This is a genomic window from Litorimonas sp. WD9-15 (assembly GCF_050271975.1).
Taxonomy (GTDB): Bacteria; Pseudomonadota; Alphaproteobacteria; order Caulobacterales; family Maricaulaceae; genus Litorimonas.
The window spans coordinates 3,032,446-3,088,008 of sequence record NZ_CP189850.1 but is presented as its reverse complement, the minus strand read 5'-3'; the positions used below and the strand labels follow the sequence as shown (position 1 = coordinate 3,088,008).

62 protein-coding genes and 1 tRNA gene (2 of these 63 cut by a window edge) are annotated in these 55,563 nt (G+C 56.5%); 56 read left to right on the top strand and 7 right to left on the bottom strand.

Annotated features, from left to right (window positions below):
• From ACP9M6_RS14535 to ACP9M6_RS14470, 14 genes are all read left to right on the top strand, one after another.
• Positions 1 to 2,156, top strand: the 3' portion of a protein-coding gene (locus ACP9M6_RS14535) for a TonB-dependent siderophore receptor (RefSeq protein WP_427452272.1). 46 nt of this gene lie to the left of the window's left edge; 2,156 of the gene's 2,202 nt are visible here — the last part of the coding sequence; its start codon lies beyond the left edge, outside the window; its stop codon occupies positions 2,154 to 2,156.
• Between the two features lie 9 nt (positions 2,157 to 2,165).
• Positions 2,166 to 2,882 carry an ABC transporter ATP-binding protein gene (locus tag ACP9M6_RS14530; protein ID WP_427452270.1) on the top strand — a complete coding sequence of 239 codons (717 nt, stop codon included), beginning with the start codon at positions 2,166 to 2,168 and terminating at the stop codon, positions 2,880 to 2,882.
• Positions 2,879 to 4,315 carry a DUF3526 domain-containing protein gene (locus ACP9M6_RS14525; protein WP_427452268.1) on the top strand — a complete coding sequence of 479 codons (1,437 nt, stop codon included), beginning with the start codon at positions 2,879 to 2,881 and terminating at the stop codon, positions 4,313 to 4,315. The genes ACP9M6_RS14530 and ACP9M6_RS14525 overlap by 4 nt, the downstream gene beginning before the upstream one ends.
• Positions 4,312 to 5,589: a DUF3526 domain-containing protein gene (locus ACP9M6_RS14520; protein WP_427452266.1), complete on the top strand. Its 1,278-nt coding sequence runs from the start codon at positions 4,312 to 4,314 to the stop codon at positions 5,587 to 5,589. The genes ACP9M6_RS14525 and ACP9M6_RS14520 overlap by 4 nt, the downstream gene beginning before the upstream one ends.
• 175 nt (positions 5,590 to 5,764) lie before the next feature.
• On the top strand, positions 5,765 to 7,177 hold the full coding sequence (locus ACP9M6_RS14515) for an efflux transporter outer membrane subunit (protein WP_427452264.1): 1,413 nt from the start codon (positions 5,765 to 5,767) through the stop codon (positions 7,175 to 7,177).
• A 44-nt stretch (positions 7,178 to 7,221) separates the two neighbouring features.
• Positions 7,222 to 8,349 (top strand): efflux RND transporter periplasmic adaptor subunit, encoded by a 1,128-nt coding sequence (locus ACP9M6_RS14510; RefSeq protein WP_427452262.1) that lies wholly within the window; start codon positions 7,222 to 7,224, stop codon positions 8,347 to 8,349.
• Between the two features lie 2 nt (positions 8,350 to 8,351).
• The gene (locus ACP9M6_RS14505; RefSeq protein ID WP_427452260.1) at positions 8,352 to 11,531 is read left to right on the top strand and encodes an efflux RND transporter permease subunit; all 3,180 of its coding nucleotides are present in this window, start codon (positions 8,352 to 8,354) and stop codon (positions 11,529 to 11,531) included.
• 241 nt (positions 11,532 to 11,772) lie between these two features.
• A complete protein-coding gene (locus ACP9M6_RS14500; protein WP_427452258.1) occupies positions 11,773 to 12,960 on the top strand; it encodes a tyrosine-type recombinase/integrase in 1,188 nt (395 codons plus the stop codon).
• A 136-nt stretch (positions 12,961 to 13,096) separates the two neighbouring features.
• On the top strand, positions 13,097 to 13,819 hold the full coding sequence (locus ACP9M6_RS14495; RefSeq protein ID WP_427452257.1) for a hypothetical protein: 723 nt from the start codon (positions 13,097 to 13,099) through the stop codon (positions 13,817 to 13,819).
• Between the two features lie 139 nt (positions 13,820 to 13,958).
• Positions 13,959 to 14,168, top strand: coding sequence for a helix-turn-helix transcriptional regulator (locus ACP9M6_RS14490; protein WP_427452255.1), 210 nt, complete (start codon positions 13,959 to 13,961; stop codon positions 14,166 to 14,168).
• A complete protein-coding gene (locus tag ACP9M6_RS14485) occupies positions 14,161 to 14,580 on the top strand; it encodes a helix-turn-helix domain-containing protein (RefSeq protein WP_427452254.1) in 420 nt (139 codons plus the stop codon). Before ACP9M6_RS14490 ends, ACP9M6_RS14485 begins: the two co-directional genes overlap by 8 nt.
• 57 nt (positions 14,581 to 14,637) lie before the next feature.
• A complete protein-coding gene (locus ACP9M6_RS14480) occupies positions 14,638 to 15,678 on the top strand; it encodes a tyrosine-type recombinase/integrase (protein ID WP_427452252.1) in 1,041 nt (346 codons plus the stop codon).
• A gap of 231 nt (positions 15,679 to 15,909) precedes the next feature.
• Positions 15,910 to 18,033 carry a site-specific DNA-methyltransferase gene (locus tag ACP9M6_RS14475; protein WP_427452251.1) on the top strand — a complete coding sequence of 708 codons (2,124 nt, stop codon included), beginning with the start codon at positions 15,910 to 15,912 and terminating at the stop codon, positions 18,031 to 18,033.
• A gap of 3 nt (positions 18,034 to 18,036) precedes the next feature.
• Positions 18,037 to 20,622, top strand: coding sequence for a DEAD/DEAH box helicase (locus ACP9M6_RS14470; protein WP_427452249.1), 2,586 nt, complete (start codon positions 18,037 to 18,039; stop codon positions 20,620 to 20,622).
• Positions 20,623 to 20,896: 274 nt separating this feature from the next.
• Here ACP9M6_RS14470 and ACP9M6_RS14465 read toward each other — a convergent pair.
• From ACP9M6_RS14465 to ACP9M6_RS14450, 4 genes are all read right to left on the bottom strand, one after another.
• Positions 20,897 to 20,980, bottom strand: a tRNA-Arg gene (locus ACP9M6_RS14465).
• 31 nt (positions 20,981 to 21,011) lie between these two features.
• Entirely contained in the window at positions 21,012 to 22,028 is a 1,017-nt protein-coding gene (locus ACP9M6_RS14460; protein WP_427452247.1) for a tyrosine-type recombinase/integrase, read from the bottom strand.
• A gap of 184 nt (positions 22,029 to 22,212) precedes the next feature.
• Positions 22,213 to 22,488, bottom strand: coding sequence for a hypothetical protein (locus tag ACP9M6_RS14455; protein WP_427452245.1), 276 nt, complete (start codon positions 22,486 to 22,488; stop codon positions 22,213 to 22,215).
• Between the two features lie 104 nt (positions 22,489 to 22,592).
• Positions 22,593 to 23,219: an XRE family transcriptional regulator gene (locus ACP9M6_RS14450; protein ID WP_427452243.1), complete on the bottom strand. Its 627-nt coding sequence runs from the start codon at positions 23,217 to 23,219 to the stop codon at positions 22,593 to 22,595.
• A gap of 86 nt (positions 23,220 to 23,305) precedes the next feature.
• Here ACP9M6_RS14450 and ACP9M6_RS14445 point away from each other — a divergent pair, with 86 nt between their 5' ends.
• The 24 genes from ACP9M6_RS14445 (at position 23,306) to ACP9M6_RS14330 (ending at position 38,349) form a co-directional block, all read left to right on the top strand.
• The gene (locus ACP9M6_RS14445) at positions 23,306 to 23,593 is read left to right on the top strand and encodes a hypothetical protein (protein ID WP_427452242.1); all 288 of its coding nucleotides are present in this window, start codon (positions 23,306 to 23,308) and stop codon (positions 23,591 to 23,593) included.
• Positions 23,594 to 23,835: 242 nt separating this feature from the next.
• Positions 23,836 to 24,306, top strand: coding sequence for a hypothetical protein (locus tag ACP9M6_RS14440; RefSeq protein ID WP_427452241.1), 471 nt, complete (start codon positions 23,836 to 23,838; stop codon positions 24,304 to 24,306).
• On the top strand, positions 24,303 to 24,719 hold the full coding sequence (locus ACP9M6_RS14435) for a hypothetical protein (RefSeq protein WP_427452240.1): 417 nt from the start codon (positions 24,303 to 24,305) through the stop codon (positions 24,717 to 24,719). Before ACP9M6_RS14440 ends, ACP9M6_RS14435 begins: the two co-directional genes overlap by 4 nt.
• Positions 24,720 to 24,741: 22 nt before the next feature.
• The gene (locus ACP9M6_RS14430) at positions 24,742 to 25,086 is read left to right on the top strand and encodes a hypothetical protein (RefSeq protein ID WP_427452239.1); all 345 of its coding nucleotides are present in this window, start codon (positions 24,742 to 24,744) and stop codon (positions 25,084 to 25,086) included.
• 45 nt (positions 25,087 to 25,131) lie between these two features.
• Positions 25,132 to 25,494: a hypothetical protein gene (locus tag ACP9M6_RS14425; protein ID WP_427452237.1), complete on the top strand. Its 363-nt coding sequence runs from the start codon at positions 25,132 to 25,134 to the stop codon at positions 25,492 to 25,494.
• Positions 25,495 to 25,503: 9 nt separating this feature from the next.
• Positions 25,504 to 25,986, top strand: coding sequence for a helix-turn-helix domain-containing protein (locus tag ACP9M6_RS14420; RefSeq protein WP_427452235.1), 483 nt, complete (start codon positions 25,504 to 25,506; stop codon positions 25,984 to 25,986).
• Positions 25,986 to 27,173, top strand: coding sequence for a DUF7146 domain-containing protein (locus ACP9M6_RS14415; RefSeq protein ID WP_427452234.1), 1,188 nt, complete (start codon positions 25,986 to 25,988; stop codon positions 27,171 to 27,173). The genes ACP9M6_RS14420 and ACP9M6_RS14415 overlap by 1 nt, the downstream gene beginning before the upstream one ends.
• Positions 27,170 to 27,820 (top strand): hypothetical protein, encoded by a 651-nt coding sequence (locus ACP9M6_RS14410; RefSeq protein WP_427452233.1) that lies wholly within the window; start codon positions 27,170 to 27,172, stop codon positions 27,818 to 27,820. The genes ACP9M6_RS14415 and ACP9M6_RS14410 overlap by 4 nt, the downstream gene beginning before the upstream one ends.
• 10 nt (positions 27,821 to 27,830) lie before the next feature.
• The gene (locus ACP9M6_RS14405; protein ID WP_427452232.1) at positions 27,831 to 28,187 is read left to right on the top strand and encodes a hypothetical protein; all 357 of its coding nucleotides are present in this window, start codon (positions 27,831 to 27,833) and stop codon (positions 28,185 to 28,187) included.
• Positions 28,188 to 30,299 carry a DNA primase family protein gene (locus ACP9M6_RS14400; RefSeq protein ID WP_427452231.1) on the top strand — a complete coding sequence of 704 codons (2,112 nt, stop codon included), beginning with the start codon at positions 28,188 to 28,190 and terminating at the stop codon, positions 30,297 to 30,299.
• Positions 30,299 to 30,562, top strand: a complete 264-nt coding sequence (locus tag ACP9M6_RS14395; RefSeq protein ID WP_427452230.1) for a hypothetical protein — start codon at positions 30,299 to 30,301, stop codon at positions 30,560 to 30,562. Before ACP9M6_RS14400 ends, ACP9M6_RS14395 begins: the two co-directional genes overlap by 1 nt.
• The gene (locus ACP9M6_RS14390) at positions 30,559 to 31,152 is read left to right on the top strand and encodes a J domain-containing protein (RefSeq protein WP_427452228.1); all 594 of its coding nucleotides are present in this window, start codon (positions 30,559 to 30,561) and stop codon (positions 31,150 to 31,152) included. The genes ACP9M6_RS14395 and ACP9M6_RS14390 overlap by 4 nt, the downstream gene beginning before the upstream one ends.
• Positions 31,152 to 32,978: a DNA cytosine methyltransferase gene (locus ACP9M6_RS14385; protein ID WP_427452227.1), complete on the top strand. Its 1,827-nt coding sequence runs from the start codon at positions 31,152 to 31,154 to the stop codon at positions 32,976 to 32,978. Before ACP9M6_RS14390 ends, ACP9M6_RS14385 begins: the two co-directional genes overlap by 1 nt.
• 109 nt (positions 32,979 to 33,087) lie before the next feature.
• The gene (locus ACP9M6_RS14380) at positions 33,088 to 33,300 is read left to right on the top strand and encodes a hypothetical protein (RefSeq protein WP_427452225.1); all 213 of its coding nucleotides are present in this window, start codon (positions 33,088 to 33,090) and stop codon (positions 33,298 to 33,300) included.
• The gene (locus ACP9M6_RS14375; protein ID WP_427452223.1) at positions 33,297 to 33,752 is read left to right on the top strand and encodes a hypothetical protein; all 456 of its coding nucleotides are present in this window, start codon (positions 33,297 to 33,299) and stop codon (positions 33,750 to 33,752) included. The genes ACP9M6_RS14380 and ACP9M6_RS14375 overlap by 4 nt, the downstream gene beginning before the upstream one ends.
• A complete protein-coding gene (locus tag ACP9M6_RS14370) occupies positions 33,749 to 34,963 on the top strand; it encodes a phage Gp37/Gp68 family protein (protein ID WP_427452222.1) in 1,215 nt (404 codons plus the stop codon). The genes ACP9M6_RS14375 and ACP9M6_RS14370 overlap by 4 nt, the downstream gene beginning before the upstream one ends.
• A complete protein-coding gene (locus ACP9M6_RS14365) occupies positions 34,960 to 35,436 on the top strand; it encodes a hypothetical protein (protein ID WP_427452220.1) in 477 nt (158 codons plus the stop codon). The genes ACP9M6_RS14370 and ACP9M6_RS14365 overlap by 4 nt, the downstream gene beginning before the upstream one ends.
• Positions 35,433 to 35,948: a helix-turn-helix domain-containing protein gene (locus ACP9M6_RS14360; protein ID WP_427452218.1), complete on the top strand. Its 516-nt coding sequence runs from the start codon at positions 35,433 to 35,435 to the stop codon at positions 35,946 to 35,948. Before ACP9M6_RS14365 ends, ACP9M6_RS14360 begins: the two co-directional genes overlap by 4 nt.
• The gene (locus ACP9M6_RS14355; protein WP_427452216.1) at positions 35,945 to 36,145 is read left to right on the top strand and encodes a hypothetical protein; all 201 of its coding nucleotides are present in this window, start codon (positions 35,945 to 35,947) and stop codon (positions 36,143 to 36,145) included. The genes ACP9M6_RS14360 and ACP9M6_RS14355 overlap by 4 nt, the downstream gene beginning before the upstream one ends.
• Positions 36,142 to 36,300: a hypothetical protein gene (locus tag ACP9M6_RS14350; protein ID WP_427452214.1), complete on the top strand. Its 159-nt coding sequence runs from the start codon at positions 36,142 to 36,144 to the stop codon at positions 36,298 to 36,300. The genes ACP9M6_RS14355 and ACP9M6_RS14350 overlap by 4 nt, the downstream gene beginning before the upstream one ends.
• The gene (locus ACP9M6_RS14345) at positions 36,297 to 36,692 is read left to right on the top strand and encodes an ASCH domain-containing protein (RefSeq protein WP_427452213.1); all 396 of its coding nucleotides are present in this window, start codon (positions 36,297 to 36,299) and stop codon (positions 36,690 to 36,692) included. Before ACP9M6_RS14350 ends, ACP9M6_RS14345 begins: the two co-directional genes overlap by 4 nt.
• The gene (locus ACP9M6_RS14340; RefSeq protein ID WP_427452211.1) at positions 36,692 to 37,135 is read left to right on the top strand and encodes a hypothetical protein; all 444 of its coding nucleotides are present in this window, start codon (positions 36,692 to 36,694) and stop codon (positions 37,133 to 37,135) included. The genes ACP9M6_RS14345 and ACP9M6_RS14340 overlap by 1 nt, the downstream gene beginning before the upstream one ends.
• 1 nt (position 37,136) lies before the next feature.
• Entirely contained in the window at positions 37,137 to 37,514 is a 378-nt protein-coding gene (locus ACP9M6_RS14335) for a hypothetical protein (protein ID WP_427452209.1), read from the top strand.
• Positions 37,495 to 38,349 carry a DNA adenine methylase gene (locus ACP9M6_RS14330; RefSeq protein ID WP_427452208.1) on the top strand — a complete coding sequence of 285 codons (855 nt, stop codon included), beginning with the start codon at positions 37,495 to 37,497 and terminating at the stop codon, positions 38,347 to 38,349. The genes ACP9M6_RS14335 and ACP9M6_RS14330 overlap by 20 nt, the downstream gene beginning before the upstream one ends.
• 4 nt (positions 38,350 to 38,353) lie before the next feature.
• Here ACP9M6_RS14330 and ACP9M6_RS14325 read toward each other — a convergent pair whose 3' ends face one another.
• From ACP9M6_RS14325 to ACP9M6_RS14315, 3 genes are all read right to left on the bottom strand, one after another.
• A complete protein-coding gene (locus tag ACP9M6_RS14325; RefSeq protein WP_427452206.1) occupies positions 38,354 to 39,562 on the bottom strand; it encodes a DUF6161 domain-containing protein in 1,209 nt (402 codons plus the stop codon).
• A 72-nt stretch (positions 39,563 to 39,634) separates the two neighbouring features.
• Positions 39,635 to 40,939, bottom strand: a complete 1,305-nt coding sequence (locus ACP9M6_RS14320) for a Y-family DNA polymerase (RefSeq protein ID WP_427454797.1) — start codon at positions 40,937 to 40,939, stop codon at positions 39,635 to 39,637.
• A 13-nt stretch (positions 40,940 to 40,952) separates the two neighbouring features.
• The gene (locus tag ACP9M6_RS14315; protein WP_427452204.1) at positions 40,953 to 41,435 is read right to left on the bottom strand and encodes a LexA family protein; all 483 of its coding nucleotides are present in this window, start codon (positions 41,433 to 41,435) and stop codon (positions 40,953 to 40,955) included.
• Positions 41,436 to 41,550: 115 nt separating this feature from the next.
• On the opposite strand from ACP9M6_RS14315, the gene ACP9M6_RS14310 reads away from it, so the two are divergent.
• The 18 genes from ACP9M6_RS14310 to ACP9M6_RS14225 all read left to right on the top strand — a co-directional run.
• Positions 41,551 to 41,811: a hypothetical protein gene (locus ACP9M6_RS14310; protein ID WP_427452202.1), complete on the top strand. Its 261-nt coding sequence runs from the start codon at positions 41,551 to 41,553 to the stop codon at positions 41,809 to 41,811.
• The gene (locus ACP9M6_RS14305) at positions 41,811 to 41,999 is read left to right on the top strand and encodes a hypothetical protein (protein WP_427452200.1); all 189 of its coding nucleotides are present in this window, start codon (positions 41,811 to 41,813) and stop codon (positions 41,997 to 41,999) included. Before ACP9M6_RS14310 ends, ACP9M6_RS14305 begins: the two co-directional genes overlap by 1 nt.
• Before the next feature lie 65 nt (positions 42,000 to 42,064).
• Positions 42,065 to 42,301 carry a hypothetical protein gene (locus tag ACP9M6_RS14300; RefSeq protein WP_427452199.1) on the top strand — a complete coding sequence of 79 codons (237 nt, stop codon included), beginning with the start codon at positions 42,065 to 42,067 and terminating at the stop codon, positions 42,299 to 42,301.
• A 715-nt stretch (positions 42,302 to 43,016) separates the two neighbouring features.
• Positions 43,017 to 43,598, top strand: a complete 582-nt coding sequence (locus ACP9M6_RS14295; protein ID WP_427452197.1) for a hypothetical protein — start codon at positions 43,017 to 43,019, stop codon at positions 43,596 to 43,598.
• A gap of 201 nt (positions 43,599 to 43,799) precedes the next feature.
• Complete coding sequence (locus ACP9M6_RS14290; protein WP_427452195.1) at positions 43,800 to 44,477, top strand: hypothetical protein; 678 nt, start codon at positions 43,800 to 43,802, stop codon at positions 44,475 to 44,477.
• Positions 44,477 to 46,624 (top strand): terminase gpA endonuclease subunit, encoded by a 2,148-nt coding sequence (locus ACP9M6_RS14285; protein WP_427452193.1) that lies wholly within the window; start codon positions 44,477 to 44,479, stop codon positions 46,622 to 46,624. Before ACP9M6_RS14290 ends, ACP9M6_RS14285 begins: the two co-directional genes overlap by 1 nt.
• Entirely contained in the window at positions 46,621 to 46,884 is a 264-nt protein-coding gene (locus tag ACP9M6_RS14280) for a hypothetical protein (protein WP_427452192.1), read from the top strand. Before ACP9M6_RS14285 ends, ACP9M6_RS14280 begins: the two co-directional genes overlap by 4 nt.
• A gap of 4 nt (positions 46,885 to 46,888) precedes the next feature.
• On the top strand, positions 46,889 to 48,514 hold the full coding sequence (locus tag ACP9M6_RS14275) for a phage portal protein (protein ID WP_427452190.1): 1,626 nt from the start codon (positions 46,889 to 46,891) through the stop codon (positions 48,512 to 48,514).
• Positions 48,511 to 50,292, top strand: a complete 1,782-nt coding sequence (locus ACP9M6_RS14270) for a S49 family peptidase (protein WP_427452188.1) — start codon at positions 48,511 to 48,513, stop codon at positions 50,290 to 50,292. Before ACP9M6_RS14275 ends, ACP9M6_RS14270 begins: the two co-directional genes overlap by 4 nt.
• A gap of 42 nt (positions 50,293 to 50,334) precedes the next feature.
• Positions 50,335 to 50,715: a hypothetical protein gene (locus tag ACP9M6_RS14265; RefSeq protein ID WP_427452186.1), complete on the top strand. Its 381-nt coding sequence runs from the start codon at positions 50,335 to 50,337 to the stop codon at positions 50,713 to 50,715.
• Positions 50,716 to 50,781: 66 nt separating this feature from the next.
• Positions 50,782 to 51,828: a major capsid protein gene (locus ACP9M6_RS14260; protein WP_427452184.1), complete on the top strand. Its 1,047-nt coding sequence runs from the start codon at positions 50,782 to 50,784 to the stop codon at positions 51,826 to 51,828.
• A 100-nt stretch (positions 51,829 to 51,928) separates the two neighbouring features.
• Complete coding sequence (locus tag ACP9M6_RS14255) at positions 51,929 to 52,429, top strand: hypothetical protein (RefSeq protein ID WP_427452182.1); 501 nt, start codon at positions 51,929 to 51,931, stop codon at positions 52,427 to 52,429.
• Between the two features lie 30 nt (positions 52,430 to 52,459).
• Positions 52,460 to 52,870, top strand: coding sequence for a hypothetical protein (locus tag ACP9M6_RS14250; protein ID WP_427452181.1), 411 nt, complete (start codon positions 52,460 to 52,462; stop codon positions 52,868 to 52,870).
• A gap of 7 nt (positions 52,871 to 52,877) precedes the next feature.
• Positions 52,878 to 53,582 carry a DUF6441 family protein gene (locus ACP9M6_RS14245; RefSeq protein ID WP_427452179.1) on the top strand — a complete coding sequence of 235 codons (705 nt, stop codon included), beginning with the start codon at positions 52,878 to 52,880 and terminating at the stop codon, positions 53,580 to 53,582.
• Positions 53,579 to 54,175 carry a hypothetical protein gene (locus ACP9M6_RS14240; RefSeq protein WP_427452177.1) on the top strand — a complete coding sequence of 199 codons (597 nt, stop codon included), beginning with the start codon at positions 53,579 to 53,581 and terminating at the stop codon, positions 54,173 to 54,175. The genes ACP9M6_RS14245 and ACP9M6_RS14240 overlap by 4 nt, the downstream gene beginning before the upstream one ends.
• A gap of 12 nt (positions 54,176 to 54,187) precedes the next feature.
• The gene (locus ACP9M6_RS14235; RefSeq protein ID WP_427452175.1) at positions 54,188 to 54,415 is read left to right on the top strand and encodes a hypothetical protein; all 228 of its coding nucleotides are present in this window, start codon (positions 54,188 to 54,190) and stop codon (positions 54,413 to 54,415) included.
• A gap of 44 nt (positions 54,416 to 54,459) precedes the next feature.
• Positions 54,460 to 55,473 carry a phage tail tube protein gene (locus ACP9M6_RS14230; protein ID WP_427452173.1) on the top strand — a complete coding sequence of 338 codons (1,014 nt, stop codon included), beginning with the start codon at positions 54,460 to 54,462 and terminating at the stop codon, positions 55,471 to 55,473.
• Positions 55,474 to 55,475: 2 nt separating this feature from the next.
• On the top strand, positions 55,476 to 55,563 hold the start of the coding sequence (locus ACP9M6_RS14225) for a hypothetical protein (RefSeq protein WP_427452171.1). The gene runs 350 nt beyond the window's last position; the window shows 88 of its 438 coding nt (coding positions 1-88); it begins with the start codon at positions 55,476 to 55,478; its stop codon lies off the right edge, out of view.

Genomic DNA, 55,563 nt, shown 5'->3' with positions numbered 1-55,563 from the left:
TTGTTGCGCTTTCTACATCTGCCAATGCCCAAATTGATGACGAGGTCGTCATCGCCACAGATACACGCCAAGCCTATCTTGGGAACTTCAACCCTCTCGAGGTCCCGAATGCTGATCAAGTTATTGACAGCGAACTTCTTGAAAATGCGGGCGTGCTCAACTTGAGTGAAGCCCTCGACTTATCCGCGTCGGTCGCGCGCCAAAATAATTTTGGCGGGTTGTGGAACAGTTTTTCCGTTCGCGGTTTCGCGGGTGATATTAATCTGCCGAGCGGTTTTCTTGTCAACGGCTTTAACGCCGGGCGCGGCTTTGGCGGGCCCCGCGATTTGGCCGGAATTGAGTCGGTCAGCGTCCTGAAGGGTCCAAGGTCAGCCTTGTTTGGCAGAGGCGAGCCCGGCGGAACTGTTAACCTCGTGACCAAAAGACCCCAATTCGAATCTGGTGGTTATATCAAAGGCACAGTGGGGAGCTGGGAACAGTACCGCGCTGAGGCGGATATACAGCATTTTGTCAGCGGAGACGGGGGCGATTTGGGTTTCCGTTTGGTCGGTTTCTATGAAGATGCCGAGAGTTTTCGCAATGATGTTGAGACGGAAAAGTTGGGTTTTTACCCGTCTGTGACACTCAACCTAAATGACGCTGCGACGGTGACTTATGAATTGGAATATACGGAACAAGAGCTTCCTTTTGATCGTGGCGTCGTCTTTTCCGAGGAATTTGGATTCTCGCCGCGCGATTTTTTTGTTGGCGAGAATGTTCCAATTGAGACGCAGGTTTTAGGCCATCAGCTGGAAGTCGAATTTGACCTCAATGAGAATTGGAGCCTACTCACGGGCGCGGGTTACCGTGAGACGAGCTTGGAAGGGGACGCGTTTGAGCCACAATTCGGATCGCGTCAAACCTTCTTCCGGGACGATGAAGGTGGTCAATTCGTTTCGCGTTTCTTCCGTTCGCGTGATTTTGAGTCAGATTATGTCGTCCTTCGCGGTGAGTTGGCGGGTGAGTTCAACACGGGCGGCTTACGCCATCGTTTGATCTTAGGGGCTGACTATGATGAGTTTGATAATACACTTGTGATCGACCGGGGACGCCCCAGCCCGCGCGGTGATTTCCTTGGCGAGGGTCGCCTACTCACGGATGCGACTCCGGCAGAGCTTGGCCGGTTCCTCTTGCTGGATATCAATAATCCCGTTTACGGCTTGAACCTCGCCCCTGATGCAGGCGCGAATACGAATCGAAATGAAGTGCTGAGCGGTTTTGGTCTCTATATTCAGGACCAGATTGATATTACCGATCAACTCCAGGTCCGGATCGGTGGCCGCTTTAGTGATTTTGAGCAGGACATTACCAATAACCTTGTGGATCCTAACGCGACACGCACAACATCCGATACCCGGTTCTCTCCACAGGTTGGGGTGGTCTATCGTGTCAATGAAGGGGTGAGCCTTTATGCGTCCTACGGAGAAGGTTTCCGTCAGCAGACGGGTGTTGATTTCCAAGGTGATCAATTTGACCCGAATTTAACAGATTCACTGGAGGGCGGCGTAAAAGCCGAACTCGGTCAATTTTTCGACACAGTAAACGGTTCGGTGAGTTTGACGGTTTTCCAAGTCAATCAGGATAATTTCCTCGTCAATGATGATAGACCCGAAGCGACCGCAGTTGGTTTCTTCTCCATTCCGGCAGGTGAGGCCGCAAGTACAGGCGTGGAATTTGATGCCAATGTAGAGTTCGAAAACGATCTCAGCCTCTGGGTGTCCTATGCCTATACGGATGCGGAATTTAAAAATAGCTTTGCCGATGCTGACGGATTTGGATTTACAATCGATGCGGGTGATCCGCTGATCAATACGCCAAAACATCAGTTTAACGTGCAGGCCGCCAAGAATTTCGATCTCGGTGCTATCCAGGCGCAACTTGGCGGAGGCTTGCTTTATGTGGGCGACCGAAATGGTTTTGTGGGGTCGGACTTCGAATTGCCGGATTATACAACTGTGCGGGCCTTTGCAGAAATCGAACCCGTTGAAAATATTTCACTCCGTTTGGATGTTGATAATATCTTCGATGAAACTTTCTACACGAATTCCTTTGCCAATGTGTGGGTTGAACCGGGTGCGCCGCGTCGTTTCCGGATCACCGCCGCGTATAATTTTTAGGAGCGTTTTATGTCAGCTATCGAAGTCAATGACCTATTCGTCAGTCGTGACGGGACCGAGGTCCTGCAAGGCATTTCCTTCTCTGTTGAACGGGGCAGCGTGTATGCGCTGCTCGGCGGGAATGGGGCCGGGAAGTCCACTACTCTGTTAACTTTATTGGGTTTTCTATCTCCGCAACGTGGCGCGGTAAATGTGCTCGACTCTGACGTTGCAAAAGATGTGAAACAGTTGCGTCAGCAGATTGCCTATCTTCCGGAAGCGGCGACTCTTTATCCGCATCTTAATGCCTATGAAAATCTTGAATATTTTCTCGACTTGGCGGGCAAGACGACACCGAAAGCTGAATTAGATGTGGTTTTGGACGAGGTCGGACTTCAAGTTGAGGCCCGGTCCCGCCACATGGATAATTATTCCAAGGGCATGCGCCAGAAAGTGGCGATTGCGCTTGCGATCCTGCGGGAAACTCCCGTTTTATTGCTTGACGAACCCACCTCCGGTCTCGACCCGATTGCTATTGATGAGTTTAATGCCTTGGTGCGGAAACTGGCGGGGCAGGGCAAAACGATCCTCATGGTGACCCATGATGTTTACGGGGCCTGTCAGGTCGCAGACCGCATTGGCCTTTTGCGGCGCGGGCAACTCGTCGGAAGTTTCGATGCAGAGACCGGACAGCGGATTGACACGGACCGCGTCCATGCGGCCTTTGCAAAAAGGGCTGTAGCATGAGCAGTTCACTCCGCATCGCAAAAGAAGAATGGCGGCAATGGCTGCGCTCGCGCCTCGCCGTACTCAGCTTAATCGTCTTCACCGTTCTACTTCTATTTACGACCGCATTTACAATGCTAGATGCGCAGGAAGCCCGTCATGAACGGCTTCATCAACAGGAACAGGCTGAAGAGACATTCCTCAATCAGCCGGACCGCCATCCGCATCGTATGGTACATTACGGACATTACGTTTTCCGCGCTCCGCCACCGCTCGCCATGTTTGATCCCGGCGTGGATGCCGTCACCGGGCAGTCCCTTTTCCTAGAGGGTCACAGACAAAATTCAGCGATGTTTGCTGATGCGCGCGCAGAAGCGCGTACAGGTGGCTTTGGCGCTCTAACACCCGCAAAGCTGTATCATCTCTTCCTCCCATTGCTTATTATTGCGCTGGGGCATGGGGTCATTTTGCGTGAGCGTGAGGCCCGAACATTGGGGCCGCTCTTGTCACAAGGGGTGTCCGGTTCAAGGCTTTACCGTGGTAAATTACTAGCCTTAGGCGTATTGATCGCAGCGCTATCGCTGCCCGCTTTATTCTCCGCCATCGCTGCAACGTTTTTCGGTGAAAGTCTTTTGGCTAGCCTAGCCCTCTATACAGGGACTTTACTCTATCTGGGGGTCTGGGCGGCCTTGACCCTTCTGGTCTCTCTTGCAACCCGCTCACGCGGTTTGGCATTGGGCGTTTTATCCGCCCTCTGGGTGATAACAGTTCTCGTCATTCCAAGAATTGGTGTAACCTCAGCTAGTGCAGCTTTGCCGACGGAAGGTAAAATTCTGACAGATATGCGTATGAATGAAGACCTCAGAAAGCTGGGAGATGGTCACAACGCAGCGGATCCAGCTTTTGCTAAATTGCGGGCAAACCTGCTCGCGCAATATGATGTTGAGACTGTTGATGAGCTTCCCATAAATTTCCGCGGTATGGTCGCCTCGGAAAGTGAAACCAAACTGACGGAAACGCTGAATGCCTATGCGGAAAAACGTATGGAGCGGGAACGGGACCAAGCGGCTCATCTGTCCGCATATGGTTGGATTTCGCCTTACATTGCCGTTGCTGCTGCCTCTCGTCATCTCGCCGGGACGGATCTTGAAACGCATCATCGTTTCCTCCGCGAGGCAGAGGCGGTCCGGTTTGATTTTGTCCAAGGGTTGAATAAAGCCCATATCGAAGACCTATCCTATGAGGATGATATTAATCGTAATAATGGTGAAGAGGGATGGAAAAATGCACGTATCGACTCGGAGAATTGGAAGGTATTAAATAACTTCCGTTTTGCGCCCGATGCTGCGCAAACGCGCTTGGATAGGGCCATGTCCATGCTCATGGCTTTGACCCTCTGGTTTATGGGTTTACTTGGCTTAGGGCTTATAGCGGCACGGAGGCTCACACCATGATGCGCGAATTAAAATTTATGTTCCGCGATAAAGCCGTTTGGGTTTGGCTCACGCTGGCTTTTCTATTTTCCCTCGCGGCTGTGATACTTGGGGTGAACGAGGTTCGCCAGCAGCGCGCCGAAATTGCGGAGCTTAAACAGCTGGATCAGATTGAGCGGGAAGTTGCACTTTCCGATCAATCTGACTGGGGCTCTGCGGCCTATTATACCTTTCACATCACCTATGATCCCCCATCCGATTTTGCCTATGCGGCTATCGGACAGAGGGATGTGAATCCATGGAAACATCGTATTCGGATGTTGGCGCTGGAGGGGCAAATCTATGAGACCGATGCCAATAATCCTGACTTTGCCTTGATTGGTCGATTTGATTTCGCTTTTGTTGCGAGTTTGATTGCACCCTTACTCGTCATCCTGCTCTTATTTGATCTAAGATCCGGAGAGCAGGTGGCGGGAAGATTGCGGTTGATCGAAGCCAGTGCGGGTAATCCGCAAACACTCTGGCGTCTGCGGGCAGCCTTACGGGTTGCCGCTCTATCAATCGTGCTGTGTTTGCCCGTCATTCTTGGCGGGTTAGTGTCCGGGGCGTCAATAGGGACCCTCGTGCTCTGCGTTTTGGCCGTCTGCCTTTACCTCATTTTTTGGACGGCTTTGACGCTTTGGCTAACGCCAGCAAAACGGACGGGCGCTTATAATTTGACCATTATGCTCGGTGTTTGGTTGCTCACCTGCGCCGTCATTCCGGCAACGCTGACGGAAGCAATCAGTCGCGCGGTTCACCTTCCTGATGGGGGTGAAATCGTTCTGACGCAGCGCGAAGCCGTCAATGATGCCTGGGACCTTCCTCGAGCCGATACGTATACACCATTTCTCGAGCGTCATCCTGATTGGAAAGATTACACAAGTTGGGACAAGGAGGCCTTTGAGTGGAAATGGTATTATGCATTCCAACAAGTGGGTGATCAAACAGCTGAAGATCTCAGCCAAGCTTACCGCGAAGGACAGGCCCGCCGCGATGAAATGGCCTGTTTGTCCAGCGTCGTGTCTCCCGCGACACTTCTTCAACGGGTGATGGAAAACTTAGCCGAGACAGATATGCAGGCTGCCATAGCTTATGAGCAGGATGTTCGAGATTTTCACGCAAATTTACGCGCGTGGCATTATCCCAAAATCTTTAAAGATGAGCGTTTCGATGCGGATGAGGCCGTACGGATAATCCCAACCTTCGATCCCGAAATTGTACGGGACGGCAAAGCAGGAGGATTAAGCCACTAAAGTCTGACACTTGATTTTGTCTCGTGGTATTTTCGCAACACTGTCTCTGAGATTTGCATCCGAAGTCAAAACCACTTGTGAGTCCAAGGTTTGATTGAGGTCAATTGTTTATATTATTCCTGCACAAATAGTTTTTTGAGACGTAAGTAGTGCATTCCTTTAAGGGCAATCTCAAATGAAACGTTTCTCTAAATTGGTCTATGCTTTGTCCGTGTCGGGAACTCTTTTGTCCGCATGCGCAAGTCTCACTGTTCCTGAAAAACCAAGCCCTGAGTCCTCCCTCGCCATAGCGGCTGAAATTCCGGAAGTCTTTTTCAACGCGGACGGTGTTTCTTTGCCGTTTGAGACCTCTTGGTGGGAAGCTTTTGGGGATCCCGATCTGACGAGGCTGGTAAATGCCGCTTTGGCTGAAAATAGAGCGCTTGAGGTTGCCCAAGCCAATGTCAGGATTGCGTCTATGCGGCTGGAACGGCAAGAGCGGGAAAGGGGTATTCAGACGTCCAGTTCTGCGAATTTGGACGCTGGGCGTGCGGCCTTTCCAAATAGATCTGTTATTGCGACGGCCTCAGGTAATCTGGGCGCGAGTTGGGAATATGATGCTTTTGGTCGGATTGCGTCCGCCATCCGCGCAGCCGCGTTCACTGTTGAGGCGGAAGAGCAAGCCCGTCGAGATATCGCCGTAATCATTAGCAGCGAAACAGCTTTGGCCTATATAGATTTGCGGGGGGCGCAGCGCCGACTGGCTGTCGCGCGCGATAATGCTCAGACGCAGTTACAGAGTTTAGACCTGCTAAAATTACGTCTTGAGAACGGTCGGGCCACCGATTTAGATGTGAGCCGTTCAGAAGCGCAATACCGTACAACACTCGCAGACCTTCCGCGTTTTCAGGCTGGCATTGAAAGCGCGGTGAGTCGGCTGGCCGTTCTAACAGGGACGTCTGCCTCCGCGCCGAGCCAAGATTTACTAGATTTGAAAGAGACCGAACGTGATATTCCGAGCCTAACAGAGAGTTTTACGGTCAATGCGCCGCAAACCCTTTTGAGGCGTCGACCGGATATACGTTTGGCCGAAACTGAAATTTCAAGACGGTTGGCTTTAAGCGATGTGGAGAGAGCACGCCTATTCCCGACCCTAATTTTTAATGCGGATATATTCATTCTTTTTGGAAATGGTAACCGGTTTGATCAAGCCTCAAGCCTCGGATTTGGTCTCGGTCCGGCCTTGCGCTGGGAAGGCCCGGATCTAACGCGTGTGCGCGCGGATATCGCTGTCGCAGATGCTGAAACCGAGCGGGCCTATATTGTTTATGAGCAGACAGTCCTGCAAGCTCTTGCCGATGTTGAGGCCGCCTTGTCCAATCGCCGGAACGAGGCCACAAGGCAGGAAAATCTGATATTGGCTGTGCGGTCCGCAAAACAATCCGTAGAGCTAGCGCAGCTGCGTTTCGAAGAAGGTGTTGATGATTTCCTAGACGTTCTGGACGCACAACGGACATTATTGGCAGCTGAGGACCGGCTGGCTGAGAACCGCTTGCAAACAACCAGATTGACGGTTCAAACGTACAGAGAATTAGGCGGAATTTGGTAATTGCCTTCCAAATGACCGGCCACGTAAAAAAAGCAGTTCTAAAAATGACATATCGCATATTTTCCACCGTCGCCGTCTTTATCACGTGTTTGGGCCTGTCGCAGTTTGCGCAAGCGCAGCGTGGCCCGGCCAGTGTTTTTGTTGAGCCCGTCACAGAACGTGAATTTGCCATTAGGGTAGAGGCCTTGGGCACACTCACACCGAATGAAGTCGTGAATCTCACGTTGAATACGGCGGATCGTGTTCAATCACTATATTTTGATGATGGCCAGCGTGTCCGAAAAGGAAAAACACTCTTATCGCTTGCGCAGCGCGAACAGATAGCGCTCACCGAACAAGCGGAAGCCAATTCAGAAGAAGCCATCAAACAACTTGAGCGGGTTGAAAGACTGGCGAATCGCAACGCGGTTTCAAAAGCGGAACTGGATGAAGCCAGACGTGCGGTTGAGTCTGCGAGTGCGCAATTAAGAGCCGTGCAATCCCGTCAGAAGGATAGGGTACTTGTTGCACCTTTCGATGGTGTTCTCGGGTTTCGACAGGTCAGTGTCGGATCCTTTGTCAGGCCGGGTGATACCGTCGCGCGTTTAATCGATGACAGTGAAATGAATTTGGAATTTTCGGTCCCGTCAACATTTTTGAGATCGTTAAAACCGGGAACGAAAGTCTCCGCGCGGACGGATGACTTGCCCGATATGGCTTTTGATGGTGAGATTGCGACTTTGGATAATGTGATTGATCCTATCACGCGATCTGTGACCGTTCGTGCGACACTTCCTAATCCTGATAGAGTTTTGATGTCCGGTATGTTTATGGAGGTCATCTTAATCGCAAACCCGCGCAAGAGCCTATCTATACCAGAAGAGGCCGTGCAGCCCATTGGCCCAAAAACCTATGTCTACAGACTCAATGATGCAGATGGTACACTCACGGCGCAACGGCTCGATGTTGAGCTTGGGGCGGCAGAAAACGGCTATATCGAAGTGAAGTCAGGTTTAAATCCTGGTGACCGGATTATTACGGAAGGCGTGATCCGCATTCGCGACGGCGCGGAAGTGAAAGTAGAAAGTAAATCCATACTTTTGCCGACAAAGGCCGGTGAGGTGCGTGTTTCAGGCGGTACGAATATATCCCGATCAACTGGAATTATGGCTGATGCGGCGCAGAGACCCTAAATATGTTGCTCTCTGATACAGCCGTCAAACGGCCGGTCTTTGCATCCGTTATTGCCCTGATCCTCATCATTTTTGGGGTGATTGCCTTTGATCGTCTGTCCTTGCGCGAATATCCGGATATTGATGCGCCGATTGTGTCAATTGATACGCGCTATGCCGGCGCATCCGCTTCGGTCGTTGAAACCCGGATCACCCAAATCATCGAAGACCGCATTGCCGGTGTTGAGGGCATCCGATTTATTAATTCGACGAGTTCAGATGGTCGTTCCCGTATCAGTGTCGAGTTTGGAATTGATCAGGATATTGATGTCGCTGCAAATGATATTCGCGACCGTATTTCAGGCGTTCTCGATAATTTGCCGGAAGAGGCTGACCCGCCGGAAGTGGAAAAAGCTGATAGCAATGATGATGTCATCATTTGGTTGAACCTTGCCAGTGATAGTATGACGGTTCCGGAATTGTCAGACTATGCGGACAGATATCTTGTTGATCGGTTTTCCGCATTGGACGGCGTGGCACGCGTGCGCGTTGGTGGCTCAAGAGACTATGCGTTGCGCGTCTGGATTGACCGCCGCAAATTGGCTGCGCGTAATTTAACGGTTGCGGATATTGAAGGCGCGCTCAGGTCTGAAAATATTGAGGCCCCTGCCGGGAATTTGGAGTCAAACCAGCGTATTTACACGATGCGTCTGAACCGGGCTTTCCAGACTGCCGATGACTTTGCGGGCCTTGTGATCGCCGAAGGGGATGATGGATTTCTCGTCCGACTTGGTGATATTGCACGCGTGGAGCGTGGGACGGAAGAAGATCGGAATATGTTTCGTGGGAATGGTGTACCCATGGTCGGTCTTGGTATTGTCAAACAATCGACGGCCAATACGGTCGATGTTGCGCAATCCGCCCGCGATCTTGCGGATCGCCTGAATGAGACGTTACCGGAAGGCATCGTCATTGCGCGGAGTTTTGACAGTTCGGTTTTTATTTCCGCCTCTATTCGCGAAGTTTACACAACGCTGGGTATTGCCGTCGTACTCGTCACGCTCGTGATCTTCCTGTTTTTGGGCAGCCTACGCGCGACAATTATACCGGCAATCACAGTTCCGATTTCAATCACGGCGACATTTATCATTCTTTTCGCGCTAGGACTTTCTATTAACCTGCTTACACTTTTAGCACTTGTACTGGCCATTGGGTTGGTTGTGGATGATGCCATTGTTGTGTTGGAAAATATTGTCCGTCGCATCAATGCATATGACGAGACACCGCTGGTCGCGGCCTATCGCGGGACACGACAGGTTGGTTTTGCCGTGGTCGCAACGACGTTAGTTTTGGTCGCCGTCTTTGTTCCAATCACATTTTTGCAGGGCGATATTGGGCGTCTCTTCAGAGAGTTTGCGCTGACCATTGCGGCCGCCGTTGTGTTTTCCAGCCTGCTGGCGCTCACCTTGACGCCGATGCTGGCGTCCAAGCTTATAAAGATGAAAAATCGTGATAAGCCCACGCTTTTATCGGCGCTCCCGCGGGCTGTTGATCGTCTGTTTGAACATGTTTTGAAAGGATATGGCTGGGTCATCGACAGATTGATTAAACGTCCGATCCTCGTGGGCCTCGTGCTTGTGGGGCTTCTGGGCGGGGCGGTTTATGGGGTGAATAATATCCAGCAGGAATATGTTCCAATCGAGGACCGCGGCGGTTTCTTCGTGGCTGTCCGCGGGCCCGAGGGGGCGTCCTATAGCTATATGGAACGCTATATGGACGAGATCGAAAGACGTCTTTTACCCTATACGGAGAGCCAAGACGGCAATCCGCCGGAAATGACACGCCTGCTCATTCGGGCTCCGGGCTTTGGCGGAAATTCTTACAATGGTGGATTCGTAATTGTCGTATTGAACGACTGGAGCGCACGCCGACCTGCGGATGAAATTATCTCGGAAATCAATAGAGGTCTTTCCGATCTTCCCGGTATTCGAGCCTTTGCCCGGATGCGTCAGGGCTTGGGCGGGGGGACGGGCAAACCGGTTCAATTCGTCCTCGGCGGCCCCTCTTATGAGACTTTGACGGAATGGCGAGATATATTTGTTGAAGCGTTGGAAACTAATAATCCCGGCTTGGTAGATATTGACTGGGATTATAAAGAAACCCAACCCCAATACCGTATTGATATCAATTATGATCGCGCGGCAGATTTGGGTGTGACCGTTGATGATATTGGTCGCACATTGCAGACGATGCTGGGCTCGCGTCGGGTCACGACTTATATTGATAAGGGTGAGGAATATGACATCATCCTTGAAGGCCTTCGTAACGAACAGAATAATGCGAATGATGTCTCGAATATATATGTACGGTCGGACCGTTCCGGTCGGCTGATTCCGCTTTCTAACCTCGTCACGATTTTGCCAAGTGCGGATAGTGCGTCGCTCAATCGATATAATCGCGTGCGCGCGATTACAATCGAAGCTGGATTGGCAGACGGTGCGGCGTTGGGTGATGTTTTGGACGCGATGCAGAAAACGGCACGTGAGGTTTTACCACAAGAGGCTACAATCGATTTCAAAGGGCAGTCCTTGGACTTTAAGACGTCTGGAAGTTCAATTATTTTTGTTTTTGGCACGGGACTTGTGATTGTGTTCCTCGTTCTCGCCGCGCAATTTGAGAGCTACCGCCACCCCGTGATTATTATCCTGACGGTTCCCGCAACAATTGCTGGCGGCCTGCTCGGATTATGGCTGACGGGGAACTCGCTCAATATCTACACCCAGATTGGATTGATTATGTTGATTGGCTTGGCGGCCAAGAACGGTATTCTGATTGTCGAATTTGCAAACCAGCTTCGAGACGAGGGTGTTGAATTTGCAGAAGCGATAAAAGAATCTGCGATGACGCGTTTTCGTCCCATCGTCATGACGGGTTTGACAACTGCGGCGGGCGCTGTACCGCTTTTGATCTCCAGCGGGGCTGGATCTGAAACACGCGCCGCGATCGGTGTGGTTATCCTATTTGGTGTTATCGCAGCCGCCTTAGTGTGCGTTTTATTCGTGCCGACGGCCTATGCTCTACTCGCCCGCGGGACAGGATCTCCAAAAGATGTCGCGAGACGGTTAGAGGCGGAAGCCAAACAAAGCCGGTTGCAAGACGATGGAGCCACAGAAGGTAAGGGTGGCCTCCTCCCGGCAGAGTAGGTTGATAAAACGGTAAGAACTGGCGCACCCGACAGGCGTAGAACTAGCGTCCATCTAGGTTTGATGTTGTGCAGTGTAATCAAAAAAACTAACAGTTTTACTGGGATTATTGTCGTTTGTAGTCCAATGTGACCTGATAACAGCCAACACTTGCGCTAGGCACCGCGCTGGGCACGGCTAGGCACGGCGTTTCGATTAGCGACAAATCTAATCCAGCGCTTTAGGATCAAGGCGGGTTAGCGTGAGTAGACTTCATAAATTGACAGCAACGGGAGCGAAGGCCCTTACGAAAACAGGGCGTCATTCGGACGGGGGCGGGTTATATCTGCGCGTTCAGAGCGGCGGGCGTAAGTCTTGGCTATTCATGTGGAAGCGCGAAAGCGTCCAGCGTGAGGTTGGCTTAGGCTCTTTTGTAACCGTCACCCTAAAGGCCGCCCGTCAAATGGCGCAAACCGCGCGTGAGGCGCTGGCAAGGGGCGAAGACCCAAAGATCGCCCTGCGTCCGCCGACAACGAAAACCTTTCTGGACGCGGCGGAGGCTTGCCTAAAGGCGCGTGACTTGGACAGCCTAAACCCAAAGACGAAACGCAAATGGGAGCGCACGGCTTTTGAAATCGCAAAGCCCCTGCACCGTAGGCCCGTCGCAGATGTGAAGCGCGAAGACATTTTAAAAATACTCACACCAATTTGGCAAAAAACCCCAGAGACGGGCCGCAACGTCCGTTCACACCTAGAGATCATATTCAACTATGCGAAGGGCCGTGAATGGAGCGATGCTGAAAATCCAGCGCTATGGAAGGGTGGACTTGAAGCCGTGTTGCCAGCGCTTAACCGCGCCAACGTCAAACATCATCCCGCAATGCCCTATGGTGATGTGCCAGATTTTATTGAGCGCTTGCGAGAGCGGCCAGCCATTGCAGCGCGGGCGCTGGAGTTTACAATTCTGACAGCCGTAAGAACAAGCGAGGCGCTGGACGCCGTTATAAGCGAGTTTGATTTAGACGCTGGAACTTGGACCATTCCAGCGGAACGCATGAAATCAGGCCGCCATCATACCGTGCCTTTATCAGACCGCGCTATTGAGATTGTTCAAGACATGCGGGCCGCGCCTGTTTCAGACTATGTTTTCTTTGGCCAGCGCCCCAATCGTCCTTTGTCGAATATGTCCATGCTTATGCTCATGCGTAGGATGAAAGCGAAGAACGCGGTCCCGCATGGCTTTAGATCCACCTTCAGAGATTGGGCAGGGGATCGGACGCGATACGCGAGGGAGGTTGCAGAGGCCGCATTGTCTCATTCGGTTGGCGATGTGGTAGAGCGATCATATCGGCGCGGGGATGCATTGGAGAAGCGCCGAGGACTCATGCAGGATTGGGCAGCTTTTTGCGAGGGTGAATTAAACGCAAAAGTCGTGCAGCTTCGCGGGTGATCAGGCTTCAAGGTTTCGCGAGACTTATTGGGATGAGCGCTTGAAAATTTGCGAATGGTGGACGTCACCGCCGGAACAGTTGCGAAAGTCAACCGACTCAACCTAAGAATTCCTCGTAGAATATGGGGAGTGTGATTTGAAAGCGATCGATTATTGGCGTCTTGCGGATGAGTTGACAGTTGTACAAGGCGCACTTCTGATATGCGGTTATGACCCTTCCGAGCTTCAATACAAAATGGGCTATGGTTCTAAAGAAAAGCCAGTCGGATATGTGGCAGTGAAGCATGCATTAGGGAGTGCCGTTAAGGCGAAAATTCTCCAAGGCAGAGAAGCGCACGTGGTAAACCCAAACGATGGAGAGTATTATCCAGATGATGATCTGGCTTTGATAAGGGTTGATGCGATTAAAGATTGGTTGCGTTCTAAAGGAGTCGTCACTCATTTCTTTTTCTTTCCTGAAGAACCTGAGGGAGAATTTTTAAGTTCCCAACACCCTCGCTACTCTCCTAAATTGGCGGCGGCGATACGAGCTTGGCAAGCGATGGAAGGGAAAGACTTAAAGGGGAAAACCCCTAAGCAATCTGTGATAAAATGGTTGCGCCTTCATGGTGCAGATTACGATTTAACAGATGATGACGGGAAACCACTTGATACCGTCATCGACGAGATTGCCAAAATAGTGAACTGGAAACCGCAAGGCGGAGCGCCTAAGACTCCAACTGGTGCAGGTTCCACAAAACCTACTGGAGTTTCGAAGGCTCTAGCAGCAATTGATCAAAACTTCCAAGTCACGGCGGAGAAAAAAATCGATTCGATAGGAAAATTTGACTTTGATTTGGATGCAGAAATTCCATTTTAAGTGATTGTATTTGAGAGATTATTTTTATCTCTGAGAGTTATTCAGTTGAAAGGGTGTGACGGGTTTTCGTAACCTACCCAGCTATTAAACCTGCCAGAATTGTCGATCTTGATGTGACCAACTCACTTGGAGACCGCATATGTCCGATAACCCCGCATTCCCCCAAACTGGCCTAGTTCGCCTCTCTCAAATCCTTTCTCCGCGCGGTCCTATACCCGTCTCTAAGTCCACGTGGTGGCAAGGCGTGAAGGATGGGCGCTTTCCCCAACCGCAAAAGCTAGGGCCGCGTACGACCGTTTGGAAAGTTGAAGACATCCGTGCGCTCTTTGAGACACCGTCTAATGGCTAGGCGGTATAGCGCTGCTGGGATCAGTAAGAACCTCACTTACACCATTCTCGAAATTCAAGAGATACGTGGGACTTCGCCGCAAACCGTTAGGCGATGGATGAAGGAAGAGGGCTTGCCTGCTATGACTTCCCAGCGCCCGTTTTTGATACATGGTGCGGACCTGATAGATTTCCTGAATGGTAAGAGCAATCGCGGCAAAAACCCCCATGCTATAGGTGAGCTATCATGCTTTAAATGCGGCAAGCGTGGGAGGCCATTGGGCGATATGGCGGACCTAGTAAGAGAAGGCTCTCGCCGTCGCCTGAAAGCCTTATGCGGAGAATGCGAGCGCCCTGTTAGTCTCATGATTGGCGCGGCAAAGCTCGCCCAATATCGCGAGGTTTTGGACATCGCGGATAGTGCCCCTCTTTGAGCCTATTGGAACCCTTCACCCTCAACCTAAATCATCACTTACCGATGGGAGCTTACCATGCGCAAAATCAATGAAGAGAATGAGCGCATAAAGCGCCGATATTTTACCTATATGCGACAAGCCAAAGGGCGGGATAATAAGACCATCGCCAAGCTCGCAGCGGCGCTCATCAAGTATGAGCAAAGCACGGGCCACAAGAGCTTCAAACGCTTCCACATCGAAGACGCTGGGCGGTTTAAAACGCATCTTGATAAGGCGAAGAATGCGCGTACGAAAAAGCCGCTGAGCCACGCCACCATCGACTCGACTTTGCGCACGGTGAAAGCATTCTTCCTTTGGCTTGCCGGGCAGCCCGGGTACAAATCGAGGATCAGCTATGCGGACGCGGAATACTTCAACAATACACTGAAAAATGCGCGCATCGCCCATACCCATCGCCCGATGGAATACCCAAGCCTGAAACAATGCCAGCGGGCGTTTGAGGCAATGCCAGAGCGCACAGTCGATCAAAAGCTAGAAAAGGCTGCTTTCGCTTTCTTCCTATTGACGGGCGGGCGTCTGAAGGCGGTTTCCACACTACGCCTCAAACATATCAATCTGGAGGATGGGCGAGTCTATATGGATGCGAGAGAGGTGGCGACTAAAGGCGCGAAGTCGATCAACACATGGTTCTATCCTGTTGATCCGATGTACCGAGACTATTTTGAAAGCTGGATGCAACACCTGACCGACATCGAATTCTTTGGACCTGAAGACCCGCTCTTCCCAAAACCACGCATTGGCATAGTCAAAGGAAAAGGCTTCCAAAATCTGGGGCTTTCAAGAAAACCATATGCCAGCACGTCAAAACTTTATAAAGCGGTGAAGACCGCATTCTCCAGCGTCCAAATGCCCGCCTATTCACCGCATAACTTCAGGCGGACGCACGCAAGCATGATGAAAGATCATTGTAAGAATTCGGATGACATGCAGGCTTGGGGGATGAACTTTGGCCATGATGACCTCATAACGACATTCCGTTCCTACAATCCCTTGTCCGTCCAGCGGCAAGGCGAAATTATGCAGGCCATGCAAAAGAGGGCCGGGGGTCAATTTTAAAGACTGTTTCAAACGGACACCCACGACTAAGCTCCATTTGCAATATGTGCTGTAAGAAAGAGGGGTATGGGGTCGAAAGTCTATGCTGAACCAATAGCCAGACCATCGCCTCATCTGCAGTACAACCTGAATACAGTTTCGCAGCAAAACCCAGCGCCAACGTGAATCGTCTCTTGTTCAATGCAGGCTTATGATTAACAGAGACTATTAACACCGTATCGGGGGAACTGCGTGTCGCGACTGACTGATCTTATTGCGCAAGCTAAAGGGAAAGACCCAGCGTTAGGCAATGAGCTGGAGCGTGAGTTCAAGGCTTTGGCGTCGCGCCGGGCCTTTGGTTTGAACTTTGAGCGGCATAAACCTGAGAATGTCGAATTGCCGGGTAGGCCTATTCGCCGAGGTGATAAAGTCCGAGTATTGAGCCCGCGTGGCGATACTAAAAAAAGCGATCCAAGAATTTGGAAAGTGAGTCGTATTGAACGCGCTAAAGTGGGGCGGCTTGCTCACTTAAATTTATACAATGCGGCGGAAGCCGAAACACAGGTCGTTAATGCGGATGATCTGGTCGTCGTCGCAGAATTTAGAGATTTTATTTATCCGGGGTTAGTGAGTACGGGTAAGGTCGAACGTGGCGGCAATAAGCCGTTTCATACGGTTATCAATGGTGAGAACTTTCACGCGCTGGAGGCGCTAACCTATACCCATCGCGGCAAGATCGACGCTATCTATATTGATCCGCCTTACAATTCAGGTGCGAAAGATTGGAAATATAATAACGATTATGTTGAGGGTGATGATCTCTATCGTCATTCAAAGTGGTTAGCTTTTATAGAACGACGGCTATTGGTTGCGAGAGAGCTTCTTAATCCAGCTTCTTCGGTTTTAATTGTCACAATAGATGAAAAAGAATTTTTAAGGCTTGGGCTTCTTCTGGAGCAATCGTTTCCAGAAGCGAAAATTCAAATGGTGAGTACCTTGATTAACCCGAAGGGACAATCTCGAAATGACTCGTTTTCAAGAACAGATGAATATGTATTTTTCGTTTGGGTGGGAGATTGTAAACCCACGTTGCAATCACTGAATGACGAATGGCGATCAGCAGTTAAGCCAAAATCGAAAGATATTTATTGGCAGCAACTGAGACGCCGTGGTCTTCGAGGGGCCGTTAGGCGTGAGGACAGGCCGAATCTGTTCTATCCGATATTTGTCAATAACGATGGAACAGGCATTCATTCTATTGGAGAGACTATTCCACTTGATTCCACACCTTCGAAAAAGACGCCCGTTGGAACTACCGTGCTATGGCCTACTCGTTCTGATGGTAGTTATGGATATTGGCAAGTTTCACCTAAACGACTTCGCGAACTGTTAAAGCAAGGAATGGTTAAAGCGGCAAAAGCAAAGGTCGGTTCTATATATTATCTTAAGAAAGGCGAAGCTCTGAAAGTAGCTGAAGGAAAATTCAAGATAATTGGTCGACGCAAAGATGGTTCAATTATTGGTGAAATGCAGGATGGGGGCGATGAGTTTCTTCCCGGTACGCAATGGAGAGTAGGTTCGCACAATGCTGGCGAGTACGGTACAAACATTCTAAGTTCTGCTCTGCCGGGTCGTCGCTTTCCTTTTCCAAAGTCATTATATGCGGTTGAAGATGCGTTGAGGTTTTTCGTTTCCGAAAAGCCCGAAGCTAGAATTCTCGATTTTTTCTCTGGTTCCGGAACTACAGCGCACGCGGTCATGCGCCTGAACAAGCAAGATAATGGACGGCGGCAATGCATTTCAGTGACAAATAATGAAGTTGCTGCTGGTGAACACAACGCGCTTCGTAAAAAAGGTCTACGTCCTGGCGATCCAGAATGGGAGGCGTGGGGGATTTGTGATTATATCACCAAGCCCCGTATTGCGGCGGCGATTACGGGCAAGACACCTGAAGGTAAGCCGATTAAAGGCGACTACAAATTCACAGATGAATTTCCAATGTCAGATGGATTCGAGGCAAATGCCGAGTTTTTCACGCTCACCTATGAGACGCCTGTCTCGGTCAGTCATAACCGTGCCTTTTCTCGGGTCGCACCTTTGCTATGGATGCGCGCTGGCAGCGAAGGACGTAGGATCGATGCGTTGCCTGATGATGGCTGGGACGTTGCAGATACCTACGGATTACTCACTAATCTCGATAAGGCTGGACTATGGTGTGCCAAGATTAAAGATAGAGGGACTATCCGCCTTGCCTATGTCGTGACAGATGACGAGAGACGCTTTCAATCAGTCGCACAAGGTCTTCCCGATAATGTTGAAGCGGTGCGCCTTTACGAATCTTACCTGACAAATTTCCGCTTCTCGATGGGGCGCTAGACCATGAAATATACACTCAAAGATTATCAAGAAGATGCCGTTGATGATGTACTGACGAACCTTAGGAAGGCGCGAAAGCGCTGGCATGAAGACGGGGACAAGCAAGCCTTCTCTCTGACTGCGACAACGGGCGCGGGTAAGACCGTTATGGCAGCGGCGGTGATTGAAGCTCTATTCTTTGGAAGTGCTGATTTTGATTTTGAGCCTGATCCGGGCGCGGTTGTTGTTTGGTTCAGTGATGATCCGTCCCTAAATGAGCAATCCAAGTTTCGCCTTTCGGATGCGTCTGATAAATTGACCGTTTCTGATTTGGTGACGGTAGAGAACACTTTCAGTCGGGAACGTTTCGATCCGGGTAAGGTCTATTTTCTCAATACTCAAAAGCTATCGAAGAAAAGCTTGCTAGTGCGTGGTCATGATGATGACGACAAGACTTTACTCACTCAAGAGGGCTTGCCTCTCACGCCTGATGGGCGCTCTCATACAATTTGGGAAACGATCAAAAACACCATAGATGATCCTGATCTAACTCTCTATCTTGTACTCGATGAAGCTCATCGCGGCATGAAGGGGACGGCTTCTGGGCGGAAAACTATTGTCACTCGATTGATTGGCGGCGAGGGTAGCGTGCCGGGCTTACCCATCGTCTGGGGCATTTCCGCAACGGTTGAGCGGTTCAATGACGCCATCCAAGGCATCCCGAAATTGTCGACTTTGCCTAATGTGATTGTCGACTCAACAAAGGTCCAAGATTCAGGCCTTCTTAAAGATACGGTCAATCTGGATGTGCCCGATGAGGTTGGCGATATGACGACTGTCCTATTGCGAAGGGGTGCCGGAAAACTTCGCGAAATTTCTAAAGCTTGGGCGGACTATGCCGCGTCGCAAGGTGAAGCCAGCGTGGTGAAACCACTTATGGTTTTACAGGTGCCGAACAATCCTGATCCTGATGAAATTGGCTTGTGGCTTCAAACCATATTCGACGAATGGCCTGATCTTGATGAAGGTTGTGTCGCAAACGTTCTTGGCGAACATCGAACGGAAACTTTTGGTTCTTTTAGTGTGCCCTATATTTTGCCTCAACGCGTTCAAGATGACGACTGGGTGCGTATCCTGATTGCCAAAGATGCGATTAGTACGGGCTGGGATTGTCCGCGTGCGGAAGTCATGGTCTCTTTTAGAGCCGCAACCGACAATACCCACATAACCCAGCTTTTGGGTCGTATGGTAAGGACGCCTTTGGCACGACGGATACCGGGCAATGAATTGCTTAACTCTGTTGATTGTCTCCTGCCGCACTTCAATCGCAAGACGGTTGAGCAAGTCGTTGATGCGTTGATGCATGGCAGTGAAGCTGGCGGAGCTAGTCTGAATCGTCGTGTGTTGATTAACCCAATCGATCTTGTTCCTAACCCTGATGTGCCAGAAGCCGTCTGGCAGAAGTTTACATCTCTACCTTCGCAAAGCCTACCTAAGCGGCAGGCCAAGCCTATAAGACGCCTTACGATCCTAGCGCATGAATTGGCGGTCGATGGGATATTGCCGAACGCTGGGAAGGAAGCCCACAAGCGCATGCATGCGGTCTTAGATGGGTTGGCCGTGACTTATAAGGTGGATGTTAAAGCTGCGCGTGAAGGTGTTTTGGAGATAGGGGGGGCAACTCTTAGCGCAGATGTGAAGTCACAAAAAAAGACGTTTAATGAATTCGTCGAAGCTGCCGATTACGCGGTGATTGAAGACGCCTATAAGCGCGCGGGTCGATTGATCTCTCCTGATCTTGCCAAGTCGTATAGTGAACACTTGGCCGCGCAAATTGACAATGCTGACGATGAAGAGGAAGCGTTGATCGACGCGCATACTGACATCGCGGCGATGGGGTTAGTACCGGAGATCAAAAGCAAGTTGGATTTAGCTGCCGAGGAATTAGCTGAAACTTGGCTCACAGAACATCGTGTCTCTATCAAAAGCCTCAACGATAAACGCCAAGATGTATATCGTGATATTCGAGAGATGAGTGCCGATCCGCTGGATGTAGACCTTGCCCGACCTATGGCTTGGCTTCAGATGACCGAAGCGAAAGAGCCAAATGGTGAAACGGTCGTAATCCCTCGATATCATAAGCATTTGATGTGCGATGAAGAAGGCTTGTTCCCTGACACATTCAATCCGGAAGAAAGGGAAGTCTTGAATGCTGAGATGAGTAGGTCTGAATTCTTGGCTTGGTATCGCAATCCATCGCGAACGAGCCAAGACTCTCTTGGTATCTCTTATGATATGGACGGGGTAGCACGCATAGTAAGGCCAGACTTCCTTTGCTTCTCAAAACTGACTGATGGGAGTATTGTGGCAGACATTGTTGATCCACATGGAACTTATCTCAGCGACGCCTTGCCTAAGCTGCAGGGATTGGCACGATACGCCGAAAAAAACCAAGGGTTGTTCCGACGCATTGACTCAATAGCAAAAATGAAATCTGGCGAGTTTCGGGTTTTGGATATGACAGAGCCTAGCGTGCGGGATGCGGTTCTTGATGCGTCGACAGCGGTTTCTGTTTTTGATGGTGATTTGGCAGCTAAGTATTTGGTATAAGATTCGAGGATTGCCTCGCTCAAAGCGTAAAAATAAGGGCTTTGGGGGGGCATTGGGGGTGTACTGATTTACGTTTCTTAATTTATTTTATATATCGGTAATTCGCTGCCTCTTCTGGCTAATGCCGCAATTCTACAGAATATATTGAGTTATAGCAGCCTTTGAATTCGCACTTTCTCTGTAGGTCGCGATTTCCCCCGCTGGGCACTAGGCTAGGCACATCTCTAGTAGGATTTTATTTTTATAAAAAAAACAAGGGTTTAGATATTTTTGGTGGCGCACCCGACAGGATTCGAACCTGTGACCTCTGCCTTCGGAGGGCATTTTGTGCTCATAAATAAACCAAACAAAACAATGCGTTAGTTTGTAGGCATTCTCTTTCTGCCCAGTTAATGCCCAGAATTGCGCTGAAACCACCCAGCTTTTTGCACCTCTTTTCCTAGATCAGGGCTTCCAAGATGCACATAAACTTGCACGGATTTCGAGTCCGCCCATTTTCCGTCCCGCTGCAACAGAACGAGGTCAGTGTGAACGGCGTAGTGCCAGCTTGCCCATGTGTGACGAAATGTGTGAGGGCTAAATTTCGGAATGCCAAGCCGTTTTGCGAGCCTCTGCATCCGAAGAGCGGGCCCGTAAAAACGATTATTATCTTGATTTTTCGACCATGGACTTCCGTTTTCCGGCGATCGAAACACTGGCCCGCCTTGCGGATGGCGAGGAGGCATCATGCTGCGAGTGCGGACGTCCAGATCAATTGACCTGACCAGCTGCCCTTTCGTGTCCCAAAAGGTCACGCGGTTGCTCTGCGAACTGACATGTTTCCAATCCAAACCGAAGGCTTCCGACGTTCTGGCGCCTGTTCCAACCAGAAAGGTCAGTGTTTCAGCGAAATCAGGATCTGCGTTGATGAGCGTTTCGAATTCTGCAGGCGTGAAAATGCGTGGCACTTTTTTCGTTCGACCGCTGGGCCGATTGAGGGGAAGGAAAGGCATCATCCGATCCGCCGCCGCAAATTTTAAAATGACACTCACGGGTGTGTAAAAATGCCGGCGACGGGTTGCATCGGCCTGCGTGGGGAATACCTCAAATGATCGCGCATCAATCTTGCCCTGTGTCATGTCGGCCAGTTTGTCATCGGCCATGACCTCGATGATTTTTTCAAGATAGGGAAAGGGGTCCACCTGCTTGCCAGCATTCAGCCACCGCGTCACGGCATCCGCGAAGGTGAAATCATTTTCAGGTTTTGTTAGGCCGAAGACCTGGTTGAAGATGTCGGCTTCAAGTTTTTCGCGGATGATGTCCGCCTCATATTTTTCACGCGTTCGAGCACTTTGGTCGATTTTGACTCCGTGGTGCGTGCCACGAATGCGCCAGATGCCGGACGGCCTTTTGTCGAGTCGCAACATGGCTCAGCTTCCAAGTGCCGCGTCAGGATACGCATCTGCGCCGGCGTCAAACGGCGAGAACCTTTCCCGATTCGCAGACAGCAGCCCAGCTGATCGATGACCTTGCGCAATTCGCGCAGGTTCTGGCCCAGCAACTCCGCCGCTTCGACATCGGAAATCGTCCGAAATTCTGACGCATCGAAACTCATGCCGAGTCGCCATCCGTGCTGTCCCGCGCCGCCATGACCCGTGCCAATGCCGCGTCAAGGTCGCCACATTTAGAATATTCGGTGAGCCAGATATCGGCCTGAGCGCTGGCATTCGCCAAGGTCCAACAGCTCGCGGCAATAAGGGTTTTGCGACTGCGTGTGGCAATGCCACCCCAAATGAACGCGGGCTTTCCGCAGGACAAATCACGGCGGTGGATGCGCGTCTCGGCAGACGGGAAAGGCTCCCTTTGTTGCGGCGGTGCGTAAGGCATGAAGGTTCTTGGTTCCGGTTTCGTTCCCAAAAGAAACCGATAAAACCGTTCACGTCAACCGATAAAACCGTTCGTGATGTCTGGATGTGTCTCAACACTCTGTTTTAGAACTGCACATTGTCGAGCGGCAGGACGTAATCCACGCGCTGATCCAACAGATCTTCATAATTCGAATTCAAACTGTGAAGGCGGAAAACGCCGTTTCGAGTTCCGCGTTCCAGAACTTTAAAAATGACGCGCCCATCCGGCAGTCCGCACACCACCGCATCTCCAATGTGTTTGTCCGGATTGCTTTCCCTGCGGGACGCCAACAACACTGTCCCATGCCCGAATGGGGGCTTCATGCTGTCTCCGTCCACAACCATGGCGAATGTGGAGGGCACGGGTTTAACCCGTGTTTCAATCATCTCGTCGAAATCCTCAAAGGGCGTGAACTCCGTGTTTGCGCCCACATAACCGCGCATCGGCACTGACCAACTGCTTTGACCTGGCACTTCGACATGGTCAAATTTCTCAACAGGTTGCGCGACATTGCCCCGACCATATTCCAGCTCGGCTTGTGTGGTTCCAAAATAGCTTGCGACCTTTGCGAGCGCTTTCGGTCTTGGGCGTGAGTCGCCGCGTTCCCAGTCTCCAATGGTCGAGGCAGCCACACTGATTTCATCTGATAATTGCCGCAATGACAAGCCTTTGCGCTCTCGGTGCTCTCGAATTCTTTCACCTAAATTCATGTGCTTAGCTCGCCGAAAGAGGGAGTGACCGATAAATTCGCACAAAATCGCTTGCAGAAACCGACAAAACCGTTCATGTGGAGCAAATGACCGACAAAACCGTTCAAACGCTCGTAACTGGAAACGCTGTTGATTTCATCGTGACCCAGTTTTTCGGAGGTGTGCAGGCTAATTTGGCGCGCGCCATGAACATTCCGACGACCACGCTCACTTCCCGCGCGAAAGTCGGGCAGTTCACGAGCGGTCAGCAGAAAACCCTTCTGCAATTGTCGGATGAAAACTCTTGGGGCATCCGCCCGGTCCATTTTTTCCCCGACCGGCTCACCGCGGCGGACATTCCACCCGCGATTGATGTCACGAAACTGGCGGCCTGAATGCGCCATTCTTTCACATCCCCCCCTTGGGTCGCACACCGAGCCCCGGTTGTGCGTCCCGCTCCGGCTCGTCGCCGGACGTTGCGATTTAGTCAAAACGTCTCCTCCTTTGGACAGGTCCTCATTTCAGCCCTTGAAGACCTAGCGGCGGCGAGCCTCCCCCTCAACTGGAAAAACCGCACACTGTTCCACCCAACTCGGTCGGCGACCGTCAAAACCGTTTTGAATGCAAAGGCCACATCATGACTCAACCATCTCCGCTTGACCTGCATCCGGACCTGACACGGTCTGACATCTGTTTCCACATGCGCCGCTTGATTTCCGCGTGCGGTGGGTTGGTGAAATCGGGCGAGGTGATCGGCCTCGGCAAATCCCAGATGAGCAATTTCCAAAACGCGACCAAGACGGATTTCCCCCGCCTCGATCAAATCCTCGCGCTGGAAGCGTGGTGCGGGGAACCGATTGTCACCGCTGCCCTCGCCGCGGTGCAGGGCGTGACCGCACTGGATTGCGACACCCGCCCCGACCTGACGCAACAGAGCATTGGCCTCACCGCCCTGACGGCGCAACTCTCCGCCGCCACGGCAGAGGCCACGCGTGACGGCATCATCACCGAGGCCGAGGCCGCCAACCTGCGCGATCTGCGGGGGCAGCTGGATGACGCTCTGGACCATTTCGACGCCCGCAAAAACAAGTTGCGGAGCGTGTCATGAATTTCGCCACATCCGCCCAGGCCGCAACATTCAATGGTGGTGAGCGGCCGTCGCCAAAGCCCGCCCGCGTGACCCCGACCCTGCCACTGGATTCGGGGCAGGGGGGCATGACGCAGGCGCAGCGCCTCTGGCTGGCCACCGAATCTGCCGCCAAATCCCCGCGGGAACACCTGACCCGCATGGAACTGGCGCGAGCCCTCGCGACACTGGACCAGACGATTGTCATGCAACAGGCCCGCTGGCCCATGGTCGCCCGCGCCCTCTGGATCGCGGGGGCGGGATTGGCCGCGGCAACGGATGATTTCGAAGCCCTGACCCACGCCCAAATCATCAATGCCGTGAACAGCAATCGCTGGCGGCGCAGCCAAACTCCCGACGCCCGCCCCGCGCACCGCGCCGACCTCGACACCTGATCCCAAACCCAAAGGACACCCCATGAAAGACGCCCCGCAAAATGACCTGCCCGCTGACCGTTGGCCCGACTCACCCGTCCATGACCGTCGCGGGAATTGGATCTGGCCCGGGTTGAAGGTGAATGTGTCCGGTGTGCGGGTCCCCCTGCCGCCCGCCCCGATGCCTGCCGCGAATTGGCGATTGAAACGCAGTCTGCGCCGGAAGGAACCGCCGCGCCAAGGGACCGCTCGACGGGCGCGTTTGGGGCGGGCCGTGAAAGCCAAGGACGAAGTGCAGGTCAACTGGCTGGCCGCCGGCATCCCGCATCATGGGGCCCGCGAAATGGCGCGGCGCAAAGCCAAACTGGCCAAGACCTCACAGGGCTGATTGCCCACCCACCCAAACCCACCCACCCCCGCGAAAGGACGCCACATGCAACCGTCACCCTCTCTCACCCCGATTTCCCCCGCCGCCCTGACCCATCAACCGAAATGGTTCAAAGGTCTGACCGCGAAGATTTTTGGCAAACCCGCGAAACCCGACGCCGTCGAGCTGCCATCGGATGACATCATTGATGCCCTGCGTGGCATCCACAATTGCGGGATCATTTCCCAAGCGGTCAGTTTTCCGCGCCCGGACAAAGCCCCCGTGTCCTGCGTCATCACCGGATCCCATGACAGTTTCGTCCTGCCCGCCGACCTGTTCGCGAAATTGCGGGAAGGGGGCTGGGTCACCGAGTCCGCGTATTTCACGGAACTGGGCCGCGCGGTCCTGACCGAAGCCGCGTTCGATTGATCCGCGACCTTGACCGCCGCTTGGACATTGCCCCCTGTCGCGCCTGATTTCCGTCAGATGCCACTTCACGCCGCGCGAATTTACGCGGCGGAAGCCGACTTCCTGCTGCGGCAATTGGATGTCGATGCGGATGCGGTGCGCGTCGCGGCGGTGGTTACGGCGGCGACGGTGATCCTGTCCGAGCGGCGAGGTCCGCGCCGTCAATTCGGTCCGGCGGAAGGGCGGCTCTTGCTGGCCCTGTCCGCGGGTCATCCCCGCACTCACGCGCAATTGCTGCACGCGGTCGGGGTCGCGGCCAATCCCGACGACTCGGCCCGCCTGAATTCCCTGCGCGTTCACGTCGTCCGCCTGCGCCACCTGCTGCGCGGCTTTGACGCCGACATCATGGCGATTGTCGGGTTCGGTTATCAACTCTGGGGCCGCGACGTGCTCATTGCGGCGATGCCGTGTCTCGCGCCAATTGCACCGCTTGAAACCAAAGAGGCTCTCTGATGGAAAAACATGAATTTGAACGCTGGGTGCAGGACGTCAAAGACGCCAACCCGATCACGGATGTTGCCGTGCGACTCGGCCTGACCCCGATTGGCACGCTGCGGCAGACGGGCTGGACACGGTTTGAATGTCCGGCCTGCGGGTCGCGGGACCGTTTTGATGTCAACAATGACACCGCCGGTTTCAACTGTTGTCGCGGGTCCTGCGATCTGCGCGGCGGGGATGCGGTCGCCCTGGTGCAGGCCGTGATGAACTGTGATTTTCCAGCGGCCATGACGTGGTTGGGCGGGGACAAACCGATCACGGATGAAACCCGCGTCCGCAATGACCGCGCCCGCGAGGAACGGGCCGTGAAAGCGCGAGAGGCGGACCGCGCCAAACATCGCCGCAATCTGAAACGGATTGATGATGTCATGGCGGGGTGTCGTCCCCTGCTGACGGGGGGCGCACGCCTGACCTCGGCGGAAAAATATCTTCGGGCCCGTGGTCTGGGGCCCGCCCTTGACGGTCGCAATGGATTTGCGCTGTCCAAAGCCCTGATGTTCCATCCGGACCTGCCCGCCTTTGCCGGTGATCCCGGCGAACGGGTCGAGGTCGGGCGCTTCCCCGCCATGATCGGGTTGGGTCATGACGCGAAATTGCAAACCGTCTGTCTGCACAGAACTTACCTGATGAAACAGGGCGGAACTGTCGTCAAAGCCCGGCCCGATTTCAAAGATTTCGCTCCGGATTTCGCGGCGGCCCTGTCGGAAAAATGGGATGCCAAACAGGTTCTCGGTTCTGCCAAACGCGCTGTTCACGGCATTCGATTGGGCGCAACTTCCGGCATCACGGATGATCCGCGCCTGCCCATCTGCGTTTCCGAGGGGATTGAGAGCGGGGTCTCCGCCCCCGCCGCCGGAGTCGAAGGCACATTTTTCGCCGCCATGAATTTGGGCCGCTTGACGGGTGACCGCGACGGGCAGGGCTGGGTCCCGCCACATGCCGCCAACAAATCCCGCCCCATCATCATCTTGGCGGAAAATGATTTGAAGCCCACGCTCGCTTTTTCCGACCCCGCTGCCCGCGCCCAGCATGAATTCAAACGCGCGGCGCGGCGTCTGCAGAAACTGGGCTGGCGCTGCGCCCCCGCCATTCCAACGGCCCGCGCGGATTTTAATGATTTGCTGATGGGAGTCGCCGCGTGAAAACCTCCGATTGGACAGAAGACATGATTGCCGTGATTGTTCGCGAACACGAGGCCGCCACCCGACGCGATCAAATGCCTTCCATCATTCTGGCAGAAACAGGTGTGCCGGTCACCGAGGCTCAAATCGGCCATTGGATCAGCGCCAATCGCGAGGTGAGAGGTTTGTCCCGTCATGTCGCGAAAAAACGGAACAGCCAATTTGATGCTTGGCCGGAGGCGGAAGCGGCGCTTGTCGTGGCGCTCTGGCGTCAAGGCATTCGCGTCTCGCAAATTGCCGTCCAACTGCAAGAAACCTTTGGTGGCCAACGCACTCCCTCACACGTGTCAGGTTGGGTTGCCCGAAATCGAGAGAAGTTCAATCTCGCGCGGCGCAAAGGTCGTGACGCCGTGCGGTCGGTCACCCTGCCACAAATCAACTGTTCTTCTTCGCCCCGCCGTCAGGTCAGCTTCACCCGCGCCCCCGTCACCGCGCCGCCCCGCACCTGCCAATGGATTGTCAGCAGCGGCGCGGGCGACACGGAATTCTGCGGTGGCGACATTGCCCGCGGCAGTTACTGCAAAACCCACGCCGCCAAAGTTTACGTCGCCCGCCCGAAACGTCCGACCCAACCCGCGCCGCTGCCCCGCCGTCACCTTCTTCGCTGAGACCCGCTCCATGCCCGCCAAACATGCCCCCACTGAACTCCGCACGCGTCGTGCCCTGATCCTCTCGCGGTTCAGCTTTTCCGATGCCCTGAAAATGTCGGGCATTGATGCGACGTTCAGAACTTATTCTGATCCGTGCCCGTCCTGTCGCGCGACGGGTCTGAATTTCACGCTGTCACAATCCGGCACGGGCCGGACGGTCCTGACCGATGATCTGACCCGCGCGACCCGGTGCCTCTGTTCGCAATGCGGGCTGCGGACCGATGCCATTGGTTTTGCCATGGCCCGGACCGGCACGGGAAACCCGAACCACATGATGGACAAAATCGAGGACTGGATCCACACGTCAAAAGGGCGTGATGTTTAGATGTCTGACGTCACCGAACCGCCCCTCCCGCCGGACCCACCCTCCGGCGAGGCCGTCATTTTGGCCCTCGTCGCAGAGGCTTTGCACGTGGCGGTCACGCAGTCCGCTGCCCCAGTTCCGGATGAAGAGAGCTCCGCTTTCGAGGGCGGCGCATTTGACCCAGAGATTGGCCTTGAGACTGACCCTGAAACTGACAATGTCGTGTCACTTGATGCGGCGCGGTCCGCGAAGGACTCTGAAAACGGCGCGTCGGGGTCATCAAAGAAGCCCGCGAAGAAGAAATCCACGTCACCAAAAGGCAAGTTCACCGCGGAGAAACCACCCTCTGACGCGCTGCTCAAACGCGCGAAACTGGACTGCACCGATCTCGGCATTGCGCAGCGACTCGTCAAATATTGCGGGGGCGATGTGAGGTTCTGTCCCGATTTCTCAAAAACACCCGGCAAGGGTTGGGCCGTGTTCGACAAAAACCCGCCCGCCCACGGGGCTGCCAAAGGCGCGGAAGGCGGTGGCGGTCGCAAGTTCCATCTGAATGACGGTCAGGCGCGGGCGACCCGCCGCCTGACCGGAACGGTGCGGACCAAGATGATTTTTGAAGAATTCCCCGCCCTAAAATTTGCAACGCCCACAAAAGAGGTGGCCGATGGTGACCCGCAAAAACAGGCCGAACGCGGCGTGATGTTGGCGCAGGCCAAATCCGTTCACCGCGCAGGAAAGAACCTTGGCAATTCCAAGAATGTTAAATCCGCTTTGGAAATGGCCCGCACTTTGGAAGCAGTTCTGTCCGATGTGAAGGATTGGGACCGCGACCCGTTCAAGATCAACACACCCGGCGGGATGCTGACCCTGCCTTCGGTCGCGCCGGTCCTGCCGCGTGGCGAGTCCATTGAACCGGAAGAGATTGACCACGCGCGGGAGGCCGCCGCCTGGACCGCTTTCACCAATCCCCTGATCCAACCCGTCAAGCCAGAAGACCTCGCCACCCGCATCACGATTGCGCGCCTGCCGGACCTGCCCGAAGACGGGTCCGACCCGCACCCCCATTTCACGAAAGTTCTGGAAGCCAGCCTGCCGGATCCCGACACCCGCGCCACATTTCAACGCGCCTGCGGGTCGTGCCTGACGTCAAAAAACCCGCGCAACAATTGGTTCCTGTTGAAGGGCAAAGGCTCTGACGGGAAATCAACCCTGATGCGCGCCATCCGCACGGCCCTGGGCGATTATGCGCGGTCGGCGGATGTGAAGACCTTTCTTTACGATTCACGGCGCAGCTCCTCCGGCCCGCGCGAAGACTTGATGGCCTTGTCCGGGGCGCTGCGCATGGCGGTTGTGTCCGAACCTGAAACGGGGGCGGCCCTGTCGGATGAAATTTTGAAAATGGTGACGGGCGGCGACCAGATTTCTGCCCGCGGCGGACATCAACAGCAGAGCGAATTCGTCGCCCAGTTCAAACTCTTCATGATGTGCAACGAAGCGCCCAAAGTGCGCGGCGATGACAATGGCACGTGGCGGCGCCCGCTCGTCATTGAGTTTCCGAACTCTGTACCCGTCGAAAAACAGGACAGCTCCCTCGAATTTAAACTGGCCAAGGAAACGGATGCCATTTTGCTCTGGCTGTTCCAAGGCGCGTTGGATTGGTGGAGCCGCGGCTTTGACTTTGCCCCGTCAGAGCGGGTGAAACTGGCCACGGAAAGCTGGCGCCTGACCAGCAATGACCTCGCCGCCTGGTCGGAAGACCGCCTCGTTTGGGGAAAATGGCACGACATGAGCCGCGTCCAAGAGGAGAGCGGCACGCTCTTTGATTTGGTCGAACGTCACGACGCCACCCGCATGACAGATGATTTGCAGGACCTGCTCGACACGTGCCTCGGGCGCGACGGCAAATCCCCCAAATTCACCCCGACCGAGATCTGGGAAGATTATCAACACTGGGCTCAGGCCGAGGCGAAAGACCCGTGGAACTCTCGCGGGTTCGCCATGTCCTTTGCCCGCATGTTGGAGCGCAATGGCGGCAAAGACGGAAAGTCTAACGGCTCCCGCGTGAAGTCCGGCTTCACCTTCCGCATCGGCTTCCCGCAATCCGTCTCAAACAGCACCCAAGGAGAGTTCTGATGAGCGACCGCATCACCGAGAAGAAGGCCAAGCGGCAGCTGATCAGTTTCATCCTCGTCAAGGACGGGCCGTTTCATCACGCGACGCGGGACAGTGCCGCGCGGGAACGGGATTTTCTGCAGGCGAAAAAGGGCAAGTCCTTGCGCATCATGCGCGTGTTGAACGTCGCGGCCAAAGACCTGCCCGCCGTCGAAGCCGCCCTCGCAAAGCTGAACCTCACCCCTGAACCGCCGGACCAGCCCGAAAAGAAAGACACGCCATGACAGCCGTCCCCACAGAATATCCACTCAGCTGGCCGGAGGCCGTGCCGCGAACGCGCAATCCCGGCACGTCGAGTTTCCGCACGGGCCTGTCCGGTGCGATGAACAATGTCCGCAAGAGCCTGCAGATGTTCTCGACCGAGACGGGCAAGGCCATCACGCAGATTGTGATCAGTTCGAACTTCACACTGTCCACGAACAAACCCGCCGATTCGGGCGTGGCGGTTCACTTCATTTGGGACGGCTCCCCTTATTGCATTCCCGTCGATCGTTACAAAAAGATCGAGGAAAATCTGCAGGCCATTCACCACATCATCGAGGCGGACCGGACGAAGTTGCGCCACGGCGGGTTGAACATCGTTCGCGCGTCAATGTCTGGCCTGAAAGCCCTGCCCGCCCCACAGGGGCAACGCCCTTGGCGCGAGGTGTTGGGCTGCGGTTTGGATGCGACCTCTTCCGAGGTGACGGCCGCTGTCAAACGTCTCGCAAAACTTCATCATCCCGACCGCCCGGGCGGCGATGTCAACCGCATGGCCGAAATCAACAATGCCGCTGACCGCGCCTTGGCCGAACTCTCCCTGTCGGGCGCGTGATGCGGGTCGGGTCGGTCTGTTCGGGGATTGAGGCGGCGACACTGGCCGCGCCTGCCCATTGGGTGTTCGATTTTTATTCTGAAATCGAAGCCTTCCCATCTGCCGTCCTGCATCATCGTCACGGCGCGGGTCGTCCGCGCACCCTGCCGCCGCGGCCAAATGAGGCCAAGGCCCTCGCAAAATATCTGGCCAATGAGAAAGCCATTGCCCGCGAAATCCCCGCCGGGGACGGTCGCATCCCGAACCTTGGCGATTTCACCACGATCACCGCCGCCGAATTCCACGCGACCGAACTCCTCTGCGGCGGGCCACCCTGTCAGTCATTCTCGATTGCCGGACAGCGCGGGGGTCTGGACGATCACCGCGGAAACCTCACCCTCGAATATGTCAGGATTGCACATGACCTCGCCGACACTGGATCTCTTCGCTGGGCCGTTTACGAAAACGTCCCCGGCCTCCTCTCCGACAAAACCAACGCGTTTGGATGTTTCCTTTCGGCACTTGTCGGCGGCGATGATCCCCTCACAATGCCTTTCGACGGCAGCTGGCCCAGTGCAGGTCTGGTTGCCGGGCCACGGGCACGGGTCGCATGGCGGGTTCTCGATGCTCAATATTTCGGACTGGCCCAACGCCGCCGTCGTGTCATCGTTGTCATCGGTTTTGCAGACGGGTGCGATCCCGCAAAAGTATTATTTGAGCGACGTGGCCTGCACGGGAATCCTCCGCCGCGCCGAGAACCGGGGCAAGGCTTTGCCGCCGATGTTGAACGCGGCCCTGCGGTCGGTGGCCATTGGGACGGCAAAGACATCCACCCGACCCTGAATCAGTCCGCCAACACGGGCGGGATCGGGGCCAGCAATCAGGAGATTTTCAGTCAACGCGGCGCAGGGTTGGTGCCCGCCGTCACCCACACCCTGCGCGGGGAGGGGTTTGATGCGTCGGAAGATGGGACGGGGCGGGGCACGCCTTTGGTGCCCGTTGTCCAGCACTGCGCCCCGATTGCCAGCACATTGAATGCCGCCTTTGGGGACAAGCTGGGCCTTGAAGATCAACACATCAATTCCGGCGCACCTCTGTTCGTGACAGAGACAGGCCCCATCGCGTTCTCCTCCAAAGATTTCGGCGGGGATGCGATGCACGACCTGTCCCCCACCCTGCGGGCGGGCAATGACGACACGTCCCATCTGGGCGGCGGCGTCCCGCCCGCGATTGCCTTCAACGCCCGCCAAGACCCCGAGGTCACGGGCGACCGAACGGGACCGCTGGATGCGAGCCAGCCGCAGGCACAAGCGGTGGCGTTTGCTCAAAACATTCGAGACGAAGTGCATTTGATCGCGGGTGACGGCTCAATTTCCGGCGCGTTGTTGGCGTCTCCGGGCATGAAGCAACAAACTTATGTGGCGACTTTGGCTCCCACGGTCACGGCAGGGCCGCCGTTCAGCAGGACTGGAAATTCATTTGTGGAAACAGAGGCGATTGTCTCCGAAGTCAAATCCATCGGCCTGGCCACATCCGTCACTCCCAAATTTGCAGAGGAATTGTCCCCGACTCTCACAACCCCGTCGCCGTCGGGCGGTGGGCAACCGATGGCGGTCTGCACCGACTTTGCCGTCCGGCGCCTGACCCCGATTGAGACGGCCCGCCTGCAGGGTTTTCCCGACGGGTTCACCGACATCCCGTGGAACGGCAAAGCCCACGCCCCCGACGGTCATCAATATAAATCTCACGGCAACAGTTGGGCGGTGAACAAATTCCGCTGGTTGTTTGAACGGATCGACGTCGTGGACCGTGCCGCGCGGCAATCTGCGCAGGGGGAAACGTCATGAACGCCAATCACCCCACCATCCGCGAACTCGACTCGGCGCTTGCGGCGCTCGCCATTGTCATGGCGCGGGTGGACTTGATCCTGCGCGTTGTGCCGGAAAGGCCCAATCAATGACGTCCCCCGCCCAAGATGTGGAAGCCGTGGCCAAGCGCGTCATCCGCGATGCGGACGGGCCGGATGTTCCAGCCGCCCTTGCCAAACACATGCGCGCGATGGCCGTGCAGTGCGACGCGATCGCATCCGCGGCGGAGACCGTCGCCCGTCAACGCGCCGCGCAGGGTGACCTGCTGACCCCATCCCCACCCGAAAGGCCCACCCCATGACAGATGTTTTCCAACTCGCCGCTTGGACGGATGAGACCGTGCCCGACGGCAATGGCCCGACCTTGGCCGATTGCGCGCGGTTCCTGCTGTCGGGGGACCCGGACAGCGATTGGCCCGGCGCGGGCCCGCTGGCGGAGCCCGGCACGACGCATGATGTGTGGCACTTCCGCGTCACTTATTTGAAACTCGGCCTGAAAGACGGGCGGCCCCATGTGTTCGGGCCCGTTCCGGATCACAGTTTCGTCGCCCTGACCCATGCCGAGGGCGGAGGCTGGTTCGCCGAGGACGTGTTCGAGAGTTTGCAGGACCTGCTGGACAGTTCGGAGGCCGCCGTCGCCCTGTTCGTGGCCTGCGTCGCCGAGGGTGACCGCGGCGGCCCGCACCTGTTCCAGATCGAAAACAAAACCCCAACCCTGACCCGCATCCCCGCCCCAAAAGGAGACACGACATGACCGACACGAAAATTCAGTGGACCACAAAGACGTGGAACCCCGTGGTTGGGTGCGAGATTGAGTCTCCCGGCTGCAAAAATTGTTACGCCATGAAGATGGCCGGACGGATGGAGGCGATGAACGCCGCCACCGGCAACACGCCCCAATATTTGGGCACGACGAAACAGGTCACGACGGGGGCCGGCAAGACCAAGACCGTTTGGACCGGCAAGATCGGCATCGCCCCGGACCGCGTGTGGGAACAGCCGCTGCGCCGGAAAAAGCCGACGACTTATTTTGTCAATTCCATGGGCGACCTGTTCCATCCCAACGTGCCGGACGCGGCGATTGACCGCGCCTTTGCCGTCATGGCCCTGTCCCCGCAACACACGTTCCAAATCCTGACGAAACATCCCCTGCGGATGCGGGCGTGGTTTTCCACATTTGATCGTGACATCAATTTTGAGAGTTCATCTTGGCCTGAAATTCAACGCATTGAACGCCGTGTGGAAAATGATGATGATGTGCACGCGTCTCAAAAACATCATGACGAAACGGCGCGGTTGGAGGCTGCGCTTTATTCCGACGTTTGGCCCCTCGCCAATGTTCACCTCGGCGTGTCGGTGGAGGATCAGCGCCGCGCCGATCTGCGCATTCCGGTCCTGCTCGACACGCCTGCCGCGGTGCGGTTCATCTCTGCCGAACCCCTGCTGGGTCCGGTGGATTTGGAGCAGGTCGAGATCAATGGCAATTTTTACCTGCTCGATTTTTTGCGTGGCGAGAAGCTGGACATCATGGCCGATTGCGTTGAGCCAACCAAAACCGCCAAACTCGACTGGGTCATTGTCGGCGGAGAGTCCGGACCTGATGCCCGCCCGATGCACCCCGATTGGGCGCGGCGGATTCGCGATGCTTGCGAAGGGGCAGAGGTCCCGTTCTTTTTCAAACAATGGGGCGCATTCCAGCCATTTGATCCGGGGGATCAAATGGGGAATGCGCCGTGGAGGGCGGACAAACGTCCGCTCGAAACGGATCACCGCCTTTGCGGTGACCTTGTCTGCGGCACGAAAGATGGGGGATTTGTGCTGGTCAAACCTGCCGAGATGATGGCTGGCCTCTTGGGTGAGGTCCAATTCATGCGCAGCGTCGACACCAAAGCCGCCGGCCGCCGCCTTGACGGGCGGGAACACAATGCCCTGCCGCACCCCCTCACATCCGGAGAGACATCATGAACCAGCCAATCGACAACACCGTCCCTGCATCTGCCCCCGCCATCCCGTCCGACCCGCGATTGGAGGAAGCGCTGCGCCTGTTCTCTCTGGCGCAGGGGAAGAAATTGCAGGTCAAGGGGGGTGCCGGTGCGGCGGGGTGGGATGACCCGTCTTGGACAATTGATGAGGTCGTCAGTGTCTTGCGCGAGCTGGTCGACAAAGGTGACCCCATCGATGTGGCAAATTTCGCCCTGTTCTGGTGGGTGAAACAGACCCAGCCCGAATTGACCGCCCCGCCGGTGGCGGAGCTCGGCCCGCCCTTTCACGCCTGCACCGCGTGCCAAGCCGTCACCGCGACCGCGAAATTGACAACCCGCCCGCATGAAGATGGCGGGATGCAGAAAGCCTGTCCCGTCTGCGGCAAGCCGGAGCGTTTTCTGGAACCGCGCCAGACCTCCGATTTCGACGTGCCGGATGTGGGAGGTGAGGGATGACCGGTTTCATCCAACCCCGCGTCCCGCCGGATTTCGGCCTGATGACCCGCGACCGTCTGGAAATTTACGCGGCGGAGGTGGACCACGCATTGCGGGTTGTGCGGGTTGAGGCGGAAGGTTTCGGCGATGACCTTCACTTTTTCATGCGAGCGGTTTTGAAACAGGCGCGTGCGACAATGGGGTCGGCGGCCCCCACGCAAAATCTGACCAACACTCTGTGCCGGATTGCCGTGGCTTTGGGGCCCAAGGTCCGCTCCAAACACTCTCTTTTTGCCGCGCTTTATTTTGATCGGACAGAGCCCGGCGATCCGGAAGGGAAGACGGTTGATGTTGTCATCTGCAAATTGCGCCCGCTGCTCCGCCTGATTGATTGCCCGATCGAGACGGTCTGGGGGCAGGGTTATTCCATGCCGTCGCGCCCGCGATTGGACGCCCTCGTCGCGGCGTTCAAGGCGGATGGCACCCTGCCGCCGCTCATCCATCCCGACACTCACCGAAAGGACACGACATGACCAAAAACCTGACAGAGGAAGAACGCCGCGTGCTGCGCATCCTGCGCGGTGACATCGGCGTGAACGGCCCGCGCGGCGGAAAGGCGTTTGATGCCACGCGGATTGAACTGCGCCGGAAAAACTTCCTGACATTCGGCGAAATGCGCCTGACGCCCAAGGCGACCGAGGCGCTGGCAACGGAAGGTGTGGACACATGAAACCGCAAGAAAACGCACCTGATTTCAATCCGCTCGACACGGGATTTCCGCGCGCGGCGGGGCCTTGCGCCTGTGGTGGAAACTTGACCGAAAGATTGTGGAGTTTTGGCACCTTCAACGATTGCGATGCCTGCGACGCGTGGATGCCGACATGAAAGCCCTGTCCATCAATCAACCCTTTGGCTGGGCGATTTTGCAGGGCGGGAAGGATGTTGAGAATCGCAGTTGGTCGACGTCGTTTCGCGGTGAGTTCTTGATTCATGTCGGGTTGCGCGTGCAGACGGAGACGTTCGATTTTGTCTGTTGCGAGAGTGGGGTTGAAACCCTGCCGCAGGCCGCGTTCAAAACGGGTGGCATCATCGGCAAAGCGACATTGGTCGACGTCGTGACCGCCTCTGACAGCCCGTGGTTTGTCGGGCCGTTTGGCTTTGTCCTGGCGGATGTCACGGCCCTGCCATTCCAACCCTGCAAAGGCGCGCTCGGCTTTTTCACCCCCGATTTTAACAGCATTTACGCCCGCGATCGTGCGGCGAAAGGAGAGAGGTGATGACCCTGACATCAAAATTGCAATCAATCTGGCGCAAGTTGGACCTGTTCCCCGCACCCCCGACTGTCGATGGCGAGTGGGTGACACCGCCCGTTGAATTCAAGATGGGGGATTTGAGTTGGGCGTCAAAGATTTGGCGGGAATTGGGTTTTGCCAATGACCGGCTGGATCAGGTTCCCATTCTGGCCGAGCACCTGGCGCTGTTCCGAAAAGCTGTCGAGGCCGAGGGATCGGCGGTTGATGTGACGGCATTGCAAATGGCCCTGACCCGCCTCTGCGATCGGGTTGAGGCGCAAACCAAGGTGACCGAGGCCATCATCGTGCGGGATGCGCATCCGGACCACAAACTGTCCGACGGGTCACACGTCATCCAGACCCTGAACCTGCACATTCACGACGCGATTGCAGAGGCCCGCGCGGCCCTGCCGAAAGAGGAAATTTGAGATGGGGATTTCGGCACAGCGTGTTGTGAATTTGTCTTGTGATGAATGTGCGGGCACGTTTTGGGTGACGGCGATGCCGGTGACGGTCGCGACGGCGAAGAGTTCCGCGCGCGAAGCCGGTTGGACCGTGGGGCAGACAACAAAGTGCAAATTGTGCGCGTTCATCAATGGGCGGCGCGTGTTTTCACATGTCGAGCAAAATGACCCCGATCGGCATTTCGCGCCGGATGACCTGATCGCGTGTCTTTTGGGGATTGGAATGCCAACCCCGTTTTCAGCCCTGCCGGACAGCGGGAAATGCGATTGCGTGACCCCCTCCACCCAATTCCGCCGTCAATGCCCCCGCTGCGACAGCCTTGATGCCGCATTGGGGATGTGAGTTGGTGAAATCCGCCTGCAGATATCATGGCGCGAAATGGATGTTGGCCCCTTGGATCATTGACCATTTGCCGCCGCATCAGGTTTTCGTCGAAGCCTTTGCCGGCAGTGCGGCCGTCCTGTTGCGCAAGCCGCGCAGTTATGCCGAGGTGATGAATGATTTGGATGACGGTGTCGTGAACCTGTTCCGTGTGTTGCGGGACCCGGCGCAGGCTGCGGCCTTGCGAGAGGCGATCACCCTGACCCCGTTTTCGCGGGTGGAGTTTGATCTGGCACGGGACATGTCCACGGATTTGGATGCGGTCGAGTTTGCGCGACGGTTTTTGGTGCGGAGTTTTCAGGGTCACAGTTCGGCGTCTGTCCACAAATCGACGGGTTTTCGGTCCAATTCAAATCGGTCGGGGTCAACGCCGGCGCAGGATTGGGCGCGGTGGCCCGATCGGGTGACGGCGCTTGTCGAGCGGTTGCGCGGTGTCGTCATCGAGCAGAGAGATTTTGAGCCCGTTCTGCGCAGCCATGATGCCGCCGCGACGGTCAGTTATATTGATCCGCCTTACGTTTCATCAACGCGGGATGCCGGCACAGATTATTTTCATGAATTCACGGATGCGGATCACGTGCGCCTGGCGGGTGTCCTGCATGATTTGACGGGCATGGTCGTGCTGTCCGGTTACCAAAGCGAAATTTATGCCGATTTGTTCGGCGATTGGCAGCGCGTGGACCGGCCCGCCCTCGCCGATGGGGCCAGACCCCGCCTGGAAAGCCTCTGGCTCAATCCAGCGGCGTCTGACGCCTTGGCGCGGGCGCGGGGCGGTCAGATTGAGATGTTCGGGTGAAGTGTCAGCTCCCTGACATGCGTCCTGCAATTAATCCGGGCACCCCAAAAACGGGCGCAGCGTCATCTTTCACGACGCCGTCCGTTGACGGTCTGAACACTGTTGCAAGGACGAGGGCTCGGTCCTGCTCTGTCGCGACCTCGTCCACATTCAGAGCCAAATAAGTATTAATCAGAGTCGCTCGTTCCCGCGCATCATTTGCCAAATGCACATTGCCTAAGTAAATTCGCGTTATGATTCGCCCCGCCCAAAAAATAAGTGTGGTGAGTGCGCCCGTCGCGCCGAGGGTCAGCAGTGTTTTCGTCTCGCCGATCTTTCCCAACTCCGGTTGAAAGGCGAAGAGACAGATGAGGGCAACGAAAATCGCGGCGCCGACAACAACCGCCGCAAACACCAGAACCTCCAAGAGATTTCGGGCCTTCACATCGTGTTTTGCGGCCTTGTCCGTCCAATATTTTACCGTTGGTTGAAGGGACAGTTTCTCTTTAAAATTGGCGTCGGTTGCGTTGATTTTCTCAATGGCGCGCTCTCCATCCGTGGTCAGACGATCAACGATCTGGTTGAGTTCTGATCGGCTCTGCTCAATTTGCGTGTTCGTCACGGCTGACATGACTTCGAGAGCATTGTCTGTCCTGTCACGCTCTTCCGTTTGTCCCTGCGCGGCCATCTTTCGTGTGTCCGCGAGCTTTTTATCAAGGTCGCTTAGACGGTTTTGATATTCTTCCGTGAGTTTTTCCAATGCGGCGCGTTGTGATGCAGCTTTTGGGTCGTTTTCCTTGAGAAGTCTTCGAGAGAGCAGTGTCCGAAAGAGAATGCCTTGTTCGGTAAATGCGTTGTCCACCCCGCCGTGGAGGAAATATCTAAAAAAGCTGGCGACGAGATCTGGATGGTTCTTTTGCACGTCAGCAACAAATTGGAATTCCTCATCGGTTCTGAACATTTGAATATTTGAAAACACAGTCTGCAAGTTTCTTCTTCGAAGATATTCCGTCAGCTTGTCGTCGGTTTCATCTTCCGTGATATCGGGCATGTTATTTGTTGTTGTTGAGAGGGTGTTGAGGCGGTCAATCGTTTGGGTCGCTTCTGTGACCGTTCCAAACTGCCGCCAAGCCTCTTTCTCTTTGTCTGCCCAATCTTGAACGGCTTGTGCATCAGCGAAGGTGCGTTCGCGGAGCCATTTGCCTGATCCGAATTCCAATGTGATTTCTGCCATGCGAGTCGCCCTTTTCAGCTTGCTCTCAGCTTTCGGTTGCACCCGTGATTCCGTCAAGCCCCTACCCCCAGTTCACCGCGCCCGCACGATCGGCAGTTCTCCAATCCGGGTGGTCCATCTGGGGCTGCGATGCCCCGCCTTCATGTCCCAGCTTTTGCCCTTGGCCGCCGTGCCTTCGCCGGCGAGCGTGAGGGACTTTCGCCCGAAACGGGCATTCAAGACATCCAAAGCCTCCATCAGGGCGGGATCGCGTTCCGGTCCCGGGTGAAACAGCGTCGCGGGACGGTCCGCGAGGGGCAGCAGGTCGGTCAACATCACGCCAGCCTTGGCAAACCTGAAACCCCATGGATTTGCAAAAGCGTCGCCCTCACATCGCGGCCAGCCCGCTTCTGCGCAGCGTCTCGCCGCTGCAATCAGGTCAAACGTGTCCTGCGACATCGGCAGCAGCTGCGTCGTGCGGGAGGCCCGCCATGTCGGATCCTCTGTCCGAAAACGCGACGTGTGGTAAAATGCGGTCAGTGATCCTGCGACCAAACCATGCGTCCGCAATTTCTCGGCTGCGCGTGTCGCGTGGGCCGTCAGCGCCGCCATGACGGTTGTGAAATCGCACATCGGTTCCCCGGCGGAGCGCGTGACGGCCAATCCTTTGCGTGTTGGAACCGTGTCGTTGAAGGACAGGCAGGGCGTCCCACGCAATTCCGCGACCGTGCGTTCCAAGACAACCGTGCCCAGCTGTCGCGCCTGTCGCACGGGCATGTCTCGCAATTCCGCCGCGCTGCGGATCCCGATGGCATCCAGTTTCCGCACGGTCGCACGACCAACACCCCAAATGTCGCCCACGGCCACACGCGGCAGCAAGGCCTCGGCCGCGGCGATGTCGCACAGGTCCAGCACGCCGCCCCAGATCGGGTTCCGTTTGGCAAGTTCATTTGCACATTTGGCGAGGGTTTTGGTCCGCGCGATGCCAACGCGCACCGGAATGCCGGTCAGGCGCGTGACGGCTGTTTTCATCGATCGGGCATGGGCGTCGCGATCGCGAAATCCGGAGAAATCGAGGAAGCTCTCATCGATGGAATAAATTTCGACATTGGGGCTGAATGTTTCATAAACTTCGACGACGCGGCGGCTCATGTCGCCGTAAAGTGTGTAATTTGAGGACAGAACCCGAATGCCGTGATCGCGGATTTTGTCGCGCAGTTTAAACACGGGCTCGCCCATCTTCACACCGAGGGCCTTGGCCTCGTCCGATCGGGCCACGGCGCATCCGTCATTGTTGGACAGCACGATCACCGGCACGCCGCGCAAGGCGGGGTCGAAACAGCGTTCCGCCGAGACATAAAAGTTCGCAGAATCGGAAATCGCGATGGGTTTGGGCAGCTCGGCCATCGAGTCACCCAATTGGGCAGCGACGCACAACCCCCGCAATGACACCTTCGACAATTGTGCCCTCATTGAACGGGATGGGCCGTTCGCGGCTCTCCGGACTGTCGGAAAACAGCCAGGGACGACCCGTGCTGTCCCGCTTGACCAGTTTCAGCAGGAACATGCCGTCATGCACGCAGACGGCGACGCGCCCGCTCCGCAATGTGCCGGCCCGGTCCACGACGATCAGATCGCCGTCCAGAATGCCCTGACCCTTCAAACCGTCACCCTCGACAACGAACCAGAAACTCGCACCCGGATGACGCACGATCCAGCCCACGGGGTCGATGACGTCCTCTAAATGGTCTGTGGCGGGTGAGGGGAAGCCCGTCGGTTGGCGCGACGGTGCAGCCCCGGCGGGCTGTTTCACCATCCGCCCGTGAACGGTCGCCTCTCCGATCGGGCGGGCGGTGGACAGGATTTCAATCCCGGATGTGATGTGTTGGGCCATGCGCCTTAAAAGAGGACTAAATTCCTAATTGTCAATCGCTGGTGAAAAATAAAGTTTATGTTTTGTTCTCATTTTCCACTTGTCCACCAGGTCGTCCACAGGTTAGGGATGTGCCATGTCAGACGCGTCTCCACATTCCCCACCCCCCATCATCACGATTGTGAACGCTGCCGGATTGCCGTCCGCGCAGGCGATCAAAGTTGCAGAAGCGTTGGTGCGGTCAGGGGAGGTCGCTGAGACTGGCACCCCAGACGGCCCGACCGTCAGGGTCGCCTTGGAAGCTGCGCCTGGATTGCGGGCCACGTCACAAATCATGGCAGAGGGCGAACTCTCCATCGCAATCCTGCCTGACAGAGCGACGGAGACGCGTCACTGATGGGTTACAATCGCAATCTTGACCGTCACAAAGCCGCAGAGGCAGAGGCCGCGCGACAGACCAGGTTGCGCGAAGAAGGCCGCGTCCCGATGTGGACGGCCGCCGAATGGTCCGCCTTCCGGATGGGCTTTCTGGCCTGTGCGATGCTGGGCCTGTTGGTCGGCTTCGCCCTGATCTCGACGGCGTGAAAGCGCCCTGTTTGACACGCGGCGGTTGTGTGGCTTAGGCCAGATGTCTGAACTGGGGGATTGAAATGGCTGAAACGAAACCTGAATTTGATGGACCTGACGAAAAGCTGATGGGGCATTGCCGGTCGTGTCGGCAGCCCATCAGCAAGAAAGCGGATGTTTGCCAGAATTGCGGGCATGTTTACCGCAAACCTGTTGGTGTGTGGGCCATCACATTGGGCGCGTTTTTGGGGGCTGCCGTGATTCCATTCATCATCAGCCAGCTTTGGGTGATGTTCGAATACATGTCCTCGCCCCTCTGATCTTCCCCACCCACTTGGATTTGAACAAAGTCGGACGGTCGTTTGCCTCTCCGGCTTGTTGTTTTCCGCTCGGTCAGATCACTGGGAAAGTGATAAAAAAGGCTTGAAAACACCCGAATTGTGAGCGCGGAAAAACTCCGCAGCATTCGTTTCCGAATGCTTAAAATTACAAAATCCGCGTCAACCCCCATTTTTTATGAAAAGCTTTTTGTTTCCCCGCCCCCCTGTTTTGTCATTGACAAACGATAAGGATGGGCGGGATTGCGGACAAAAAGGGTCAACCTATTCTGGCAGGGCCATCCTTCATTTCGGTTTGAAAACGTGGGGTTGGGGGGGAAGCCATTGTTTTATCTAAGAAAAGACATTCATGAACTGTGTAAGGGGCGACAGGGTCAACCTCTCCCGTGGTTTGGATTGTCATTGCGCCCGCCTCCCGTGCCACGCCAGACGATATCTGCATGACGGGATTGTCGAGAAGTTTAGAAAAACATCCCCTCGAGAAAACACGGGAAAGGTTGTGCAGGTTGACCCTTTTATTTTATATTTTGAGTTAAAAATGAATGAAAACAGAGAGATAACACAGGGTCAACCTTGTTCGAAACAGGGTCAACCTCATCCAAAACAGGGTCAACCTGAGAGAAAACAGGGTCAACCTGCAATTATTGGCGAGCCTCGGCGGATGACCGTGCCGCAAAGCCCGCGATCGGACGAGACGATGACCCAATTCAAGAAGCGTCGGCGGGCGGTGATTGAGGCGAACCGGCACAGGGGTGAGCTTCCACCTTCCGACCTAGAGGCACAGCTAAACGCCCTGCCTCGCAATGGTCCAACCCAGTGCCGTGCAGTAAAGTCGGGCGGATCAAAGCCGGGGTCAGGTCGGCGCATTGGCGCTGACATGGTGAAACTGCGTGAAGCCTTGCCCAAAACGCTGCGATCATTGATCGACAACCGCACCGTGACCGAGCCGATGGCAGGTGCGGCAGCTAAGTTCCTCCTCGACTGGCGCGCGGGATATCTCACCGGAGGAACTGTGAATTATGGTGAGCGTGTCCAAGGCGGCGGTGCGTGGTCCGATGGTGGAATTGTTGCGGGGACCGACGCGAGGGCGAGAGTGGCAGAAGCCATGACTGCGATGAGGCCTCTGCCGTCTGCCGCCGTCAAGGCTGTTTTGATTGATGGCGTGAGTTTGGGAGAGGCAGGCGCTGATGCACCTTATTCCGCTGATAAAACCCGCCGAGCCTTCGCACTTGGGCAGCTAATTGCGGGTCTGGATGAGCTTGTGAGATTTTATGCTTGACGTGAAGGGCCCAACCAAGCGCATAAAACAGCTATTCCGAAAAACTCCATCCCGATTTGACGTTTTGGGTCCTTCCTGACGCAAAAAACGTATACGGTGAGCCTTTGGCCATTTTTTTTTGTGGCCGTTTGATTTTTCAAAAGGGTTGCACTTTTTAGTTTGAGTTGCGGTTTTCGGGTTTGGCGATTTCGCCTTTGAACCATGACAGAGACACCGATCACATTCACCGCCGCCGCCACGGCTCTCAGTGAGAGCGAGGGCGAGCGCGTTTCCCGTCAGGCCGTTTCAAAATATGCGCATGCCCACGGGCTGGTTCGGAAGCGCACGGCAAAGCAGGACGGCGTCCTCCTCTCTGAGATCACGAAACACCGAACGTCGTTCACCCGTGAAGTGCAGCGGGGACATCACCTGAAAGTTGTCCCGAAAACCCAACCCGAACTCAATGCCCCGATCCCGCTCTCTGACGCCCAGAGAGCCAAAGCCCGCAAAGAACATGCCCAGGCGGAAACGGCGGAGCTCGCCCTTGCCCGCCAAAAAGGGGACCTCGTTGACCTCGCCGAGGCGGAAGCCGCCGCCGCCGAGGCCTTCACGACGGTCAAAGATGCGCTTTTGGGGCCGGCCTTGATGGACACGGCGGACAGCGTCCTCGCCGTCAACGGTCTGGGTGACGCCCACAAGAAACGCACGACCCAAACCATCCGCGCGCATCTGGAACCCGCCCTGCAAAAGCTGGCCGATTCTCTCACAGAGTTGATTGGTGACATGGACCCGCTGCGGTCCTCAACCGCGCGTGATCGTTTTGATTATCTCACGGCCGCCGCCGCGCACATGCGCGCCGATCCCGCCGCCATCCCGACATTGGTTGAGGCGACGGGCTGATGAAGCTCCCAATCCTGTCGCGTCATGTGGTCCTGTCGGGCCTGACAAGCGCGACCGTCATGTTCGCCGCCTTTGCCGAGGCCGCGACTCCGCAAATTCAGACAAAGCCCTCGGATTGGGCCGCAAAATATCGCGTGGTCGGGGCGGACAGTGGGTCCCGTTTTCCTGGTCCGTGGGATCCGGCCCGCGTCACTTACCTTGAAGAGATCATGGATGCCTGCGGGCCGTCCGATCCGTCCCGCATCATCGCCGTGATCGGATGCGCACAAAGCGCCAAATCAGAGGCGGGCCTGAATGCCGTGGGCCGCATCATTCACGAAGATCCCAAAGGCATCCTGATTGTCCTGCCGACTTTCACCGAGGCGCTGAAATATTCGGAAATCAAACTGGACCCGATGATTTCCAGTTCACCGGAACTGACCCGCCGCGTTTATGCGCGTCACGGCACGAAACGGTCGACCCAGATGCGGCGGCGATTCCGCGACGGCTTCCTGCAAATGGCCTCCGGTGGTGCCACGTCCAACCTGCAAATGATCACAGTCGGCTTCATCATTCTGGAGGAAGTCGCAGAATATGACGAGGATGAGGGCGAGCGCGGCGATCCCGTCACACAGGCCATTGCCCGCGGCACGACTTACGGCGAAGACCTGAAAGTTTACATTCCGTCGACCCCCGGCAAGGCGGGATCCTGCCGTGTCACGAAATTTTACAATGACGGCGATCAACGCCGATGGGCATGGGAATGCCCGCATTGCGAAGACTGGTTCATTCCGCGGTTCTCTCATCTTGTCCAGACGGGCGAGGGGTCGTCAGCGCGCGTCGAACTCGCGCCGCCCTGTTGCGGCGCTCTGATCGGACACGCGCTGAAACGGTCCATGAATGCCGGCGGATGCTGGATCCCGACTTTCGACTCTGAAAATCCGGACAATCCCACCCCCGCCTGTGCGCCTGACCCGCGCGATCCGTCTGACACCCGCATCAAGGACGTCATCCCCGCCGCCGACATTGCCGCCGCGCGGGCCCGTGACACCGAAGGCCGCGACAAGAGCTTCCACATTTGGCAGGGCATGTCCCCGTTCTCGACATGGAAGTTAATCTTCGCCGCTTATCTCGACGCGAAAGACGACCCCGCCAAGATGATCGCCTTCACCCAGCAGGTCCTCGGCGAAGCTTATGATGCGGAGCTGGACACGCCGGATGATGAGAAACTGTTCGCCATGGCGGGCGGCGCGCCGCGGGCCAAGACCTCGCCCGTGCGTCGCGGGATGGTGCCCAACTGGGCGGCGTTCACGACGACCGCTGCTGACCTGCAGGGCAATCGGTTTGAATGGGCCAGTTACGCTTGGGGACCGGGACCGCGCGGGGCCTGCATCGATCACGGCATCATTCAACAGCCCCCCATGCAGCCCGGCGGCTGGACGGAACTCCGCCGCACCTTTGCGCAGGAATTCGACTCCGTTCACCTGCGCCCGCAAATCGCGCGGCGGATGGGCATCGACACGGGCGGGCAGGACACGGACAAAGCTTATCGGTTCATCGTCGGCAATCCCGACGTCATCGGCATCAAGGGCATGACCGGCCCGACAGCACGGTTCGAACCGCTCTGGCAGCCTTCACGAAAAGGCGGCAAGCTGAAAAACGCGGCGGGTCAAACGATCCAACGCGTGCCGCTGACTTTGCTGAACACCCATCTGCTGAAGCGGATGGTTTATCAGGGCCTGACCAATTCTCTCTCGGCCTTTGACCATGACGACATCGGGCCCGGCCTTCACCTGTTCTTCCATGACGAGATTGACCGCGAGTTCACGAAACAGCTGACGGCGGAACATCTGGTCGCGGACCCGATCCGCAATCACGAAGCCTTTGTCCGCGTCAATGGCCGCGCGAATGAACAGCTCGACCTCGCCGTTTACAATCTCGTCCTCGCCATTCATTTCGGCCTCGTCCGGATGTCACCCCAAGACTGGGAAGACCTGTTCCTGCGCGAGGCCGTGGACCCCGTTCTCGCCGACCTGACCCCGTTGGAACTGTTCGCGCGGGAGTCTGAGGCGGTCCAACCCCTGCCGCGTCAGAGCGACAAGTCCGGGAACACCACACCCAACTGGCTGCAGCGCATGATCGCTGCCAACCGAGAGGCCGGATCATGACCGATTGCGCGACATTGAAATTGCAGTTGGATCAGGCGCGACAGGCGCTGCATGACTCCCGCTTGAACCTCACCCCTGCCGAAATTCAGGACGGGCCCGATCGGTCGCGTTGGAATGTGACCAAGACATCGGACATCCAGAAACAAATCCTCGAACTTGAACGTCAATTCGAGGCTGGAAATTGCGCGGTTCTCCTGAACCAAACGCCAACACGCCGCGTGTCGCGCGGGCCGTTGCGCGGGCCGATTGGACGCCGCTGATCCCATGACCGGAATTTTGAAAGCTGACGGCTCCGCGGTTTCCGCCGGAGAGATTGCGGCTGTCCGGATGCAGGGCAAAATGTCGGCCCTTGCCCCGTCCGGCCACACCACAAATTATCGTGGCGCGGGCAGTTCAACACAGGAACTGGCCGTCTTCCAGGCCCCGACCCTGTCCGCCGATGCGGCCAATCGGTTTGAACGCGAAACCCTCGCCAATCGCGCGCGCAAACTGGTCCGCGACGAACCCGAAGCCCGCACCGCCGTCGAGAAATCGACGGGCATGGTCATCGGGTCGGGCTGGCGGTTGCAGGCCCAACCCGATCACCGTGCCCTCGGCATCACCGAGGAAGAAGGCCGCGAGCTGGCGACGTCAATCGAACGCGCCTTTCAACGGTGGGCCACGGATCCGCGTCGTCTTTGCGACCTGACTCGCCGTCACGATTTTGGTGGATTGCTGCGCATCGCGTTTTCCGAATGGAAAACGGTCGGGGAATGTCTGGCAGTGATGAACCTGCGCGAGGCCGTGCCCGGTGCGTTCCAGACGGCGGTGAACCTGATCGACACGGACCGCCTGTCCAATCCGAACGGTGCGTGGGATTCGGACACGATGCGGGACGGGGTGGAACTCGACGCCCATGGTGCGCCAATTGCTTATCACATTCGCCGCGCCCATCCCGGCGACATCTCCGTCAATGCGCTTGACAGTCTCCTCTGGGACCGGGTCCCGCGTGAGTCAGATTATGGCCGACCGGTCTGCATTCATGGCTTCACCCAATCCCGTCCGGGCCAACATCGCGGCATCACGCCGCTCGCCCCCGTGATCGAGACGTTCCTGATGATGGGACAGTACAAAGGCGCGGAGATTCAATCGGCGCTGATCAATGCGCTGTTCGGGGCTTTTGTGAAATCGGGCTTTGACCCCTCTGCGGTCGCGGACATCCTTGGCGTTAAGCAGGACAGCGGCGTCAACCTGCAGGGTTACCAAGACGTCCGCCAGAATTTTTACGACGAAGCCCCCGTCGAATTCATGGGTGTGCGCATCCCCGTCCTGATGCCGGGCGACTCGGTGGACCTCAACACCGCGCCGCGACAGGCCACGGCCTTCAACGTGTTTTACCGCACGCTGATGCAATCCGTCGCCGCCGCCATGAATGTGTCCGAAGGGCAAATCACCGGAAATTACACGGGTCTGAATTATTCCACCCTGCGCGGTGCGTTCAACGAAATCTGGAGTGCCGTCATGGTGCAGCGCGCGGATTTCGGGACGCAGGTCGTGATGCCGATTTACCTCGCCGTCCTTGATGAGATCACGGATCGCGGCCTGATCGACCTGCCGCCCGGTTGCGCGGACCTGTGGGAAGCCCCCGCCGCGTGGTGCCGCTCCAATTGGGTCGGACCCGCCCGTCCGCAGATTGATCCGGAGAAAGCGGCCAAGGCAAACCTGCTCAATCTCGAAGGTCGCCTGACTTCCCGCTCCAAAATTTATTCCAGCAATGGCGAGGATTTCGACGAGGAAATGGCCGTCATCGCCGGAGAGGAACAGCGGATGGAACAGCTCAGCATCAGCTCGAATTTCCGCGAGGGCGCGCTTGCCCCGACCAATCCGACAGACGGGACGACCGCACAATGATCCCCCTTCACCTCACCCTGACGGGCCGCCCGCTCATGCTTTATCCGGCGATTGTGCCGGAGCTGCAACAGCAACTCTCCGCCGCTTATTCTGACCGCGCAGGGCGTTTGGCTGATCGCGCGCATCGGCGCGCCAACCGCAAAGCCTCCATCATTCCCGACTTTTTGCGCCGCGATGTTGAGGATGACGACTTGGCAGATGTTCAAGGACTTGCCGCGGCGCAGCCATCTGCCCGCTTGGCCCTCGCCCCTGCGCGCCAAGAGGCCCGACAGGACCCCTACGTTCAGACGATCACTGTGCGCGGCCCATTGATGAACCGCGCCGAAATTCTGGGCGGGATGCTCTGCATTGACGGTTACGATCGGATCGAGGCGGAATTCGCCGCTGCCATGTCCGACCCCGATTGTCAGGGCATCTTCCTCGACATCGACAGCCCCGGCGGCATGGTCAATGGCTGTTTCGAATTGACGGACCGCATCCTCGCCTGGCGGGATGAAAAGCCGATTGTCGCCTTCACCGATGGTCTGGCCTGTTCCGCCGCTTATTCTCTCGCGGGGGCCTGCACCGAGGTTCACGCGACACTGACCGCGACGCTCGGTTCCATTGGCGTGATTTATGGTCGCCTCGACACGACGGGCGCGGATGCCAAAGCGGGCCGCAAAGTTACGTTCTTCACATCGGGCGACAAGAAAAGTTTTGGATATCCGGAGACGGAATTGTCCGAGGGCGAGTCCGAACAATGGACGGCGGAAATCAACGAATTGGGCGACTGGTTCCACGCGCGCATGGCGCAGGGCCGGGGGCTGGAACAATCCGCCATTGCCGATTTGGAAGCCGCCGCCTTCATGACACCGACGGCCCTGACCCACGGGCTGGCCGATGCGCAATCGGACCGCGCGGCGGCCTTGGCCCGCCTGACGGAACTGGCAACCGCGCCCGCCCCAGAGCCAGAGCCAAAACCAGAGCCCGCCCCGGACCCCACATCCGCGTCCAAAGACACCCCCAAGAAAATTTCAACCGCCGCACCCAAAGGTTCGGCATCCCTCTCGACAGAACAGGAGACCCCGATGTCGACCCTCAAAGCCGCGCGAAACCGCGCCTCACTCTTCGCGCTGCTCTCGTGCAGTGCGCTCGCCTGCGCGACCGCCAGTTATGGCGCGACCGCTTTCAACGCGACGGCCCTCGCCGACGCGGTGGACAAAGAAACCGACGAAACCCTCGACGCCATGGAGGATGACGAGATTGAATCCATGAATGACGGCGAAGACGCCGACGCCATGGAAGACGAGGGCGAGGACGACGCGGAAGCCCTGACCGAGGAAGAAACCGAGGCCATGGACGCGGCGGATGAAGATCCCGACGCCATGGACGATGACGAAAAAACCGATGCGCGCAAAGCCTCGCGCCGCATCGCGCATCGCGCCATGAAACGCCTTGCTGCCACGGCCCCGAAACGACGCAAATCCGCCAAACGGTCCAAGCCCGCCGCGTCGGGTGGCATTGATCCGGTTGAGGCCCGCGCCATCCAGAACCTGCCCGAGGCCAAAGGCCGCGAAACCCTCGCCGCTGAACTCTCCATCACCCCCGGCATGACGGCGGAAACGGCGGCGAGTCTGCTGAAGAAGGCGGAAAAGCAAACGGGCGGTCGCCTCGCCGGTGTCCCGAACCCGCAGCTTGGCACGGGCGGCAATGCCTCGACGGGCAAGCTCTCCGCGGGTGACCAGGCGCAGGCTGCTGCCGCGAAACGCATGCGCGAACGGGCCGGGGCCAGAGCTTAAGTCCAACCCACTCAATTCTCACTTTTTTAGAAAGCCAATCCCATGAATTCTCAATCTTTCACTGAACCCCGTCAGCTTGGCGCGGTTCTAAAATATGACAGCGAAGGCAACTTCACCCGCGAAAACCGCACCTTCACCAATGGCGGCGCGGCTGTCGTGGTGCTGCAGCCCGGTAACATCATGACAGGGGGTGTTGCGCCCGCCCTGTTTGACACGGCAAATCCCGCTGCGTTCACGGGCGTGAACCTGACTTATTCCGAAGTTCAACCCGGTGCGTCCGTGAAGATCGCAACGGTTGAAGGCGGTCCGGTCATCCTCAATGCCGCGGAAATCGACTTCCCTGCGGATGCTTCGCAAACCGCGACGCTGAAAACCGCGATGGCGGCGGTCAATATCAAACTCGTTGACGGGCTGCCGTCCTAACTGACGGACGTTTGGCCCGCCCTTCCGGCGGGTCACGAACCTCACTTTTCTGAACTGGATTTTCAAATGACTCGCACAGTCTCCCCTTTCGCCATTGCCAACATCGGCGCGGCGCTGAACCTTCTTCCCAATCTTTATTCGCGCATCGGTCAGCTCGGCGTGTTTGGTGCGCCGATCGGCATTCCGACCGCCAACACGACCGTCATCCGCCGTGACAACAAGGTCACATTGCTTTCGCAAGTCGCCCGCAATGCCCCGTCGCAAGAACTTAACCGCTCCAAGGCCAGTGGTGAAACCTTCGACATCCCAACGTTCAAAGCCCACGACCTGCTGACCCCGTCCGACATTCAGGGATTCACGGCCTTCCAGCCCGGCCCCGCCCAGCTCGAATCTCAAACAGATGCTTACAATCGTAGGCTGCTGGCGGTTCGACAGCCGCATGACGAAACGCATGAATTTCTGCGCGTCTCTGCCCTGAAAGGCGTGATTGTCGACCCCGGCACGGGCGATGAACTTTATGATTTGTTCAACGTGTTCGGCATTGCGAAGAAGAAGATTTACTTCGACCTCGACAATGACGCGTCCGACATCTTTGGCCACATCGAAGAGCTGGAAGATCACATCGCCAACAACCTTCGCGGCGATGTCACGACCGGCCCACGCGCCATGGTCGCGTCCGACTTCCTGCGCAAACTGAAACGCCATCCAAAATATGAGAAATATCTTCTCGGCAATCCTGTCGCCGCAGCACAATATGCGGCGTCGCGGGCGGATGCGTCCAGCCCGAATGCGCAGCGTTCCATTCAGCTTGAGAACACAATCTTCGAAAGTTACACGGGGCAGGGCAACCGCGCCGATGGTTCGACCGTCAAATATATTTCCGACGGCATGGGTCATGCCTTTCCGGAAAACACAATCCAGACCTTCTCTGAATTCAACGCCCCGCCGGAGCGGATGGGTCAGGTCAACATCGCGCCCAGCCAGTGCATCCATGTTTACCCGCATGACCTGCCGCAGGGCAAAGGCATCGATCTGGATTCGGAGAGCTGCAAGCTGCCGCTTTGCAATCAGCCCGAAGTGCTCGTCGAACTTCACGCCGGCGCACAACCGTAAATCTCACCGCGAGACATTCAGTTCAATCTCCCGTCCGTTCGGCGGGAGATTTTCCAGACTGTTTTGAAAACCACCCACGATCTCCCGAAAGGACATCTCCATGAAAATCAACATTCACAAAGCCTGGTTCAATCCTGTCACTTCGCTCGGTTATTCTGCGGGCATCAGTTACGAGATGTCCGCGGACGTTGCGGCCCTCGCCGCTGCCGAAGGCGTCACCGACGACCCACTCGCCGTTGCGGCCCTGAATGATGCCGGCGGCAAAACGGCGGTTAAAAAGGCGCAGAAAGCCGCCATTGAGGCACGCCGCCCGGCCGCGTCAAAAACCGCCCTCGCGTCGCAAACCGCCCTTCCGGGTTCGCCGCACCTGCTGGCCGCGTCAGAGGCGAAAGTTGCCGAACTGGAAGCGGGCATCAAAAAGCTGACCGCGAAGGCTGACAAATTGAAGACAGAGGTCGCCACCCTGACCGACGCTGCGGCGCTGACCGCGACTGACATCTCTGACACGCTCGACCTTGTGAATGCGTCCTTGCCCGACGACGAACCGCCCATCACCGATTTGGCCGGGCTGCGCGACAGTCTGACAAAGCCCGCCGCCTAAGTCTCTCCGGCTCCCGCTCCGCCATCTCTGATGTCTCTTCCGCCCCGTGAAATCCATGCGCGTCGTTTGCTCGACACGACTTACGATTATCTTGGGACGGATTTGATTTATCGGCGGGGCGGGCAGGATTTGTTTGAGACCAAGGGCAAGGTCCACATCAATGACATGGAACAAAACCTCGACGGGTCCCGGATCGAGATTGATGTCAAAGGGTTCAGCCTGCGCCTGCGCCGTCACACCTGCCCCGAGAATTTCGTCGTGCAGACGGGTGACCGGATTGAACTCCTCACGCCGCTTGAAGGGTTCAGCCATTTCCACATTGATGCGGCCCCGCGCAGCTTTGGCCGCTCCGGTCGGCAAATCCATGTGGGCCTCACCCCAACCGCTGCGCCCGCCACGGGCGAACCGTCCACGGTGCCGGAAGGTCTCCCCCTCGGATGATTGACCGATGAAATCTGACGCGCTCCTCGCCATCACCGGCAATCTGCAAACCACAATCGACTCGCGTGAAACCGCGATTCTGACGGGTTTGAAAAAGGGGACAAAGCTGTCCTCGACCCAGACCAAGACCGACCTGCGGCAGGACATTCAACGCGCGGGATTTTCCCGCCGCGTCGCCACGACTCTGCGCGACAGCCAGTTTCCCAAACGTGGTTTGAGTTTTGAACCTGCCGCGCTCGTCTTTTCAAAAATCCCGCACATCCTGTCCAGCTTTGCCGATGGCGCGACCATCCGCCCAAACGCCATGCAGGCCCTGACCATTCCCATTCCGGGCGGGCCTGCCGAAAACCTCCGCCAGAAAAAAGGCGAGTCCATCATTGATGCGTTTGAACGCCGTTTCGGGGCCGACAACCTGGTCCCGATCACCACCAAAAGCGGCAAGAAAATGCTCGTCGCGCGGATGCGGGCCACGCGATCGGGGCGGTTCACGCGGTTGCGGGAAAGCAAAGCCACCAAAACCATGGGCCCGCGCACGCGGCTGGACGGCATGGTCACCGTCCCCGTCTTCGCACTCGTCAAACAGGCGACGATCAAACAACGTCTGAAAACCCGGCAGATCATGGCCAAAGCCGGACGCCGTCATCCGGCGCGTTTGGCCTTTGGTCTGCGCGAACATCTTGAACAGTCCGAACGGGCCACGGCGATCCGATGAGTTTTGGTTTGATGACCCGTGACGGCGCGTTGACCGCGATCCAGTCCCATCTGGATGCGGCGCGTCTGGCCGCTCTGACGGCGGCGCGGGACGCGTTCCTGCTGGAACATGGCAAAAGTGTTGAGTTCCCGCCCGACGGTCCCGTCCTGCCGACCTGCCGCGTGGATGACCCGACCGATCTGGATTTTGAACAGGGTCGGGGGCCGAACGGCGAACCGCGCCTCATCCGCCGTCTGGCCGTGATGTCAGGGCAGGCCCGTCCGGGCGAGCTGCTCAACGCCGACGCGGATGAGCCGACCCATCAATTTGATCTCGAATGGATGTTGATTGTGCCGTCGGAACTCCACGCCAAACACGGGCCTGACTTCGGGCCGACCATTCTGCGCCGGGGCCTGCACGAAATTGAAGCCGTCCTTGCCCCGATGCGGCAGACGGGCTTGCCGGTTTCGCCCGAAGCCCCCACCATTGCCGCCGCGTCCGCCTTCGATTTTGGCGGGTTGGACGTGCAGTCCTTTGACCTCGGCGATCACACGGCCTTCGCCGCTTACCTCTCCCTCGACTGCTGGCTGGATGCCCGCTCTGTTCTCTCCTGAAAGGAACCCCTCATGTCCAAACTCAATCCAAAATTCCTGAAACAGACATCATCGGGACGCATCATGCGCTCAGAAGATGTCGTTCCCGCAACATCAACTGAAATTGCCATGGCGGGCTTTCAAGTGCCGGACGGCATGGTCGAGGCCGAAAAAGCCGCTGCCGATGCGAAAGCCGCAGAGGCCGATGCGAAAGCGGCTGCCGATGCCAAGCGCAGCGCCGGAAAGAAATCCACGTCCTGATCCGCCCTGCCGCGCTCCCCTGACCCCAACACAAGGCCCATCCCATGACTTACGGAACTTCCGCAGACCAGCAATTCACCGATGCGTTTCCGCGCGCGGATGAAAAGAGGTATTATCTAGCCCGACAGACCGCCGCGGGTGCCCCGGCGACGACAGAATTTCAACCGCTGCACTTCCTGACTTGGACCCCGACCCGCACGGAACCCGTCAACCAGGTCAATGAATTTGGTGTGACGGGAAATGTCGACAGTCCCGATCCCGAATTTGGCGACCCGACCGCCGCGGCCAGTGAGACTCATCGTCTCTGCCTGAACGAGGAATTTTATCGCCTGATCCCGCTGCTCGGCCTGCCCACCACGACAGAGCCGCTGCCCGGCGTGTTTCAACACATTTTCCGCACGGGGAAATCTGTCCTGCCGCTTGTGACCATTCGCGACACAGATTCGCAATCCACGCGGCAGAGCTGGGGTCTGGCCGCGTCAAGTTATGCGCTCAACGTTTCCCGCGCGGGCGGGGTGCAGGATGTGTCCATGTCCTACCAACCGCGCGAGGTGGAGATGGCTGCTGCCGTTCCTGTGGATCCGGCCAACATTCGCCCAGTCATGGATCGCTTGTTGGTGGAACGGAAAGCTTTCGTGGTGCGGGTCAATGGGGTTGAGATTGGCAGGGTGCTGGACGCGACCCTAAATTATTCGACGGGCATTCAGACGGAAAATTATGTCGGCGGCGGGGACACCGCACATGATGCCATTTTTGTCGGCGACCCGACCCTGACTGTCGGGTTCTCGGTGCGCATGACGTCAGAGGCGCAACGCGAGGCCTTTGGCGGCAAAGACAATCCGATGTCGATTCAGCTTTCCGGTGTCCGTTCCGACGGGACCTTGATCACGTTTGAGCTGGACCGCGTTTTTGGCGAACCCGTCTTCCCCACACCGGATGACAAGCTGATGCGGTTGAGCTTTTCCGGCACCGCTGCGCGGTCCCTGACGGACGGCAATCGTGCCATGATGCGCGTGCGCCTGCGCAACACGATCAACCCTGTCGACGTCACGCCCTGATCATGGACATTTCAGCACAAACACCCACGCGGGTCTGGACCTTTGGATCAAAATCCGCGCCCGTCGAACTCACCCTGAACGCCATGACGG

Bases quoted from the DNA above. Each gene is read 5' to 3' on its own strand.
- ACP9M6_RS14385 (WP_427452227.1), top strand. From the start codon at position 31,152: ATGCGGGTCGGGTCGGTCTGTTCGGGGATTGAGGCGGCGACACTGGCC.
- ACP9M6_RS14455 (WP_427452245.1), bottom strand. From the start codon at position 22,488: ATGCCTTACGCACCGCCGCAACAAAGGGAGCCTTTCCCGTCTGCCGAG.
- ACP9M6_RS14345 (WP_427452213.1), top strand. From the start codon at position 36,297: ATGAAAGCCCTGTCCATCAATCAACCCTTTGGCTGGGCGATTTTGCAG.
- ACP9M6_RS14430 (WP_427452239.1), top strand. From the start codon at position 24,742: ATGAAAGACGCCCCGCAAAATGACCTGCCCGCTGACCGTTGGCCCGAC.
- ACP9M6_RS14425 (WP_427452237.1), top strand. From the start codon at position 25,132: ATGCAACCGTCACCCTCTCTCACCCCGATTTCCCCCGCCGCCCTGACC.
- ACP9M6_RS14305 (WP_427452200.1), top strand. From the start codon at position 41,811: ATGGGTTACAATCGCAATCTTGACCGTCACAAAGCCGCAGAGGCAGAG.
- ACP9M6_RS14490 (WP_427452255.1), top strand. From the start codon at position 13,959: ATGTCCGATAACCCCGCATTCCCCCAAACTGGCCTAGTTCGCCTCTCT.
- ACP9M6_RS14315 (WP_427452204.1), bottom strand. From the start codon at position 41,435: ATGGCCCAACACATCACATCCGGGATTGAAATCCTGTCCACCGCCCGC.
- ACP9M6_RS14470 (WP_427452249.1), top strand. From the start codon at position 18,037: ATGAAATATACACTCAAAGATTATCAAGAAGATGCCGTTGATGATGTA.
- ACP9M6_RS14375 (WP_427452223.1), top strand. From the start codon at position 33,297: ATGACAGATGTTTTCCAACTCGCCGCTTGGACGGATGAGACCGTGCCC.
- ACP9M6_RS14445 (WP_427452242.1), top strand. From the start codon at position 23,306: ATGACCGACAAAACCGTTCAAACGCTCGTAACTGGAAACGCTGTTGAT.
- ACP9M6_RS14485 (WP_427452254.1), top strand. From the start codon at position 14,161: ATGGCTAGGCGGTATAGCGCTGCTGGGATCAGTAAGAACCTCACTTAC.
- ACP9M6_RS14380 (WP_427452225.1), top strand. From the start codon at position 33,088: ATGACGTCCCCCGCCCAAGATGTGGAAGCCGTGGCCAAGCGCGTCATC.
- ACP9M6_RS14340 (WP_427452211.1), top strand. From the start codon at position 36,692: ATGACCCTGACATCAAAATTGCAATCAATCTGGCGCAAGTTGGACCTG.
- ACP9M6_RS14270 (WP_427452188.1), top strand. From the start codon at position 48,511: ATGATCCCCCTTCACCTCACCCTGACGGGCCGCCCGCTCATGCTTTAT.
- ACP9M6_RS14370 (WP_427452222.1), top strand. From the start codon at position 33,749: ATGACCGACACGAAAATTCAGTGGACCACAAAGACGTGGAACCCCGTG.
- ACP9M6_RS14460 (WP_427452247.1), bottom strand. From the start codon at position 22,028: ATGTTGCGACTCGACAAAAGGCCGTCCGGCATCTGGCGCATTCGTGGC.
- ACP9M6_RS14255 (WP_427452182.1), top strand. From the start codon at position 51,929: ATGAAAATCAACATTCACAAAGCCTGGTTCAATCCTGTCACTTCGCTC.
- ACP9M6_RS14515 (WP_427452264.1), top strand. From the start codon at position 5,765: ATGAAACGTTTCTCTAAATTGGTCTATGCTTTGTCCGTGTCGGGAACT.
- ACP9M6_RS14390 (WP_427452228.1), top strand. From the start codon at position 30,559: ATGACAGCCGTCCCCACAGAATATCCACTCAGCTGGCCGGAGGCCGTG.
- ACP9M6_RS14405 (WP_427452232.1), top strand. From the start codon at position 27,831: ATGCCCGCCAAACATGCCCCCACTGAACTCCGCACGCGTCGTGCCCTG.
- ACP9M6_RS14505 (WP_427452260.1), top strand. From the start codon at position 8,352: ATGTTGCTCTCTGATACAGCCGTCAAACGGCCGGTCTTTGCATCCGTT.
- ACP9M6_RS14525 (WP_427452268.1), top strand. From the start codon at position 2,879: ATGAGCAGTTCACTCCGCATCGCAAAAGAAGAATGGCGGCAATGGCTG.
- ACP9M6_RS14235 (WP_427452175.1), top strand. From the start codon at position 54,188: ATGTCCAAACTCAATCCAAAATTCCTGAAACAGACATCATCGGGACGC.
- ACP9M6_RS14330 (WP_427452208.1), top strand. From the start codon at position 37,495: ATGCCGCATTGGGGATGTGAGTTGGTGAAATCCGCCTGCAGATATCAT.
- ACP9M6_RS14265 (WP_427452186.1), top strand. From the start codon at position 50,335: ATGAATTCTCAATCTTTCACTGAACCCCGTCAGCTTGGCGCGGTTCTA.
- ACP9M6_RS14295 (WP_427452197.1), top strand. From the start codon at position 43,017: ATGACCCAATTCAAGAAGCGTCGGCGGGCGGTGATTGAGGCGAACCGG.
- ACP9M6_RS14280 (WP_427452192.1), top strand. From the start codon at position 46,621: ATGACCGATTGCGCGACATTGAAATTGCAGTTGGATCAGGCGCGACAG.
- ACP9M6_RS14290 (WP_427452195.1), top strand. From the start codon at position 43,800: ATGACAGAGACACCGATCACATTCACCGCCGCCGCCACGGCTCTCAGT.
- ACP9M6_RS14395 (WP_427452230.1), top strand. From the start codon at position 30,299: ATGAGCGACCGCATCACCGAGAAGAAGGCCAAGCGGCAGCTGATCAGT.
- ACP9M6_RS14480 (WP_427452252.1), top strand. From the start codon at position 14,638: ATGCGCAAAATCAATGAAGAGAATGAGCGCATAAAGCGCCGATATTTT.
- ACP9M6_RS14245 (WP_427452179.1), top strand. From the start codon at position 52,878: ATGAAATCTGACGCGCTCCTCGCCATCACCGGCAATCTGCAAACCACA.
- ACP9M6_RS14260 (WP_427452184.1), top strand. From the start codon at position 50,782: ATGACTCGCACAGTCTCCCCTTTCGCCATTGCCAACATCGGCGCGGCG.
- ACP9M6_RS14400 (WP_427452231.1), top strand. From the start codon at position 28,188: ATGTCTGACGTCACCGAACCGCCCCTCCCGCCGGACCCACCCTCCGGC.
- ACP9M6_RS14350 (WP_427452214.1), top strand. From the start codon at position 36,142: ATGAAACCGCAAGAAAACGCACCTGATTTCAATCCGCTCGACACGGGA.
- ACP9M6_RS14325 (WP_427452206.1), bottom strand. From the start codon at position 39,562: ATGGCAGAAATCACATTGGAATTCGGATCAGGCAAATGGCTCCGCGAA.
- ACP9M6_RS14510 (WP_427452262.1), top strand. From the start codon at position 7,222: ATGACATATCGCATATTTTCCACCGTCGCCGTCTTTATCACGTGTTTG.
- ACP9M6_RS14360 (WP_427452218.1), top strand. From the start codon at position 35,433: ATGACCGGTTTCATCCAACCCCGCGTCCCGCCGGATTTCGGCCTGATG.
- ACP9M6_RS14415 (WP_427452234.1), top strand. From the start codon at position 25,986: ATGGAAAAACATGAATTTGAACGCTGGGTGCAGGACGTCAAAGACGCC.
- ACP9M6_RS14300 (WP_427452199.1), top strand. From the start codon at position 42,065: ATGGCTGAAACGAAACCTGAATTTGATGGACCTGACGAAAAGCTGATG.
- ACP9M6_RS14250 (WP_427452181.1), top strand. From the start codon at position 52,460: ATGTCTCTTCCGCCCCGTGAAATCCATGCGCGTCGTTTGCTCGACACG.
- ACP9M6_RS14450 (WP_427452243.1), bottom strand. From the start codon at position 23,219: ATGAATTTAGGTGAAAGAATTCGAGAGCACCGAGAGCGCAAAGGCTTG.
- ACP9M6_RS14520 (WP_427452266.1), top strand. From the start codon at position 4,312: ATGATGCGCGAATTAAAATTTATGTTCCGCGATAAAGCCGTTTGGGTT.
- ACP9M6_RS14285 (WP_427452193.1), top strand. From the start codon at position 44,477: ATGAAGCTCCCAATCCTGTCGCGTCATGTGGTCCTGTCGGGCCTGACA.
- ACP9M6_RS14240 (WP_427452177.1), top strand. From the start codon at position 53,579: ATGAGTTTTGGTTTGATGACCCGTGACGGCGCGTTGACCGCGATCCAG.
- ACP9M6_RS14440 (WP_427452241.1), top strand. From the start codon at position 23,836: ATGACTCAACCATCTCCGCTTGACCTGCATCCGGACCTGACACGGTCT.
- ACP9M6_RS14275 (WP_427452190.1), top strand. From the start codon at position 46,889: ATGACCGGAATTTTGAAAGCTGACGGCTCCGCGGTTTCCGCCGGAGAG.
- ACP9M6_RS14530 (WP_427452270.1), top strand. From the start codon at position 2,166: ATGTCAGCTATCGAAGTCAATGACCTATTCGTCAGTCGTGACGGGACC.
- ACP9M6_RS14435 (WP_427452240.1), top strand. From the start codon at position 24,303: ATGAATTTCGCCACATCCGCCCAGGCCGCAACATTCAATGGTGGTGAG.
- ACP9M6_RS14355 (WP_427452216.1), top strand. From the start codon at position 35,945: ATGACCAAAAACCTGACAGAGGAAGAACGCCGCGTGCTGCGCATCCTG.
- ACP9M6_RS14335 (WP_427452209.1), top strand. From the start codon at position 37,137: ATGGGGATTTCGGCACAGCGTGTTGTGAATTTGTCTTGTGATGAATGT.
- ACP9M6_RS14365 (WP_427452220.1), top strand. From the start codon at position 34,960: ATGAACCAGCCAATCGACAACACCGTCCCTGCATCTGCCCCCGCCATC.
- ACP9M6_RS14310 (WP_427452202.1), top strand. From the start codon at position 41,551: ATGTCAGACGCGTCTCCACATTCCCCACCCCCCATCATCACGATTGTG.
- ACP9M6_RS14230 (WP_427452173.1), top strand. From the start codon at position 54,460: ATGACTTACGGAACTTCCGCAGACCAGCAATTCACCGATGCGTTTCCG.